The sequence below is a fragment of the Sedimentitalea nanhaiensis DSM 24252 genome (genome assembly GCF_000473225.1).
Taxonomy (GTDB): Bacteria; Pseudomonadota; Alphaproteobacteria; order Rhodobacterales; family Rhodobacteraceae; genus Sedimentitalea; species Sedimentitalea nanhaiensis.
This window is the reverse complement of the sequence record NZ_KI421509.1, coordinates 1,913,597-1,970,737: the sequence shown is the minus strand read 5'-3', so window position 1 is coordinate 1,970,737 and position 57,141 is coordinate 1,913,597. Positions and strand designations below refer to the sequence as shown.

Annotated in this window: 52 protein-coding genes, 2 tRNA genes and 4 pseudogenes (1 of these 58 running past the window's edge); 34 read left to right on the top strand and 24 right to left on the bottom strand. The window is 61.5% G+C overall.

What is annotated here, in order from left to right:
* On the top strand, window positions 1-856 hold the 3' portion of the coding sequence (locus tag NANH_RS0111460) for an ABC transporter permease (protein ID WP_081710456.1). The gene continues 50 nt to the left of window position 1, outside the view; the window shows 856 of its 906 coding nt (coding positions 51-906); its start codon lies beyond the left edge, outside the window; it ends in the stop codon at window positions 854-856.
* A complete protein-coding gene (locus NANH_RS0111455) occupies window positions 853-2,649 on the top strand; it encodes an ABC transporter ATP-binding protein (RefSeq protein WP_027262166.1) in 1,797 nt (598 codons plus the stop codon). Before NANH_RS0111460 ends, NANH_RS0111455 begins: the two co-directional genes overlap by 4 nt.
* Before the next feature lie 401 nt (window positions 2,650-3,050).
* Here the strand turns inward: NANH_RS0111455 and NANH_RS0111450 are convergent, their stop codons facing one another.
* Window positions 3,051-3,782, bottom strand: a complete 732-nt coding sequence (locus tag NANH_RS0111450; protein WP_027261645.1) for a class I SAM-dependent methyltransferase — start codon at window positions 3,780-3,782, stop codon at window positions 3,051-3,053.
* Between the two features lie 451 nt (window positions 3,783-4,233).
* Window positions 4,234-5,400 (bottom strand): MFS transporter, encoded by a 1,167-nt coding sequence (locus NANH_RS0111440; protein WP_027262165.1) that lies wholly within the window; start codon window positions 5,398-5,400, stop codon window positions 4,234-4,236.
* A gap of 89 nt (window positions 5,401-5,489) precedes the next feature.
* On the opposite strand from NANH_RS0111440, the gene NANH_RS29310 reads away from it, so the two are divergent.
* The 12 genes and pseudogenes from NANH_RS29310 (at window position 5,490) to NANH_RS28515 (ending at window position 14,804) form a co-directional block, all read left to right on the top strand.
* The gene (locus NANH_RS29310) at window positions 5,490-6,167 is read left to right on the top strand and encodes an aminotransferase class I/II-fold pyridoxal phosphate-dependent enzyme (protein WP_245601450.1); all 678 of its coding nucleotides are present in this window, start codon (window positions 5,490-5,492) and stop codon (window positions 6,165-6,167) included.
* Entirely contained in the window at window positions 6,167-6,847 is a 681-nt protein-coding gene (locus tag NANH_RS29305; protein ID WP_245601525.1) for an aminotransferase class I/II-fold pyridoxal phosphate-dependent enzyme, read from the top strand. Before NANH_RS29310 ends, NANH_RS29305 begins: the two co-directional genes overlap by 1 nt.
* A gap of 35 nt (window positions 6,848-6,882) precedes the next feature.
* Window positions 6,883-7,371: pseudogene (locus NANH_RS26075) on the top strand (transposase); the annotation flags it as partial.
* A gap of 613 nt (window positions 7,372-7,984) precedes the next feature.
* Window positions 7,985-8,338 carry a hypothetical protein gene (locus NANH_RS0111425; RefSeq protein ID WP_027262164.1) on the top strand — a complete coding sequence of 118 codons (354 nt, stop codon included), beginning with the start codon at window positions 7,985-7,987 and terminating at the stop codon, window positions 8,336-8,338.
* A gap of 933 nt (window positions 8,339-9,271) precedes the next feature.
* A complete protein-coding gene (locus tag NANH_RS26070) occupies window positions 9,272-10,471 on the top strand; it encodes a DUF1611 domain-containing protein (protein ID WP_036049762.1) in 1,200 nt (399 codons plus the stop codon).
* Between the two features lie 17 nt (window positions 10,472-10,488).
* Complete coding sequence (locus NANH_RS0111410; RefSeq protein WP_245601449.1) at window positions 10,489-11,589, top strand: alanine racemase; 1,101 nt, start codon at window positions 10,489-10,491, stop codon at window positions 11,587-11,589.
* 47 nt (window positions 11,590-11,636) lie between these two features.
* Window positions 11,637-11,870, top strand: a complete 234-nt coding sequence (locus tag NANH_RS28520; protein ID WP_139236546.1) for a hypothetical protein — start codon at window positions 11,637-11,639, stop codon at window positions 11,868-11,870.
* Window positions 11,871-11,936: 66 nt separating this feature from the next.
* Window positions 11,937-12,218 (top strand): hypothetical protein, encoded by a 282-nt coding sequence (locus NANH_RS27935; protein ID WP_027262162.1) that lies wholly within the window; start codon window positions 11,937-11,939, stop codon window positions 12,216-12,218.
* A gap of 482 nt (window positions 12,219-12,700) precedes the next feature.
* Window positions 12,701-13,162, top strand: a complete 462-nt coding sequence (locus NANH_RS0111400) for a hypothetical protein (RefSeq protein ID WP_027262161.1) — start codon at window positions 12,701-12,703, stop codon at window positions 13,160-13,162.
* 284 nt (window positions 13,163-13,446) lie between these two features.
* Window positions 13,447-14,214 carry a hypothetical protein gene (locus NANH_RS0111395; RefSeq protein ID WP_139236544.1) on the top strand — a complete coding sequence of 256 codons (768 nt, stop codon included), beginning with the start codon at window positions 13,447-13,449 and terminating at the stop codon, window positions 14,212-14,214.
* A 231-nt stretch (window positions 14,215-14,445) separates the two neighbouring features.
* The gene (locus NANH_RS26060) at window positions 14,446-14,652 is read left to right on the top strand and encodes a hypothetical protein (protein ID WP_036049756.1); all 207 of its coding nucleotides are present in this window, start codon (window positions 14,446-14,448) and stop codon (window positions 14,650-14,652) included.
* Window positions 14,649-14,804 carry a hypothetical protein gene (locus tag NANH_RS28515; protein ID WP_154665571.1) on the top strand — a complete coding sequence of 52 codons (156 nt, stop codon included), beginning with the start codon at window positions 14,649-14,651 and terminating at the stop codon, window positions 14,802-14,804. Before NANH_RS26060 ends, NANH_RS28515 begins: the two co-directional genes overlap by 4 nt.
* Window positions 14,805-14,857: 53 nt before the next feature.
* Here the strand turns inward: NANH_RS28515 and NANH_RS0111385 are convergent.
* From NANH_RS0111385 to NANH_RS0111370, 4 genes are all read right to left on the bottom strand, one after another.
* Window positions 14,858-14,934, bottom strand: a tRNA-Pro gene (locus tag NANH_RS0111385).
* Window positions 14,935-14,982: 48 nt separating this feature from the next.
* On the bottom strand, window positions 14,983-15,954 hold the full coding sequence (locus NANH_RS0111380) for a DMT family transporter (protein WP_036050734.1): 972 nt from the start codon (window positions 15,952-15,954) through the stop codon (window positions 14,983-14,985).
* Window positions 15,955-16,045: 91 nt separating this feature from the next.
* Window positions 16,046-17,152 carry a 3-isopropylmalate dehydrogenase gene (leuB, locus tag NANH_RS0111375; protein ID WP_027262158.1) on the bottom strand — a complete coding sequence of 369 codons (1,107 nt, stop codon included), beginning with the start codon at window positions 17,150-17,152 and terminating at the stop codon, window positions 16,046-16,048.
* Between the two features lie 67 nt (window positions 17,153-17,219).
* Window positions 17,220-18,110, bottom strand: a complete 891-nt coding sequence (locus tag NANH_RS0111370) for a LysR family transcriptional regulator (protein ID WP_027262157.1) — start codon at window positions 18,108-18,110, stop codon at window positions 17,220-17,222.
* A gap of 101 nt (window positions 18,111-18,211) precedes the next feature.
* Here NANH_RS0111370 and NANH_RS0111365 point away from each other — a divergent pair, with 101 nt between their 5' ends.
* Entirely contained in the window at window positions 18,212-19,129 is a 918-nt protein-coding gene (locus tag NANH_RS0111365; protein ID WP_036049753.1) for a Rossmann-fold NAD(P)-binding domain-containing protein, read from the top strand.
* On the opposite strand, the gene NANH_RS0111360 is transcribed toward NANH_RS0111365, so the two are convergent.
* The 5 genes from NANH_RS0111360 to leuC all read right to left on the bottom strand — a co-directional run bounded on the left by NANH_RS0111360 (window position 19,070) and on the right by leuC (window position 24,083).
* Window positions 19,070-20,170 carry an endonuclease/exonuclease/phosphatase family protein gene (locus NANH_RS0111360; RefSeq protein WP_036049751.1) on the bottom strand — a complete coding sequence of 367 codons (1,101 nt, stop codon included), beginning with the start codon at window positions 20,168-20,170 and terminating at the stop codon, window positions 19,070-19,072. The genes NANH_RS0111365 and NANH_RS0111360 overlap by 60 nt on opposite strands.
* A complete protein-coding gene (gene leuD / locus NANH_RS0111355) occupies window positions 20,171-20,776 on the bottom strand; it encodes a 3-isopropylmalate dehydratase small subunit (protein WP_027262154.1) in 606 nt (201 codons plus the stop codon).
* A gap of 150 nt (window positions 20,777-20,926) precedes the next feature.
* Complete coding sequence (locus tag NANH_RS29085) at window positions 20,927-21,646, bottom strand: THxN family PEP-CTERM protein (RefSeq protein ID WP_211237088.1); 720 nt, start codon at window positions 21,644-21,646, stop codon at window positions 20,927-20,929.
* A gap of 444 nt (window positions 21,647-22,090) precedes the next feature.
* Complete coding sequence (locus tag NANH_RS0111345; RefSeq protein WP_027262152.1) at window positions 22,091-22,645, bottom strand: HdeD family acid-resistance protein; 555 nt, start codon at window positions 22,643-22,645, stop codon at window positions 22,091-22,093.
* 34 nt (window positions 22,646-22,679) lie between these two features.
* Window positions 22,680-24,083, bottom strand: a complete 1,404-nt coding sequence (gene leuC, locus NANH_RS0111340) for a 3-isopropylmalate dehydratase large subunit (protein ID WP_027262151.1) — start codon at window positions 24,081-24,083, stop codon at window positions 22,680-22,682.
* 268 nt (window positions 24,084-24,351) lie between these two features.
* On the opposite strand from leuC, the gene NANH_RS26055 reads away from it, so the two are divergent.
* The 3 genes from NANH_RS26055 to rlmH all read left to right on the top strand — a co-directional run bounded on the left by NANH_RS26055 (window position 24,352) and on the right by rlmH (window position 26,787).
* Window positions 24,352-25,695 (top strand): mechanosensitive ion channel family protein, encoded by a 1,344-nt coding sequence (locus tag NANH_RS26055; RefSeq protein ID WP_081710455.1) that lies wholly within the window; start codon window positions 24,352-24,354, stop codon window positions 25,693-25,695.
* Window positions 25,696-25,868: 173 nt separating this feature from the next.
* Window positions 25,869-26,276 carry a ribosome silencing factor gene (gene rsfS, locus NANH_RS0111325; protein WP_051372378.1) on the top strand — a complete coding sequence of 136 codons (408 nt, stop codon included), beginning with the start codon at window positions 25,869-25,871 and terminating at the stop codon, window positions 26,274-26,276.
* A gap of 40 nt (window positions 26,277-26,316) precedes the next feature.
* A complete protein-coding gene (gene rlmH, locus NANH_RS0111320) occupies window positions 26,317-26,787 on the top strand; it encodes a 23S rRNA (pseudouridine(1915)-N(3))-methyltransferase RlmH (protein ID WP_027262149.1) in 471 nt (156 codons plus the stop codon).
* Between the two features lie 68 nt (window positions 26,788-26,855).
* Here the strand turns inward: rlmH and NANH_RS0111315 are convergent, their stop codons facing one another.
* The gene (locus NANH_RS0111315) at window positions 26,856-27,209 is read right to left on the bottom strand and encodes a hypothetical protein (RefSeq protein ID WP_027262148.1); all 354 of its coding nucleotides are present in this window, start codon (window positions 27,207-27,209) and stop codon (window positions 26,856-26,858) included.
* Window positions 27,210-27,244: 35 nt separating this feature from the next.
* Complete coding sequence (locus NANH_RS0111310; protein WP_027262147.1) at window positions 27,245-27,955, bottom strand: DUF599 domain-containing protein; 711 nt, start codon at window positions 27,953-27,955, stop codon at window positions 27,245-27,247.
* A gap of 81 nt (window positions 27,956-28,036) precedes the next feature.
* Here NANH_RS0111310 and NANH_RS0111305 point away from each other — a divergent pair, with 81 nt between their 5' ends.
* From NANH_RS0111305 to NANH_RS0111280, 6 genes are all read left to right on the top strand, one after another.
* The gene (locus tag NANH_RS0111305) at window positions 28,037-29,485 is read left to right on the top strand and encodes an FAD-linked oxidase C-terminal domain-containing protein (protein ID WP_027262146.1); all 1,449 of its coding nucleotides are present in this window, start codon (window positions 28,037-28,039) and stop codon (window positions 29,483-29,485) included.
* Window positions 29,486-29,552: 67 nt separating this feature from the next.
* Window positions 29,553-30,686, top strand: a complete 1,134-nt coding sequence (gene glcE, locus NANH_RS0111300) for a glycolate oxidase subunit GlcE (protein WP_027262145.1) — start codon at window positions 29,553-29,555, stop codon at window positions 30,684-30,686.
* Between the two features lie 3 nt (window positions 30,687-30,689).
* Entirely contained in the window at window positions 30,690-32,012 is a 1,323-nt protein-coding gene (gene glcF, locus NANH_RS0111295; protein ID WP_027262144.1) for a glycolate oxidase subunit GlcF, read from the top strand.
* Between the two features lie 90 nt (window positions 32,013-32,102).
* Window positions 32,103-32,912, top strand: coding sequence for a trypsin-like serine peptidase (locus NANH_RS0111290; protein WP_027262143.1), 810 nt, complete (start codon window positions 32,103-32,105; stop codon window positions 32,910-32,912).
* A gap of 89 nt (window positions 32,913-33,001) precedes the next feature.
* Window positions 33,002-33,850: a trypsin-like serine peptidase gene (locus NANH_RS0111285; protein ID WP_245601447.1), complete on the top strand. Its 849-nt coding sequence runs from the start codon at window positions 33,002-33,004 to the stop codon at window positions 33,848-33,850.
* Window positions 33,851-34,064: 214 nt separating this feature from the next.
* On the top strand, window positions 34,065-34,541 hold the full coding sequence (locus tag NANH_RS0111280; protein ID WP_027262141.1) for an Hsp20 family protein: 477 nt from the start codon (window positions 34,065-34,067) through the stop codon (window positions 34,539-34,541).
* Between the two features lie 141 nt (window positions 34,542-34,682).
* Here NANH_RS0111280 and NANH_RS26050 read toward each other — a convergent pair whose 3' ends face one another.
* From NANH_RS26050 to NANH_RS0111260, 4 genes are all read right to left on the bottom strand, one after another.
* Complete coding sequence (locus NANH_RS26050; RefSeq protein ID WP_051372376.1) at window positions 34,683-35,882, bottom strand: cytochrome P450; 1,200 nt, start codon at window positions 35,880-35,882, stop codon at window positions 34,683-34,685.
* A 74-nt stretch (window positions 35,883-35,956) separates the two neighbouring features.
* Complete coding sequence (locus NANH_RS0111270; protein ID WP_027262140.1) at window positions 35,957-37,852, bottom strand: vWA domain-containing protein; 1,896 nt, start codon at window positions 37,850-37,852, stop codon at window positions 35,957-35,959.
* Window positions 37,849-38,385 (bottom strand): RNA polymerase sigma factor, encoded by a 537-nt coding sequence (locus tag NANH_RS0111265; protein WP_027262139.1) that lies wholly within the window; start codon window positions 38,383-38,385, stop codon window positions 37,849-37,851. The genes NANH_RS0111270 and NANH_RS0111265 overlap by 4 nt, the downstream gene beginning before the upstream one ends.
* A 303-nt stretch (window positions 38,386-38,688) precedes the next feature.
* Entirely contained in the window at window positions 38,689-40,164 is a 1,476-nt protein-coding gene (locus NANH_RS0111260; protein ID WP_027262138.1) for an NAD-dependent succinate-semialdehyde dehydrogenase, read from the bottom strand.
* 185 nt (window positions 40,165-40,349) lie between these two features.
* Here NANH_RS0111260 and NANH_RS0111255 point away from each other — a divergent pair, with 185 nt between their 5' ends.
* From NANH_RS0111255 to NANH_RS0111235, 5 genes are all read left to right on the top strand, one after another.
* Window positions 40,350-41,135: an alpha/beta hydrolase gene (locus NANH_RS0111255; protein ID WP_027262137.1), complete on the top strand. Its 786-nt coding sequence runs from the start codon at window positions 40,350-40,352 to the stop codon at window positions 41,133-41,135.
* 114 nt (window positions 41,136-41,249) lie between these two features.
* Window positions 41,250-42,458 carry an aminopeptidase P family protein gene (locus NANH_RS0111250; RefSeq protein WP_027262136.1) on the top strand — a complete coding sequence of 403 codons (1,209 nt, stop codon included), beginning with the start codon at window positions 41,250-41,252 and terminating at the stop codon, window positions 42,456-42,458.
* Between the two features lie 189 nt (window positions 42,459-42,647).
* Entirely contained in the window at window positions 42,648-43,724 is a 1,077-nt protein-coding gene (locus NANH_RS0111245) for a hypothetical protein (RefSeq protein ID WP_027262135.1), read from the top strand.
* A 37-nt stretch (window positions 43,725-43,761) separates the two neighbouring features.
* Window positions 43,762-44,889 (top strand): hypothetical protein, encoded by a 1,128-nt coding sequence (locus NANH_RS0111240; RefSeq protein ID WP_027262134.1) that lies wholly within the window; start codon window positions 43,762-43,764, stop codon window positions 44,887-44,889.
* Window positions 44,890-44,938: 49 nt separating this feature from the next.
* A complete protein-coding gene (locus NANH_RS0111235; RefSeq protein ID WP_027262133.1) occupies window positions 44,939-46,894 on the top strand; it encodes an AAA family ATPase in 1,956 nt (651 codons plus the stop codon).
* A 119-nt stretch (window positions 46,895-47,013) separates the two neighbouring features.
* On the opposite strand, the pseudogene NANH_RS27930 reads toward NANH_RS0111235, so the two are convergent.
* The 6 genes and pseudogenes from NANH_RS27930 to NANH_RS0111200 all read right to left on the bottom strand — a co-directional run bounded on the left by NANH_RS27930 (window position 47,014) and on the right by NANH_RS0111200 (window position 53,062).
* Window positions 47,014-47,531, bottom strand: a pseudogene (locus NANH_RS27930) (aldehyde dehydrogenase family protein).
* A 92-nt stretch (window positions 47,532-47,623) separates the two neighbouring features.
* Window positions 47,624-49,237: an ABC transporter ATP-binding protein gene (locus NANH_RS0111220; RefSeq protein ID WP_027262130.1), complete on the bottom strand. Its 1,614-nt coding sequence runs from the start codon at window positions 49,235-49,237 to the stop codon at window positions 47,624-47,626.
* Complete coding sequence (locus NANH_RS0111215) at window positions 49,234-50,049, bottom strand: ABC transporter permease (protein WP_027262129.1); 816 nt, start codon at window positions 50,047-50,049, stop codon at window positions 49,234-49,236. Before NANH_RS0111215 ends, NANH_RS0111220 begins: the two co-directional genes overlap by 4 nt.
* Window positions 50,046-50,993, bottom strand: coding sequence for an ABC transporter permease (locus NANH_RS0111210; protein WP_027262128.1), 948 nt, complete (start codon window positions 50,991-50,993; stop codon window positions 50,046-50,048). The genes NANH_RS0111215 and NANH_RS0111210 overlap by 4 nt, the downstream gene beginning before the upstream one ends.
* Before the next feature lie 114 nt (window positions 50,994-51,107).
* A complete protein-coding gene (locus NANH_RS0111205) occupies window positions 51,108-51,518 on the bottom strand; it encodes a (R)-mandelonitrile lyase (RefSeq protein WP_027262127.1) in 411 nt (136 codons plus the stop codon).
* A gap of 62 nt (window positions 51,519-51,580) precedes the next feature.
* Window positions 51,581-53,062 (bottom strand): ABC transporter substrate-binding protein, encoded by a 1,482-nt coding sequence (locus NANH_RS0111200; protein ID WP_027262126.1) that lies wholly within the window; start codon window positions 53,060-53,062, stop codon window positions 51,581-51,583.
* A gap of 175 nt (window positions 53,063-53,237) precedes the next feature.
* Between NANH_RS0111200 and glpK the strand changes: the two genes are divergently transcribed.
* The 3 genes and pseudogenes from glpK (at window position 53,238) to NANH_RS29300 (ending at window position 55,440) form a co-directional block, all read left to right on the top strand.
* On the top strand, window positions 53,238-54,716 hold the full coding sequence (gene glpK / locus NANH_RS0111195; RefSeq protein ID WP_027262125.1) for a glycerol kinase GlpK: 1,479 nt from the start codon (window positions 53,238-53,240) through the stop codon (window positions 54,714-54,716).
* A 146-nt stretch (window positions 54,717-54,862) separates the two neighbouring features.
* Window positions 54,863-55,159, top strand: a pseudogene (locus NANH_RS28505) (transposase); the annotation flags it as partial.
* A 29-nt stretch (window positions 55,160-55,188) separates the two neighbouring features.
* A complete protein-coding gene (locus tag NANH_RS29300; protein WP_245601545.1) occupies window positions 55,189-55,440 on the top strand; it encodes a hypothetical protein in 252 nt (83 codons plus the stop codon).
* A 55-nt stretch (window positions 55,441-55,495) separates the two neighbouring features.
* Here NANH_RS29300 and NANH_RS29810 read toward each other — a convergent pair.
* Window positions 55,496-55,771 (bottom strand): annotated as a pseudogene (locus NANH_RS29810) (DNA cytosine methyltransferase); the annotation flags it as partial.
* A 277-nt stretch (window positions 55,772-56,048) separates the two neighbouring features.
* Here NANH_RS29810 and NANH_RS0111180 point away from each other — a divergent pair.
* Together NANH_RS0111180 and NANH_RS26035 are read left to right on the top strand one after the other, a co-directional pair.
* Window positions 56,049-56,124 (top strand) — tRNA-Thr (locus NANH_RS0111180).
* A 497-nt stretch (window positions 56,125-56,621) separates the two neighbouring features.
* Window positions 56,622-57,141: helix-turn-helix domain-containing protein (locus tag NANH_RS26035; RefSeq protein WP_036049747.1), on the top strand; the 520-nt coding region annotated here is incomplete at its 3' end.

Sequence of the window (57,141 nt, the reverse complement as noted above, 5' to 3'; positions counted from 1 at the left end):
ACGGTCTCTCGCCGTTGCGGGCGACGGGATGCTGCGCGCCTTCAACACCAACAAGACCTCGTGGGTCGGGCTTGGCCTGTTTCTGCTGGTGGCGCTGATCGCGCTGTTGGCGCCCTGGATCGCGCCCTATGATCCGCTGGATCAGAACGTGCTGAACCGGCTTAAACCGCCGTCGGCAGAGCATTGGTTCGGCACCGACTATTATGGCCGCGATACCCTGTCGCGGATCATGTGGGGTGCGCGGATCTCACTGACGATCGGTATTCTCGCCATTGGCGCGGCGCTGGTGATCGGATCGGTGATCGGGCTGATTGCCGGCTATCTTGGCGGGCGGGCTGACATCATCATCATGCAGATCATGGATGTGCTGCTGGCCTTTCCCTCGCTGATCTTGGGTTTGATCGTGGTTGCCATGCTTGGGCCGTCGGTGGCCAATCTGGTCATTGCCATCGCATTGACGTCGATCCCGCCGTTTGCACGGATCGCACGGGCGCCGACCATTGCGGTCAAGAACCGTGAATTCATCGAGGCGGGGCGGGCGCTGGGCTATTCGGACACCCGGCTGATGTTCGGTCATATCCTGCCCAATATCGCGCCAGAGATCCTGGTCATGGGGTCGCTTTGGCTGGCCACCGCGATCCGGGTCGAGGCATCGCTGGCATTTGTAGGGCTGGGCGTCAGCCCGCCCACCGCCACATGGGGCGGCATGATCCGAGAGGGGTTCGAGAACATTCTCGACAGTTTCTGGCTGGCGCTGTTTCCGTCGATTGTGATCCTGATCGTGGTTTTTGCTCTGAACCTGCTGGGCGATGGGTTGCGCGATGCGCTGGACCCCAGACTGCGAGGTGAAGGATGAGCGCGCCGCTTCTGTCGGTCGACGGGCTGACAACATCGTTTCGCGTCGATGGCGCATGGGTGCCGGTGATCCGTGACGTCAGTTTTGACATCGATCGCGGCGAAACCGTCGCGGTGGTCGGGGAATCCGGTTCGGGGAAATCTGTGACAGCCCTGTCGATCATGCAGTTGATTCAAAAGGACATGGGCCGCATCGAGGGCGCGATCCGGCTGGATGGCACGGACCTGCTGCAACTGGACGATGCGGCGATGCGGCAGGTGCGCGGCAATGACATCGGCATGATCTTTCAGGAACCGATGACCAGCCTGAACCCGGTGCTGCAGGTCGGCTTTCAGGTTGCCGAGGTGTTGCGCCAGCACCGCGACATGAGTATGGCACATGCCCATGCAGAGACCCTGCGGCTGTTCGATCTGGTGCGCATTCCCGACGCCAGGCGCCGCGCCAGCGAGTACCCCCACAGCTTTTCGGGCGGGATGCGCCAACGGGCGATGATTGCAATGGCGCTCGCGTGCCAGCCGAAACTGCTGATCGCGGACGAACCCACGACCGCGCTGGACGTTACCATTCAGGCACAGATCTTGGAATTGATTCGGGATTTGCAGGTCGAAACGGGGACGGCGGTCATGTTCATCACCCACGACATGGGCGTGGTTGCCGAGATCGCCGACCGGGTTGTGGTGATGCTCAAGGGCGACAAGGTCGAAGAGGCCCTGGCTGCTGAGTTGTTTGCAAGCCCCAAACATGGCTATTCGAAAATGCTCCTCGGCGCAGTTCCACGTCTGGGCAGTCTGGGCGACAGCCTTACACCACGACGGTTTCCCAAAATGGATCTGACCGGGGCAGGGGCGGAACCGGCGAACGAGATCGACGCCCGTGGCGACGTCATCCTTGATGTTAAGGGACTGACGACCCGGTTCCCGATGCGGGGTGGATTGCTGGGCCGGATCAATGGCAACGTCCATGCCGTCGAGGATGTATCGTTCAATGTGCGCGCCGGGGAAACGCTGGCATTGGTCGGGGAATCGGGATGTGGCAAGTCGACCACCGGGCGCTCGATCCTGCGACTGGTCGAACCGGCGGCCGGCGAGATCCATTTCGAGGGGCGATCGCTGATGCAGGCCAGCCCCGAAGAGATGCGCCAGGTCCGGCAGCGGATGCAGATGATCTTTCAGGATCCCTATGGCTCGCTGAACCCGCGCAAATCCGTCGGGGCGGCCATTGCTGAACCGCTCCGCGTGCATGGGCTGGCGCAGGGGGCCGATATCGATGCGCGGGTTGCCGAGCTTCTGGACCTGGTCGGCCTGACCGCGCAACATGCGCTGCGTTTTCCGCACGAGTTTTCCGGCGGGCAGCGGCAAAGGATCTGTATCGCCCGTGGTCTGGCCTTGAATCCCAGATTGATCGTCGCCGACGAGTCGGTCTCGGCACTGGACGCGACGATCAAGGCACAGGTGGTGAACCTGATGCTGGAATTGCAGCAGAAGCTGGGTGTCGGATACCTGTTCATCAGCCATGACATTGCCGTCGTGGAACGGATCAGCCACCGGATCGCCGTCATGCTTTTGGGCGAGATCGTCGAGATCGGCCCGCGGGCCGAGGTGCTGGCGAACCCTCGCCACCCCTACACCCGCAAGCTGATCGAAGCGGTGCCGGTGCCGGACCCGTCGTTCAAGGGTCGGCGTCGAAATTTGATCACAGATGAATTGAAAAGCCCCGTGCGATCGCTGAACTGGACACCGCAACCGCGTGTGATGAACCAGGTCGGGCCTGATCACTTCGTCGCGGAGCACTGAACGATAAGGGCGGCACCGCTTGTGCACTGCCGCCCGGTTGACTGTTTGCGCCTTCTGTTCCGCTGTCTGGATTACAGCAGTGGGGTACATGTCTCGTCGGCCAAGTTCGGCCAGAGTGAACGGCCGCTCCTCTGGAAACTGCTGCATTGGAAAATGAAAGACGCTGTGTATGCAAGGTATTGCTGCGTGCACAAGAGCCGCGCCCGTATAAGGCAGGTTTACCCGCGGAGCAGCCGTTATCGCATCGGGTCGCGAATGGCGACACGGGAGAGGGAGGGCAACGCTCCGCGCCGAAAACGTCCGCAGAACCTCGTGCGAGGTGCAGCACGTGGCTGGATCGAGCCCGTTCAAGACATGTGAAGTTCGCCGCTCTGACCCAAAAGGCTGGGCGGCGAACGCGGTTATCTCCTGAACGCCGAAACCATCAACATCATTGGGCGCTCCATCTCTTCGGCCAGCCCCGGCATCGCCGCGATTTGGTCCGGCGTAGGTGCAAACTCCTCGATCCGGCGCAAGGCGAAGTCCGCACCGATCAGGGCGTTGAGCGTGGTGGCCAGCGTCCGGTGGTGCTTCAGCACTCCCTTGGCGAACCAGTCGGTGCGGCGCTCACCCTCAATAGAATAGCCGTTGACCGGCCATGTCTTGCGGCCATCTTCGTCCAGCGTCCAATGCGGGTGGGCGGCGGCCATGAAGATCGGGTGTTCGATGGTGAAGACCAGATCGCCGCCGGGCGTCAGCGCGCGGTGGATCATGCGGATCAGCCGCCCAAAATCCTGCACGTAGTGGAAGGTCAAAGCGCTGTAGACCAGATCGAACGCCGCCTCGGGCAATTCAAGCGTTTCCAGGTCGGCAATCCGGTATTCGATTGCGGGATCCTCGGTGTCGGCCCTCGCACGTTCGATCATGTTCTGAGACAGGTCAAACCCCAGAACTGAAGCGGCCCTCTGACTGCGGAACCAGCGGGACGCCCAGCCGAAGCCACAGCCCAGGTCCGCCACGCGCTTGCCCGACAGTCCGGGCAACAGTGCCTGAATTGCCGACCATTCCGGCGCACCGTCCAACCCGTCGACCTGACGGGGAAGCTGGCTGTAGCCGGCGAAAAAATCGGGATTATCGTAGATATTCTGTGCCATGTTCATCTCCAGAAAAGAGGGAGGACGAGGCACGTTTTTCACGCCTGACAACCTCGTCCGAAAGGGCGAGGCCGAGGCTGGCAATCGGCGTGGTCAGTTCGCGTGATCGGCATCCCGGCATCCCGCCAAGGGGATACCGGCCAACCGGGCGACAATGTGGATGTCCTTCTCAACCATGCAGGCTATATCGGTCTGGATGCAGAAAATGTCAATTTCATCGCACACGCGAGTGGCCGGGATTTCGCTCAGCAATCATTGATACGATTTGCGGGCAATAGCAGTTTCAAACCCCGAACCGGATCGTCATGGATCGCACGACGAAGGGCCGGAGGCTTTTGCGACTTAGCACGTTCCTTTGCCCTCGCTTTCATCAGAGAGCCGCTGTCCACCGCCCCAATCGCGCAGGAAAATCTCAGCATCCATAGCAGAATCGAATACATCTCAGCGTCTCTCACCCCGCTTCAAGGGCCGTTGCGGCTGACAAAGATCTTCGTTTCCACACCGTCAAGATGATTGCCGTGATCCCGGTCTGGGTCACCGCGAATACTACCATTGCAGGAAGCAAGCCGAGCATGTCCGCCAATGCTCCGCTGGCGATCACGGGAAGCGAAAATCCGAAATACGCATAGACGAACAGGCCCGCTGTTGCCCGTGCCCGGTCGTCTGGAGCACGTAGGGAAACTTCTGCAAGTGAAGCGAGATAGGTGAATCCGTAGCTTGCCGCGCTGGTGATGCAGGTGCCAATGAGGACCAAGGTCAGAACCTTCAACCAGACACCGGCCAGAAGGACGAGAAAACCGAGCGGGATCAAAACGAACCCGAGGGTGAGCGCATCGTCGTTGGTCATGCGTCGGGCAATCGGCTGGCAGAGGAACCCCACGAAGATCGCCAAGAAGATGACGAGCCCCGTCCATCCGCCGAGATCGTTCGCTGCCAACTCCAGCGGGACAACCGCGATGGTCATGCCGGTCGTGGACCAGGCCAGCGCCATTGCCGCTCCGAAGATCCATGTGCCCGCGGGAAAGACCGGCAGGCGCAGAAGGGATACGGGGCGCGGCGTGTCAAATCGGGGCAACCCGAGGGCGATCACCGCGAGGACCGGAGCCGCCACGAACAGGGCGACGTAGCTGGCAGGCAGGAGCGTCGGCCCCTGCACAGCGAGGCTGATGCCGGTTGCCAGAGCGCCGCCGCCGAAACCGAGCGACGTGGCAGAGGTAACGATAAGGACGGCGCTCTTAGTGCGGTCCACGCCTATGATTTCCGTCATGTAGGCCGTTGCGGCGGTCGTTGCGAGGCCGGTTCCAATCCCGAGCAGGAAGCGTGCGACCACAAGACTTGTCCAGCTCGGTGCGTGCACAAGGAGCGCCGTCGCCACGGCTCCGAGGATCAGCGCCAGCGCAATCGGAATCCGTCGACCGATCCGGTCCGAGAGCCCGCCGAGCAGCAACAGCGTCGGCATGAGGCCCCCCGCATAAGCTGCGAACGCAACCGTCACCGCCGCCGCGCCGACATCGCTTTCGGCAGCGTAGGCATCGTAGAGCGGAGCCTGAAGGTTCACCGCAAACGTCACCGTGAACAGACCAAGGGCGAGCAATGAAGACGGGATCAATTTGGGCATGGGCCGGACCTCGAAGATTGACTTGAGGCCGGATTGCCATGAAGTATTCAATATAACAATTTTTCGATTGTACTAGATACGGTGAGAGCGTGGGAAAAGCCCGATACATCCGCCTTGCCGACATGCTCGCGACCGCGATTCAGAGTGGCAAACTCGCGCCGGGCACGAAGCTGCCCACGCATCGCGCCTTTGCGGAAAAAGCCGATGTGGCGCTTGCCACGGCAACGCGCGCCTACGGGGAACTCGAACGCAGGGGCATGATTGTCGGCGAAGCCGGGCGCGGCACGTTTGTGCGCGATCTCGGCCTGCCGCCTTCGCTGGGGATTCGGCAGACCGCCAGCGAGGGTCTCATCGACCTGGTGTTCAACATGCCGGGGGACGCGGCGGATGCGGATATGTTGCGCGCGGGACTACGGCGACTGGCAGCGGCAGGCGATCTTGAGGCGATGCTGCGATACCAGCCGCATGGCGGCCGGACGCATGAGCGCCGGATCATTGCCGAAAATCTCACGTCGACCCTTGGTCCCATTGACCCCGAATGCCTGTTGGTCACGTCTGGTGGCCAACACGGGCTGGCGGTCACCTCTCTCGGGCTTTTTCGATGCGGGGACGCAATCGCGACCGACACACTGACCTATCCGGGCTTCAAATCCGTCGCTGCGTTGCAGGGTCTCGAACTTGTTCCGGTTGAAGGGCGGGGCGGCGTGATGGATCCGACGATCTGGAACGGCAGTGCCGCGAACGGAAGGTGCGCGCGGTCTATCTGATGCCCACCGTCCACAACCCTTTGGGAGCGGTCATGGACGAGATGACGCGCCTGCGGCTCATCGAGGTCGCGCGAAAGCACGATCTTCTAATCATAGAGGATGCAGCCTATGCGTTTCTGGAGCCCGATCCGCCATCAAGCTTCATCGCCCTCACGCCGGAGCGCACGGTCCATGTGGGCAGCTTTTCCAAAAACCTCGCGACAGGGTTGCGTCTGGGCTATCTGATCGCTCCCGTGACCCACATCGACAGGTTGCTTGAGGCGATCAGGGCGACGACCTGGAACGCTCCAGCGCTGATCTCAGGCTTGGCCACAGGCTGGATAGAAGACGGCACGCTTGCCAGTTCCGAAGAGACCCGGCGATGGGATGGTTCAGAGCGTCAGCAACTCTGCCGGTCCGTTCTTGGCGGGTCGTTCATTCTTTCACACCGCAACGCAGGCTTTGCCTGGTTGCCATTCGAAAAGGGCGTGCGAGCCGAACCGATTGTCACACGTCTGAAAGATCGCGGAATTTCTGCATGCGGCGCGGAGCCCTTCGCAACCATTGTTGCAGTGCCACAGGCATTGCGCCTCGCATTTGGTGGCATACCAAAAGATGAGCTGAAAGGGATTTTCCGGATCGTTCGAGAAGCCGTCGAGGAAGCTTCGGTATCGTACCAAAACTCTGGAGACCGTCGATGACGTAAAGGCGTGAGTTCCGGTCGTCACGTAGAGATAAGGAGCTGATCACAGCCCCGGCACATGTGGTAATCCGGGCGGCTGACGAGTTCCGGGACCAGACGACCCGCCCCAATGAGCTCTGGCAGACCGACTTCACGTATCTGAAGGTCATCGGCTGGGGCTGGTTCTATCTGTCAACGATCTTCGACGACTACTGCCGTGATATCATCGCCTGGAAGCTCTGTACCACAATGAAGGCAGCCGACGTCACCGACACGCTGGACCTGGCGCTGGAGGCTTCGGGCTGCGATCGCGCTACGGTCGTACACAAGCCGAGGCTGCTCAGCGACAACGGCTCGTCCTATGTGGCGGCCGATCAGGCAGATTACCTCGACGGTAAGGGTATGGATCACGTTCGCGGTGCGCCGCACCATCCGCAGACCCAGGTTAAGATTGAGCGCTGGCATCAGACGATGAAAAACCGCGTGCTGCTGGAAAACTACTACCTGCCCGGAAACCTCGAACGACGGACAGCCTCTCATTACCGACTTCCTGCGATGCGGCGAATGACTATCTTCAAGCAGCATGCCAAAACACGATATCGTTGGCGAAGACCTAGCCGATGACATGGTGATGGTCCGCTAGTCGCAGTTAAATAGGATCGCGTTGGCCACCAAAGACGCGCTGCCAGACGTTACCAACGTTGTAATTCCGACACTTAGACCCTACATAAATTATACAACGTTGTGGTTTTCTGCGGCTCGGGCGTGTTGCCTGCCAGAGTGGACTGCAATTTGCCATCAATAAAATTCTGCTGTCATGCCCCTGACCGGGGTTTGATGTTTGGGAAGGTTGCCGATTCTATCGCGCACGATCACGTCACTTGTGGCATTTGCTCGTCCGTTTGTGGTGGTCGGACGCACCTATGAATTGTGCCGGTCAATTGGTTGCTCTTTGCACAAGATGAAGTGGTGCAATGCCACAGCTTTACGGACAACCGATGGACGATAGCACTTTTATTGATCCGGAGGACGACCGGAGGCTTCGATCTGCACGCCATCAATCACCGCGACTTGGAAATGCCGCGGCGCAAGATCAGGCCTGCACACACAGGCCTAAAAACAGTGAGGCGGCACTTTCCCCGTCAGAGGATCTAAAATGACTTTTCCAGAATGGACGAAACCCGGAATTTACGGTGCCCTGATGGGCGCGGCTGCCATCTCTCTCGTTGGCTTTTCGTGGGGCGGATGGATGACCGGCAGCAACGCCGAGAAGATGGCGAAACGATTTGCCGGCGAGGAGATAACGCAAGCAATGGTGCCGGTTTGTTTGGAAATGTCCGCTGTTGACCCCGATCGGATTTCGAAACTTGCGCTAATCCAAGAAGCGTCCGGTTTCAATCGTCGCAAAGCGATCATGGCCTCTGGATGGGTGACTATCCCCGGAACCGAAGATCCGAACCGCGATCTTGCGGATGCATGCATTGCAGGACTTGAACTCGATGCATCATAGAAAATGGGCTACTCCGTCGGGCGCTCGAGTAGCGGCAACCGAGCATCCGGAGCGACATTTTGGTGCCAGCCTAAACTATCTCATGGCATTGTCGGTCTGTGTGCTTGTCGCGCTAGTGGTCTTGCAACGGCCGTCATTTGCGCAAGCCACGGTTAAAGCCATTCCTCAGAATGCCCATTCACTTAAGCTATGGGGAGGGCTGGAAATGCGACTTGGGATACCGGATCGACGGTGAGGTCTGCGCCCCCGTTGATGTGTCCCAAAATGCCTATGAGAACAATAGATCTTACGGCACCGGGTGGGAGTGTCTTCTCGGTTACAGACAAACAAATGACCAGCATTGCGACGAGGTTATCGTGCCTGTTGGCGGGTATTTGGACGCATCGGGCAAACGATGGAAATGCTTGCATGGGTTCATCAGAACGGGTGATGCCTGCCGAGAAATTGTCGTCCCCCAAACACGCCTGTCTGCCAAGCAGACCTTCCGGCTCAGAATGGGTGTGCGACCGGGGTTACGTGGCGTCCGGGGACGCATGTATTGTAAGTGTGGTGCCGGATAACGCCTGTCTGAAACCCACACAGTTTGGGCGGCCTTGGGCTGCGAGCGTGGGTATTGTGAGAAAGAGGGTCGATGCGACGCCGTCGTGATCCCTGCCAACGCCCATTTTGACGACGTATCTTACGGCAAAGGTTGGCGCTGCGACCGCGGATATGCTGAAACGGCTGACGGCTGTGACGCAATCCATTTGCCAGAAAACACCCATCTTGACCGTTCAGGTAACCGCTGGGATTGCCACGGAGGGTTTCAAAAACCAACGGTCAATGCGTTTTCAATAACTGACTTCTCAAGGCCCTCGTCGATACGCCAAAAAGATAGCCCTTCCACTTCGCTGGGAGCGACACCTCATTCCCTGTCATTCGAAAGGAACAGATATGGAAACCGAGTTCGAGACGGTGGACACCATCCGCCGGACCATCAAAGGCGCGCAATTGCCATCATCCAACCCAACCGAAATCCAGAAACAGCACGTAAATCTGCATGCGGCTGCCGCGCCGACCGCAATCGTATATTGCGAAGGTAACTTCGCCAGAATCGATGGCAAAACTGCAAACGGGCTTGTGCGCCATTCACAGGCCTATCGGATTCTTTCGGTCATCGACAGTGATCATGCGGGTTCGGACAGCGGGGTGATTTTGGACGGGAAAGCCAATCTTGTCCCAATATTTGCCGACCTTGAAACGGCGGTTCAGCACCAGCCAACGACGCCAGACACTTTGATATATGGTATGGCGCCGTCAACCGGCAAGCTGTCGACCAACGACCGCGGCGTGGTATTGGATGCGATTGGGCTTGGCATGAATATCGTAAGTGGTCTGCACGAATACCTAAGTGATGACCCGGAGATCGCCAATGTTGCGACAGCAAAAGGTGTCACCATCCGCGATATTCGCAAGCCAAAACCCAGCAAGGACATGCGCCTGTTTGACGGGAGCGTCGCACATGTAGACGCGCTGCGCATCGCGGTTCTTGGCACCGATTGCGCCATTGGCAAGCGGACAACAGCCACCGTTCTTGCCCGCGCATTGAATGCGAAGGGCATAAACACAGTGCTTGTCGGCACCGGCCAAACGGGCCTGATGCAGGGTGCAAAATACGGTGTCGCCATGGATGCCGTTCCGCCTCAGTTCTGTTGTGGTGAACTTGAAGCAGCGATCGTGGCGGCGGATAATGCTGAGCACCCGGATGTCATCCTGATCGAAGGTCAAGGCGCGCTGAGCCATCCGGCGTTCTGCACATCCGCCTTTATCCTGCGTGGCAGCCAGCCGGATGCCGTCATCCTTCAGCACGCGCCCAAACGCGTCCATCGCTGTGATTTCCCGGACATGCCAATGCCCAACCCGTCAAGTGAGATCGCCCTTATTGAGGCCTTCGCGGATACGAGGGTCATCGGTGTCACACTCAATCACGAAGGGATGTCGGACGCCGAGATTATCGACACCATCGCCGCGCAATCACAAGATCTCGGATTGCCCGTGACCGATGCGCTCAGCCAACCGGTCACCGCTTTGCTGGCCATGGTCTTTGCCGCCTATCCCGGCTTGCAGCAAGGACCGCCTGTGGCCGCGATATGAGCACCCCTCGGATAGAGGTGGATCTGCACAAGATACGCCAGAACACACAGACCGTTATGAAGCGGCTGGCGGCGCGTGGCATCGGCACCACCGGCGTGACCAAGGCCGTGTGCGGGCATCCAGCCATCGCCCAAGCCATGCTGGATGGCGGCGCGAGCGGTCTTGCGGACGCACGGCTCATCAACGTGCAGGAATTACGCAAAGCGGGCATATCCGGCCCGATCACTCTGATTCGAACGCCGATGCTGAGCCAAGCCGATCAGGTCGTCCAAGTTTGTGAGGCGAGCTACAACACCGAGATGGCGGTCATCGCGGCCTTGGCTGCTGCCGCGATCCAGAACGACAAGGTTCACGATGTTATCCTGATGGTCGAAATGGGTGATCTGCGCGAAGGGATTATGCCAGAACACTTGGCTGCAATGTCGCAACAAGTGATGGAAATGCCCGGTGTCGCGTTGGAGGGTATTGCGGCAAATTTTGCGTGCCTGAACAGTGCCGCCCCGGATGCGGCCGAAATGACAGCCTTCTCTGACCTCGTGAGTGAGACTGAGGCAAAGTGCGGAACCTCCCTTCAGACAGTTTCCGGCGGCAATTCCGCAAACCTTCCTTGGGCTTTCGGAGGCCATTCCACCGGTCGCATCAATGATCTAAGGCTGGGAGAGGCAATCCTTCTGGGCGTTGATCCGGTATCCGGAAACCCGATTGCCGGGATGTATGATGATGCGTTTGTGCTTGTCGCCGAGATCATTGAGACAGATACGAAACCTGCGCCTCACCCCGTCAACAGTGCCGATCCTGCTTTGGTAAAACGTCGGAGTGCGCCGCCCTGTAAAGACGCCACGCGTTTGATCCTCGCCATCGGACATCAGGATACCGACATTCAGGGCCTTTCGATGCCCGCCGGGAACGTGTTTATCGGCGCAACGAGCGATCATCTCGTCCTTGCCACAAACCTGCCAACGCTGGGGGTGGGTGCCGAAATGAGGTTTCAGGTGAACTACAGCGCGTTGATGCATGCCATGGCCGCTCCCGATGTCAACACAACACTGCTTTGTGACCAGACTTCACCCCAAACGAGGGGCGCTAAAACCGCATCCAAACGCCTGGCATTGATTTGATGCACCCAGTTCAGAGATGAATAACTAAGCCGTAAAGGAGATTTCCATTGGCAAAACTAACAAAAACAACACTGTTCACAGAACATGTCACCAGACCTGAAACGCCCATGGAAAAGACGACGCGTATCGTCAGAGAGATCGTCGACGAAGAAGCAGAACAAAGACAAGTCAAGAACGCGCGACTTCGCATCGCCCGGCTTGAAAGGGAAGCGAACACACCCACTGAAGCCGTCGGGGTCGCGCGCAAATCACGTCCACCTATTGCCGTAACAAAGCGATAAAACCATTTTTGGCGCCCGTGTTGACAGGCATCAGTATCGCTCCAAATTCCGTCCAAGGATTTAACAATGACAAACTCAGACGAAAAATCACCGAAGGTTCACTATATCTGCCAGACATATGTAGAACAGAAACCCGGCCGTGATGGGCAAGCTGGTTTGAAGATTGGCAAACAATTTGAATACACCACGGCGTCCGAGGCCCAAAACAGAGCCGAAAGGGAAGCCAAATCTGAAGATTGCGCCGGTGCTGATGCTTACGAGATAAGCGAAGATCCAGGCAGTGGCGAAGTTGGATCGCCATGCTTCCTTGTCAGGTTGGGAAACGTACCGGAATTTGATGAGCCATAAAAGCGTCAACGGGCCTTTTCTCTACAAAAAGGTGTATCTCCAACGCGCGGCGGCGTCAGCCAGAAACATGTCGTTTATGTTGCGAAAAAACTGTTTTGAGTATGGCGTCTTCAACGATTCAGGGGCGCACATTGGAAATACGCACATTGGCGCAAGAACCGCGAAGGTTCGCTTTGTCCGCGTTACAGTTATATGAACAATCGAAATGTTCCGCAGGGTATGAAGATCCGGTGCGGGGAAATCGATCGGTCAAGATTTCGGTACCGCGACTGAAAGCAAAGGGCTGTCCCCGGCGCCGCAAGATCAGATCGCCGAGCCTTCTGCGCTGCGTTACCGCACGACAGCTCCAAGCTCATATTCGCAGAGTCTGCGTGATGTTTTGATGATCGCTATTGGTATGGCTCATTGCGGCATTCTGCAATTTTCTTGCTGGCGCAGAGTGCCATTTTGACAGGCAGGCCCGCTGTATTGTAGGAGGGGCCATGAAGAAGATCGCCGGATTTTTCTCGTTGTTTTGCATTGCTGCGGGCGCACTGGTCTTTTTCGCCTGGTCCCAGCCGACCCAGATAAAGCACTATACCTCTGAAGACCTTATAGGATTGACCTGCGAAGAACTGAGCGAAAGGCACGAGGACTTTATCTTCGCATATCATGATGCCGAAATTGCCTATCATAGGCGAACAGGTGCGTTTCATGATGATCTGGGTCAGCCGCAGGAAGAGACCTTGCCATTTATGGTTCTCATGAGACGGTTCATGCAAGACAACCACATCAGAAAGGTGGATCTCGCGCATCCTTCTTTTCCTTCGACAACGCTCCAGCGCACGAAATTTTATTATGAAATATCCGCTGCATGTGCTGCGGGTTCCTCATTGAGGGCGGTTGACGTGATGCGGCAAGTGGCAACAAAACTCAATCTGATTGACTTGGACGTGTCTCCGTAAGGGGCATTCCAATCAGGTCTTCGAGACATGAACGGCAGGATTTTTGTGACGAAAGGATTTGGGATTTGGGCCGGTTTTTAGGTGCCTGTCTTATAGGGGTCGGGGGCTGTTTCTCCAGCACTGCAAGCGCTGGCTGTCCGGTCGGGCAAGAAATCTTCATGTCCTGCCAGATTGCGGATCGCGATACAGAGGTCATGGTTTGCTCCGACGATCAGGTTGCAACCTATAGCTATGGCCCAGTCGGCGGCGCCCCCGATTTCTTTCTTTCAGAGCCTGTGACGCTTGTGGATTTCGAGCCCTGGTCTGGTTTGGGGAAGGCCATACACGAGAATGTCACCTTCTATAACGGCGCGTTCAGCTATGAAGTCGGCGGTGGTTTCGAGCGACCTTTTTCGGACGAGGAAATGCAACTTGGCCCCCAGCATTTTGGGTGGGTCGAGGTGGCGCAAAACGGCAAGACCCTGAGCAGGCTTGAATGTATCCCGGACACCGTGACCTATGGCTTTGGCGACGGCGGGCTCTATGCTGCGAAGCTGGCCGCTGGGCTTGTTTGGGATGACCGGTCAAAGACATGGGTTCCTGCTGCACCCGGCCAGGCTTCGCTGCTCGGGTCGGAAACCCGCTTGCCTGACGACGGAGATTGTTTGCCGGCGACAGAGTTCGCCCTCCGGGGCGTCGCGATGGGGGATCCGCTGATGTCACTCGGCAAACTTGGATCACCAGAAGCAAGCGGCGTCTTTCTGGCTGGCGAAGAGGTGGATCGAATGACGCTTGCGGGCATGGATATTGATATCTTCCGAAACGTCGTCATCGGAATGAGCGCCACGACGGCGTTATGGGAAATGCCGTCCGGCTTGCGGGTTGGGCTAACCCGGGGCGAGGTGACCCAAATCCTTGGGCGTGCGCCCGGTGGCGCGACATCCACAGCGGAAAAATTCTCAGTTCTCGGGTGTTTGGAGGATCGGGATAGTTTCGCAAAATTGTATGCGGTAATTGTCTTCGGGCCAGATAAGCGCGTTCAGAGCATCAGTTTGGCAAGTCTTGCCCCCTAGCGGATCGTCCCATGGCAATTCAATATCGCGCGCGCCGAAACTTGGCATCGCAATACCTGAGGTGGTTGGAAATCGGACATTGGGAGCGCCGAGCGCGCGACGAAGAAAAAGCGTAGCCCCGCTCGAATCCCCTGCCAGCTTGCCGCGCACGTTCGGCGATGGGGTGGGACATGGGCGGTCGAGTACCGTAGGGTACGCTGCGGGTCGATCAGGAATGCATGGTCACAGGTCGTGACTGAAGCCGACCTTGGCTGGCGTCCGACACCGCACACGCTGAAGCACACCGCGATCACATGGGCGATCCAGGGCGGGGCGTCAATCGAGGATGTGCCGGGGTTTTTCGCCACTAGCACCGCAACACTGCAACGTGTCTACCGACACCTGTCGCCCGACTTCCAACAGGGCGCACTTGACGCACTCGAAAGGGCGAAACGATGATCTTAGCTATTGGAATTTTCTTCATGGTCGGTCTGGTTATCAGTGAGAGCCAGCCCGCGATTGACGAGTATGTGGTCGAACTGGACACCGTTGACCCCGGTCAGCAAGAACTGATTGACATGTACCGTGAACTGCATGAGGCGCTGAACTAGGGGCGAAGCAGGGGCGGGGAAATTAAGGGAAAATGCCAACCCTTTGAAAACATTGGTCGGAGTGAGAGGATTCGAACCTCCGACCCCTGCCTCCCGAAGACAGTGCTCTACCAGGCTGAGCTACACTCCGACCATTGTGGGGCGGATTACAGCTATGTCGCGGCTTTGGCAAGCCCAATCATTTCCGCCTTTTTGCGACCTTGGACAGGATGCCGACCCGCAGACCCGCTGGCAGTCCGATGCGGGTCTGGGTCCGCAGGACCGGGGTGTTGCGCGACGAATGCCCACTGGATTCACGGCGCAGAATATAGAGTCCGCTGGCGATGATGATTGCGGCGCCCAGATAGGTCATCGTATCCGGGTACTCGCCAAACAGCAGCGCGCCATACAGCGCGGCCCACAGGATCTGTGAATATTGCATCGGGGCGACGACAACGGCGGCTCCGCGACGGTAGGCGGCAACAAGACAGGACATGGCGAACAGGATCAGAACGGCAACGATGGCCAGCGCGCCCAGATCCGCCAGGGGCATCGGGCGGTAGACCCAGGGCAGGGCAATGGCCATCAGCCCGCAACTGGCCAGCATCGGATAAAGGATCATCAGAACCGGGCGCTCTTCATTGCCGATGCGGCGCACCACGATCGCGTTCAGCGCCCCGAACACGGCCGAGACCAGCGCGGCGGCGTGACCGGTGCCCAGATCTGCAGAGCCGGGGCGCAGCACCACCAGCACGCCAAGCAGGCCAACCCCCACGGCCAGACCCCGCCGCAGCCTGACGGTTTCGCCCAACAGCGGCACGGACAGAACGGTGATCAGCAGCGGCGCGGCGAACAGGATGGCATAGACCTGCGCCAGAGGCAGAACCGAAAACGCATAAAAGGCCCCCACGGCGGCAGTCACCCCCGAGAGGCTGCGCAACAGCATCCACCAGGGGTGCTCCGGACGCAGGGTGCCGGGCTGGGCATCGCGGATCATCAACAGGGTAATCAGCGGAAAGCTGAGCAGCGAGCTGAAAAACACGATCTGGAACGCGGAATAGCTGGTGCCCAGATACTTGATGATCACGTCATGGATCGAAAAGATTGCAAAAGCCGCCAGCCCGAACAGCGCGCCGGACAGGTTTGACGTTGTATCGGGATCATTGGCCATGGCGGTTGCCGCAGGTTTGGCCCAACGCCGGTTCAGGTCCGGCAGCGAGGCAGGGTGCGCGCGGCGGCAGGACCCGCCGCGCGGTTCCGGATCAGAGGCTGTCGTCCAGCGCGGCCAGGATGGCATCGCCCATCTGGGTGGTCGATACCGGCTGAACGCCGTCTTCACCAATCAGATCGGCGGTGCGCAGCCCGTCGGCGAGCACTTTCTCGACTGCCGCTTCCAGCCGGTCGGCCTCGGCCCCCTGACTAAACGAATAGCGCAGCGCCATGGCAAAGCTGAGGATACAGGCAATCGGGTTGGCCTTGCCCTGACCGGCAATGTCGGGCGCTGACCCGTGAACCGGCTCGTACAGGGCCTTGGGACGGCCATTGGCCATCGGCGCGCCCAGGCTGGCCGAGGGCAACATGCCCAGGCTGCCGGTCAGCATCGCGGCGGCATCCGACAGCAGATCGCCAAACAGGTTGTCGGTCACGATCACGTCGAACTGCTTGGGCCAGCGGCACAGCTGCATGGCCCCGGCATCGGCATACATATGCGACAGCTCGACATCGGGGTAATCCTCGTCATGCACCTTTTGCACCACTTCGCGCCACAGGATGCCGCTTTCCATCACGTTGGCCTTTTCCATCGAACAGACCTTGTTGCCGCGTTTGCGCGCCAGTTCAAAGGCGCTGCGGGCCACGCGGTCGATCTCGGATTCGGTATAGCGCTGGGTGTTGACGCCGACGCGCTCGTTGCCTTCCTTGAAGATGCCGCGCGGTTCGCCGAAATAGATGCCGCTGGTCAATTCGCGCACGATCATGATGTCCAGCCCGGCGACCACGTCGCGCTTGAGACTGCTGAAATCCGCCAGCGCGTCGAAACACTGGGCCGGGCGCAGGTTGGAAAACAGGTCCATTTCCTTACGCAGGCGCAGCAGGCCACGTTCCGGTTTGACGCTGAAATCCAGCGCGTCGTATTTCGGCCCGCCAACTGCTCCCAGCAGCACCGCATCGACCTCTTGCGCGCGGGCCATGGTGTCGTCGTGCAGGGGGGTGCCGTGGGCATCATAGGCCGCGCCGCCCACCAGATCCTCGGACACGTCAAAGGTCAGGTCGCGCTTGGCGCCATACCAGCCGATGATGCGTTTTACCTGTTCCATGACTTCGGGGCCGATGCCGTCACCGGCAAGGATGAGAAGCGAGGGGTTGGACATGCGGACTCTCCTGATCTGTCTTTGCCATGCCCCTACCGCGCGCGGCTGCAAGGGTCAATGCGCGCCCTTAGCTGCGGGCCAATCCGTCCGCCAGCAGGTTCCACACCCGGCGCAGCCGCGGGGTCTGGCGCATCATGGGATGGGCGGCCAGCCAGACCGGCAAGGGCGGCATGTCGATGCCCATCTCCAGCTCCTGTACCAACGGATCGGCGCGCCCGACGTTGGCCTGGGAAAACCCGATGCCGCATCCCGCGCGCAGCAGATCCCAATAGGTCGCCTGGTTGTCACACCGCACCGCAAAGGCGTCGCGGGTGACGGACCAGCCCATCGCCTGCATGGCGCGCAGAATCAGATCGTTGCGGTCATATCCGATCAGATCGTGGCCCATAAGATCTTCGGCTGTTTCCGGGTGGCCCGCGCGCCTTAGATAGCTGTGCGCGGCAAAGATGCCCAACTCCAGGTCGGTGATGTGGCGGGTGACGATATCCAGCTGTGTCGGGCGATACATGCGCACTGCGATATCGGCTTCGCGGAACAACAGGTTTTCGGTGGTGTCAGACGGAATCAGATCCAGCTGGATCAACGGCTCTGCTGCCCGGATGTCGGCCAGAATCGGCGGCAGCAGATGGTGGCTGGCAAAGACGCTGGCGGTGATGCGCACCGCCCCCTGCAAACGCTGCGATTGTCCCGCCGCCGTCAGCGACAGGGTGTGCATTTCGGCCTGCATCCGCTGCGCCATCGGCAGCAACGCGGCCCCGGTTTCACTGGGTCGCAGACCGCGCGGATGGCGCAGAAACAGTTCGGCCCCAAGGTTTTCCTCCAGCGCCCGGATCTGACGTCCCAGCGTTGGCTGGCTGCGCCCCAGACGGCGGGCGGCGGCGGACAGCGATCCGGTTTCGGCCACCGCCAGAAAGCTCTGAACCAGCGACCAGTCATCGATGCGTAGCGAATTATCCATTCATTTATGAATACCAGATCTGCATTCATCCGCAATATCCCAATGGTATTTGAATGGATAGGATATGATCGTCCTTCCTTTGCATCCAACAGGAGCCCGCAATGACACAGAGAGTTCTTATTCTTGGCGCAACCGGCCGTTTCGGTCGCAACGCAGCCCTGCAATTCCGCGCCGCAGGCTGGGATGTCCGATGCTTTGACCGGTCCAGCGACGTGCTGATGCAGGCGGCCCGTGGCATTGACGTGATCGTCAACGCCTGGAATCCGGCCTATCCGGATTGGGCGGCGCAGGTGCCCGGTCTGCATGATATGGTGATCAAAGCTGCGCTGGCCCACGATGCGACGGTGATCGTACCGGGAAATGTCTATGTCTACGGTGCCGACACCCCGGTGCCCTGGGGGCCGGACGCCCCGCATCAGGCGCAGAACCCGCTGGGGCGGATCCGCATCGCGATGGAAGATGCCTATCGCAGCGCCGGGGTGCGCACCATCATTTTGCGCGCGGGCGACTATCTGGATACGCAGGCTTCGGGGAACTGGTTCGACAAGGTCCTGACCAAATCGCTGGCCAAGGGCGTGTTCACCTATCCCGGTCGCTCCGATATTCCCCATGCCTGGGCCTATCTGCCGGATGTCGCCCGCGCGGCGGTCGATCTGGCAGAGATGCGGGCCCGGTTGCCGCGCTTCAACGATATCGCCTTTGCGGGCTATACGCTTTCTGGGCAAGACATGGCCAAAGCTCTGGACCGGATCACACCGCAACAGGTGCGCCTCAAGCCAATGGCCTGGCTGCCGCTGCACCTGACCCGCCCGTTCTGGCGCATGGCGGGCTGTCTGCTCGAAATGCGCTATCTCTGGAACACGCCGCATTGGCTGGACGGCTCCCGCTTTGATCGGCTGCTGCCGGGGTTTCAGCCAACGTCGCTGCACACCGCACTGGCCAGCGCCATCGGACAGCCCTCAGTCGAGATCCAGATCGACCCAGACCAAACGGTGGCGGCTTGCAGCGATGGCATCTGAATGCCCGTCACTGTCGGTCGCGGGCCAGAACACGCCGCTGTCGATCACCCGCCAGTCGGCTGACGGCAACACGTAATCCACCCGCAACCGGCCCACATTCTGCCAATCCACCGTGTCCAGCGCATTGGGGCTGGCATGGCCCTGATCCGGGGCGGCGGCGGCGCCTTCGCTGGCGGGGCGGGGGTCCTGCAGGCGCGGATCGGCCAGCAGCCCGCGGATCGCGTCCAATCGCCCCTCGCTGTCCTGCGGATCCAGATTGGCCTGCCCGGCCAGCACGAACCGCTGGGGCGGGGGACCAAATGCGCCATCCAGCACCGCGCGCCACAGCAGGATTTCGTCGTGATTGCGCCGCCCGTTCTGATCCTCGTCCCCGTCAAACACCGGCGGTGTGGCGTGAAAAGTCAGCACCTGCACCGTGCTGCCATCGGGAAGAGCCACGGGAACGATCCAATGCCCGGTGGTGGACAGACGCTGAATCGCCTGGGCTTCTGGCGATGGAAACGGGCTGCCGTCCTCGCGTTCGGGCAACAGCGCACCGGACAGGTCGCGCCACAACAGATCGCTGAAATCGCGGACCCGATCGCCCAGAATCGGATAGCGCGACAGGATCGCCAAACCGCCCTGTCCACTGAAGGCGCCAAACCCCTGCGCGTCGCCGGGTCCACCCCGCCGCCCGTCGCCATCCATGTCCAGATCTGTGGCCATGCCGCTGTTGGGCCGCAGCGCCATCCGATAGGGATAGTCTGCCCCGGCTTGGGTCAGACGCGCGGCCAAAGCCGCCAGCGCCGCCCCGTCGTAATCCCAATCCACACTTTGCAGCGCCAGGATGTCGGGCGAGATCCGCGCGATCACGGCCACAACGGCGGCGATCTGGGCCTCCTTGTCGCGGGTCAGATCGCGCAGCAACAGGCCGGGGCCATCGCGGGACAATTCGGTGTTAAAGCTGGCAATCCTCAGACTGTCCGCCCACCCCGGCGCAGCTAATGAAATTGCGGCAAGGCACCCAAGGCCCCCCTGCCGTAACCGGTCGCACAGGGTCATTCAGACCCAGGGCCGCTCCATCGCCGCGCGGGATTCAAAGCTTTTGATCGCACCGGCCTTTTCCAGCGTCAGGTCGATGTCATCCAGACCTTCCAGCAGGCAATGCTTTTTGTGCGCATCGACTTCGAAACCGATGGTGCCACCGTCCGGCCCGGTGATGGTCTGCGCCTCAAGGTCGACGGTCAGGATGGCATTGGCACCGCGCTCGGCGTCATCCATCAGTTTGTCCACGTCTTCCTGCGGCAGCACGATGGGCAGGATGCCGTTCTTGAAGCAGTTGTTGAAAAAGATGTCGGCAAAGCTGGTCGAAATCACGCAGCGGATGCCAAAATCCTTGATCGCCCAGGGGGCGTGCTCGCGTGAGCTGCCACAGCCGAAATTGTCGCCCGCCACCAGAATCTCGGCATTGCGATAAGCCGGCTTGTTCAGCACGAAATCGGGCTTTTCAGCGCCGTTGTCATCATAGCGCATCTCGTCGAACAGGTTGACACCCAACCCGGATCGCTTGATCGTTTTCAGAAAATTCTTGGGGATGATCATGTCGGTGTCGATATTGATCAGCGGCATCGGTGCCGCAACCCCGGTAAGCGTGGTGAATTTGTCCATCTGTGTCGCCCTTCCGAAACCCAAAGGAATTTGCTGTCTCGTTCTATACTGACAAACCGGGCCGGAATTCCACCGCAACCTTGGGCATGGACACAAAAAAAGAGAGCAGCGCCAGGCACTGCTCTCTGATCGTTTCGCTAAGCTGTGTACTTATGCGGCTTTCTTCTTGCGGCGAACAGCAGCCAGACCGCCTACACCGGCCAGCAGCAACCAGCCCGCTGCGGGCAGCGGAACAACGTTGACATTTGTCGTCGCGGTGAACTTGGCGTACAGACCCGCAGGATTGTTTTGTTCTTCCTGCGTACGGAACTGGTCAAGAATTGTCGTTCCGCCGTCGGTCGAGAACCCCAGAACCTGGAAAACGTAGTCGACGTTTCCGATCGAGAACGCGGTGCCGCCGGGGGCGTTGGACACTGTGATATAGTCATCACAAGGTATTACGCTGCCGTCGCCGCCGCAGTTGCCGCTATTGGTCGTTTCGTTATGCGACATGCTGAAAGTGCTGCTGATAACGCCCGGCCCATTCACAATTGTGATGTCGACATCCAGATTCGCGGAATTCAGCGAAGGCGGAAACACAGGGTTATTCAAGTGCACGAAGTTACCAACCAGAAACGCCGTATCTTCGGCAATATTGTTGATTGGCGTCGCGGCGCGCGTGAAATCGTATCCGCTTTGCCCTTCTCCGGTATCGCCACCCCAGCGAAGTGTCGACAGCGGGTCACCGTTGTTGATCGTAACCGAGACGGGGTCGACAGCGCTCCATCCTGCAGAGATCCCGCTGATGTCGAGGGTCGCTGCCGATGCACCTGCCGCTCCAACGAGCAGCGCGATTGCGGACGCAGCACCAATTCTTGTTGTGAATGTCATCGAATTCATTCCTTTTTCAAATGCCTAACGGCGGTTTTCGTTACTATGCAAAACTGTAGTCGTGAACCAAACCCACGCCGATCAATCTGCACCTTCAAGACCAAAGCCCGTCGCACGGTGCTCGCTCTTCGGAGACATATTAGCAGAGTCCACGGCCCCGCGTCAAAATCCTAGTTTTATGAAAATCCAATGGGTTAACAAATCGTAAACCCTGTATTGGCCGGGTCATGGCAGAAAACTGCCGATTCACGCCCGGTTTGGATTCCGGGATTTTTCAGAAAAAGCACAATGGGTTCAGGGCATTAGATTTCAATCTGGGGTTGATTTTAGATTGATGTCTTTGCCTTGGGCGGGAACCCGCCGTCAAACCCGTTGTCCGGGGCCCGCCAGATTGACAGGCCCCGGAGGGCAGGCTCGAGGCCATCGGCCCCGAACCAAACCGGGTCAGCTTTTCAGCCGGCCTTCCAGCTTGTCTTTGATTGCGCCCCTGGCCGTGCGCAGGAAAAACGCCAGCGCCATAAGGCCGGCGCCGTTGAACAGCAGCTCGATGCCCAGCAGGATACCCAGCAGGCTGGGAGCGACGGTGGCGAAATTGGCAAGGATATAGCCGCCCAGCAGAACCGACAGTGCGCCCGACAGCAGCATCGGCCAGAAAAACAGCGTGTCGCGCATCTGGAACGACGTGATAACCCGCGCGATGCCGCTGGCCAGAAACAGGATCGCCACCAGCAGGGTCAGCGAGATCACGCCCTGCAACGGATGGAACATCAGCGACACGCCGAGGAACAGCATCAGCACCCCCAGCGCGATGCCCATCAGCTTGGCGCCGGTGCTCTCTTCGCCAAAGCCCGCGACAAGCTGAATGCCGCCGGAGACGGCAAACATGATTCCCGCAAGGGTTGTCACGGCGATCGAGGCCGCAACGGGGTTTGCCAGAACGAAAAGCCCAAAGGCAATCGACAGGATGCCCAGTATCAGCCACTTGACCCATGTTTTCATTTCTTGATCCTTCTCATAGGTTTGCGGGGACAGCCTACATCATATCGCGCACATCCGTAAGGTGTCCCGTGATGGCCGCCGCCGCCGCCATGGCCGGGCTCAGCAGATGGGTGCGTCCGCCCCGCCCCTGACGCCCTTCAAAGTTGCGGTTGCTGGTCGCTGCACAGCGTTCGCCGGGCTGCAACTGGTCGGGGTTCATCGCGAGGCACATGGAACAGCCCGCAAGCCGCCATTCGAAACCGGCGTCGATGAAAATATCGGCCAGCCCTTCTTCTTCGGCCTGCGCCCGTACCAGACCCGAGCCGGGAACAACCATGGCGCGCATGCCGTCCTTGATCTTCTTGCCTTTCAGGATCGCGGCGGCGGCGCGCAGATCCTCGATGCGGCCATTGGTGCAGGATCCGATGAACACCGTGTCGATGGCGACCTCGTCCAGCGGCGTGCCGGGCACCAGCCCCATGTAGTCCAGCGCGCGTTGTGCCGCCTCGACTTTGCCGCCGGTGAAATCGGACGGGCTGGGCACGGTGGCGGTGATCGGCAGGACGTCCTCGGGGCTGGTGCCCCAGGTCACGACCGGCGCGATATCTTCGCCCTTGATGGTGATGACCTTGTCCCATTCGGCGTCGTCGTCGGAATACAGCGTCTTCCACCAGGCCAGCGCGGCTTCCCATTGTGCGCCCTTGGGGGCGTGGGGGCGGCCCATGCAATATTCAAACGTCTTTTCGTCCGGCGCGATCAGCCCGGCGCGCGCACCGCCTTCGATGGCCATGTTGCAGACCGTCATGCGGCCTTCCATCGACAGGTCGCGAATGGCTTCGCCGCAATATTCGATTACATACCCGGTGCCGCCGGCGGTGCCGGTCTCGCCGATCACCGACAGGGTGATGTCCTTGGCGGTGACGCCCGGGCGCAGCTTGCCGGTGATCTCGACCTTCATGTTCTTGCCCTTGCGCTGGATCAGCGTCTGGGTGGCCAGAACGTGTTCGACCTCGGATGTGCCGATCCCATGCGCCAGCGAGCCAAAGGCCCCGTGGGTGGCGGTGTGGCTGTCGCCGCAGACCACGGTCATGCCGGGCAGGGTCCAGCCCTGTTCCGGCCCGACGATATGCACGATGCCCTGGCGCACATCGGACACCGGGTAATAATGGATCCCAAAATCCTTGGCGTTCTTGTCCAGCGCATCGACTTGAATGCGGCTTTCCTCGTTGTCGATGCCGTTGGCGCGGTCCAGCGTGGTCGGTACGTTGTGATCGGGCACCGCGATGGTCTTGTCCGGCGCGTGCACCGGTCGTCCGGCCATCCGCAGCCCCTCAAAGGCCTGCGGGCTGGTGACCTCGTGTACCAGGTGGCGGTCAATATACAGCAGGCAGGTGCCATCCTCGGCCTCGTGCGCCAGGTGTGCATCCCAGATCTTGTCATAGAGCGTCTTGGGGGACATCGGTCCTCTCCCGTTGGTGAAATGTGTCAGGGTTGGGCGGTGGCGGCTTAGGGGCGCGCCAGCGCCGTGCGGGTGGCACCAAAGAACCGTTCGCCCAGGCGGTTGCGGTCCTGCAGGTCAAATCGGGGCGTTCCAAAGGCTGCCATGGGCTTCAGATACAGCGCACAGGGGCCGCAATCAAGGATGGAAGTGCGATGAGATCGGGGGCGAGCGTGATCTGCTTGCGCCAAAGCCGTCTAAATGCAAGCCTCTAGAAAACGAGAGCATAATGGACCCGGTCAAAGACACCACCACAACGCTGATCCAGACAGTCTACCTGGTGCTGCAGCAGGTCATGGATCAAATTGGTTGGGTGTTCGCGCCGGGCTGGCGGCAGTATCAGGCGCTGATCGTCCTGGCCCTGATCGTGTTGGCCTGGGGCCTGAAGCGGATCACCGAGCCGCGGCTCCAGAACTGGGCCCGCACCCGCGAAGGCTGGCCGAAATGGCAGTTGCGCCTGCTGGTTCAATTTCGCCGGCGGCTGATCCTGATCTGGTTCGCGATCCTGGCCTGGCTGGTTTATGTGGTGATGCAACAGCTCACGTGGCCCTCGCGCAGCTACATGATCGGGGTGGCCGCCACGCTGGCGACGGTCTGGGTCACCATTGCGCTGGCCACGCAACTGGTGCGCAACCGCGCGCTGCGCCGGATCGTCAGCTGGTGCTTGTGGATCTACGCGACGCTGTATTTCCTGAATGCGGTGGACGAAATCACCGGCTTTCTGGACCGGCTGGCCATCGAGTTCGGCGAAACCCGTGTCTCGGCGCTGACGGTGATCACCGCGCTGGTGGTGCTGGGGGTGCTGCTGGGCGGGGCGAGGTTGCTGTCGCGCCTGTTCACTGCGAATGTGCGCGGCAACGAGGATATTTCTCCCTCGATGCAGGTTCTGACCACCAAGGCGGTGCAGATCCTGGTCTATGGTCTGGCGCTGTATGTCGGGGCTCAGGCGATCGGGCTGGACCTGACCGGGCTGGCGTTCCTGTACGGTATCATCGGCGTCGGACTGGGCTTTGGCCTGCAGACCGTAGTGTCCAATCTGGTGTCCGGCGTGATCATCCTGCTGGACAAGTCGATCAAGCCCGGTGACGTGATTTCGCTGGGCGAAACCTTTGGCTGGATCGAATCGCTGAGCGCGCGCTACGTTTCGGTCAAGACCCGCGAGGGGCTGGAATTCCTGATCCCGAACGAACAGCTGATCGCCAATCAGGTGGTGAACTGGACCCATTCCAACCAGTTGGTGCGCCTGGATATCCACTTTGGCACCGCTTATGACGACGATCCGCATCAGGTGCGCGCCCTGGCCGTTCAGGCGGCCTCGGCGGTCAACCGGGTGCTGGTCAACCCTAATGCGCCGGTCTGTCACATCGTTGGATTCGGCGACAGCAGCGTGGACTATATTCTGCGGTTCTGGATCGGAGATCCGACCGCCGGTCTGACCAATGTGCGCGGCAATGTCTATCTGGCACTCTGGGACGTGTTCAAAGAGAACGACATCTCGATTCCCTTCCCCCAGCGCGAGGTTCGGTTGCTGAACCAGGCCGGGCAATCCGATGCGCCAACACCCCCCGCGTGACCGGATGCGGTTGTGGCCATCCGCGTTAGCCCCCATGTTGGCCCCTGTTTTAGCCCCCATGTTAGCCATTCTGACGCACCGCGATTGAAAAACCACTTCTGTCTTGCTAACTTGATGGCATTCCCAGCGCCGGGGGTCAGGCGGCGTGCCAAAAGGAGGACAATGTCCTGTCAATGCAAGCAGAAGCGGGTTTGCCCGCTGATGAACGGGCCGGTCTTGTGACCGCCCAGACCCAGCCAGACAGCGAGACGCTGCTGGCGAGAATCCTTACCTCCCTGGATGACGACAAGGCGGAAGATGTGGTGCAGATCGATTTGCGCGGCAAGACCGAGATCGGTGATTACATGGTCATCGCCTCGGGACGCTCGACCCGTCAGGTGTCGGCCATGGCTGAAAAGCTGGTCGACCGTCTCAAGCAGGAGTTCGGGCGCCTCAGCAAGGTCGAGGGCAAGGACACCGGCGATTGGGTGCTGATCGACGCCGGGGATGTGCTGGTGCATATCTTCCGCCCCGAAGTGCGCGAGTTCTATCAGCTCGAAAAGATGTGGATGCCACCAGGCTCAAACGCCCGGACCAACTGAGCGATACGCGCCGGTGCGGCGTCAACAGGGGTAGCCAGCGATGCGCGTCACCATCTGCGCCGTGGGCCGACTTCGGGCCGGGTCCGAGAAAATACTGATCGACGACTATCTGGCCCGATTCGACCGGACCGGCCGCGCGCTTGGCTTGGGCCCCGCGCGCGTGGTCGAGGTCGAGGACCGCAAGGGTGGCGGCATGGCCGCCGAAGCCGAGCTGCTGCGGCGCGCCCTGCCCAAGGGGGCCCTGATTTGTACGCTGGACGAGCGCGGCAAGATGTTGACGTCCCCTGCCTTTGCCAACCGAATCGCGGATTGGCGCGACAGCGGTCGCGGCGATCTGGCGATCCTGATCGGCGGTGCCGACGGGCTGGACCCGGCGCTGCGGGCGGGGGCGGATTTCAGTATCTCGTTCGGGGCCATGGTCTGGCCGCATATGCTGGTGCGGGTGATGCTGTGCGAACAGTTGTATCGCGCCGCCACAATTCTGGCCGGCGGACCCTATCACCGGGCGTGATCCAAAGGCCGCGCTGACGCGCGATTCGATTTTTTGGTTTGCCGGGGGCGGCCCGCGCGCGCCGCAGGTCAGGGCAGCGCCAAGATCCGCGTCTTATCGTTCCAGCCATCGACATTACAACGGGGCTGGATCTGCACCCTCGTGGTGCCATCCGGCAGGGCAATGCCCGTCAACGCGCGGGTAAAGGGCTGTTCGGCCTCATGCGGATGGGCCAGCACGCGTGTTCCCAACTCGTTGCCCTCGATGTCCAGTACCCGCCATCCGTCGGCATAATGCTCCCAACCGGTATCGGGATGGGACAGGGTGACGTCAAAACGCCAGAGATTGCCGTTGCGTTGGCCCGTCGCGTTTTCGATCACCGGCGGATCGGCAGCGGCCGGGGCCGAGGCGGCGAGCAGGAAGAGCAGGGCAAGCTGTTTCATCGGCGCAGCCTATCGTCTGTTTTCAAGCAATACGATCACGAGTCGGTGTCCGGAGGCACCCGCAGCATGATTTTGCGTGAATGCGAGTGGAATTCACGACGGTACAGCATCGCGACGGTCAGGGCAGCGGCAATCGCCAGTGCTGCCGGTCCCAGCAGCCAGGCCATTGCGGCCAGTGCAAAATAGGTTGATCGCATCGCCCGGTTGAAGCTGCGCGCGGCGGTGATGCTGATGTCTGCGGCCTGTGTCGCGCGGGGATAGGCCAGGGGCGATGTGCAGTCGTTGGGCACCGCCGCCATCAAGACTGCACAATAACCGAACAGCCGGTGCGCCCAGACAAATTTCAGAAAGGCGTTGGCCAGCAGCACCAGCACCACCAGGATCTTGATCTCCCAGACGATGGTCGGTGCATTGCCCTGGGTCAGGTCGGTGACCAGGCCCGCCACCTGTTCGGTGTTGCCCGCCGCCGCCAGCCCGCCGCCGATGGCGATCATCGTCGCAGAGGCAAAAAAGGTCGTGCCCTGACGCAGGCTGCCGATCAGCTGCGCGTCGAACACGCGCGGTTCGCGCAGCACCATGTGTTTCATCCAGTCGCGTCTGAACGCCGCCATCAGAATCGAAACCGAGGGGCGGTTCGCGGGTGGGTTTTCGATCCGCCAGCCGATCAGCCATGCGCCGCCCAGCAGCAGGGCGATAGCGGCAAAATCCAGCGGTGAGAACAGGGTCAGGGTTTGATGCAACGTCATTGCGCGACAGTAGGGGGGATGAAAGGGGCTTGCTAGGGGCGTAAATTGGTCATATTAATTTACCAAAACTGGAGAGACGCCATGGAAATGCCAGCCCCGGACGCCAGGATCCTGGCCCGCAAATCGCGGGTTGTAGAGCGCCTGCAACAGGTATTGCCTCACAACGCGGTGATCCACGAATTGTCCGAAACCCGCGCTTATGAATGCGATGCGCTGACCGCCTATCGCTGCGCGCCGATGGTGGCGGTGCTGCCCGCGAACACACAGGAGGTTTCCGAGGTCTTGCGGATCTGTCACCAAGAGGGCGTTCCGGTGGTGCCGCGCGGTTCGGGAACGTCCCTGGCTGGCGGAGCGCTGCCGACGGCGGATTGCGTGATCCTGGGCGTGGCCCGGATGAATGCGGTGCTGCAAACCGACTATGACAACCGGATCATCCGGGTGCAGGCCGGGCGCACCAACCTGTCGGTGACCGGCGCGGTTCAAGCCGAGGATTTCTTTTATGCGCCCGATCCGTCGAGCCAGCTGGCCTGTGCTATCGCCGGAAATATCGCGATGAACTCGGGCGGGGCGCATTGTCTGAAATACGGGGTGACCACCAACAACCTGTTGGGCGTGACGATGGTGATGATGGACGGCAGCGTGGTCGAGATCGGCGGCGCGCATCTGGACGCCGGCGGGTTGGATCTTTTGGGGCTGATTTGCGGATCCGAAGGGCAGTTGGGCGTGGTGACCGAAGCCACGCTGCGTATCCTGCGCAAACCCGAGGGCGCGCGGCCGGTGCTGATGGGGTTTGACGATACCGAGGTCGCCGGGGCCTGTGTCAGCGACATCATCCGGGCCGGGGTGCTGCCGGTGGCGATCGAATTCATGGACCGGCTGTGCATCCGCACCAGCGACACCTTCGCCAATGCCGGTTACCCGGATTGCGAGGCTTTGCTGATCGTCGAGGTCGAAGGCTCGGAGGCCGAAATCGATGCGCAACTGGCGCGCATTATCGAGATTGCGCGCCGCCACAACCCGGTCGAACTGCGCGAAAGCAAATCGCCCGAGGAAAGTGCCAAGATCTGGCTGGGCCGCAAGAGCGCCTTTGGCGCCATCGGTCAGATCAACGATTACATGTGCCTGGACGGGACCATCCCGGTGTCCGAATTGCCTCTGGTGCTGCGCCGGATCGGCGAATTGGGGCGCGAATACGGGCTGGATGTGGGCAATGTGTTTCATGCCGGGGATGGCAATATGCACCCGCTGATCCTTTTCGACGCCAACAAATCCGGCGATCTGGAGAAATGCGAGGCGTTGGGTGCCGAGATCCTGAAACTCTGTGTCGATGTGGGCGGGTGCCTGACCGGGGAACATGGGGTCGGGATCGAGAAACGCGATCTGATGTGGCACCAGTTCTCGCGCCCGGATCTGGAGGCGCAGATGGCGGTAAAGGATGTGTTCGACCCGGCGTGGTTGTTGAACCCGGCCAAGGTGTTTCCGTTGGAGGCGTCGCAACCGCGCAGACAGGCGGCAGTTGCGGCGCAATAGGGGAGGGGGCCAGCCCCCTCTTGGCCTGCGGCCAATTCACCCCCGGAGTATTTGAGGCAAGAGGAAGATGAAAACAGCGCGAGACGAGGACGAACTGGCTGAAACGGTGGCTGCGGCCTGTGGTCCGCTGGCCATATGCGGTGGCGCAACGCGCGGTGTCGATTTGCCCGGCGAAGTGTTGTCGACCGGCGGGCTGCGCGGAGTCGCGCTGTACGAGCCGGGGGCGCTGACGCTGGTCGTCGCGGCGGGAACGCCGGTGGCCGAAATCGAGACGCTGTTGGCGGCGCAGAATCAGCAGCTGGCGTTTGAGCCGATGGATCATCGCCCCCTGCTGGGCACCACCGGCGAGCCGACTATCGGCGGGGTGGTGGCGGCCAACCTGTCGGGGCCGCGGCGGATTCAGGCCGGGGCCTGCCGCGATTTCCTGTTGGGAGTGCGCTATGTCGACGGGGGCGGCACCGTGATCAAGAACGGCGGGCGGGTGATGAAGAACGTCACCGGCTATGATCTGGTCAAGCTGATGGCGGGCAGTTGGGGCACGTTGGGGGTGTTGACGCAGGTATCGCTGAAAGTGCTGCCCCGGCCCGAGACGCAGGCGACGTTGCGCCTGTCGGGCTGTGACATGAAACAGGCGGTTCGGGCAATGTCGGCGGCGCTGGGGTCGCCGTTCGAGGTTACCGCCGCGGCGTTCGATCCCGGGGTGGGCGAAGTGTTGGTGCGCATTGAGGGGTTCGCCGACTCGGTGTCTTATCGCGGGGGCCGGTTGGGTGAGCTGTTGGGCGCATTCGGTGGGGCCGCAGCACTTGTGCAGGCGGCAGAGTCGGCGGCGATCTGGCAACGGATCCGGGATGTCGCCCCGTTTGCGCATCAACCCGGCGACGTCTGGCGCCTGTCGGTCAGGCCGTCCGATGCCCCGGCGATTGCACAGCGCCTGAACGCCGAGGCGCTGTTGCTGGACTGGGGAGGCGGGCTGATCTGGGCGCGGGTGCCTGAGGGGACCGACTTGCGCGCGCGCGCCGGGCAATTTGACGGCCATGCAACATTGGTGCGTGCGGATGCCGCAACACGGGCGCGGTTGGGTATGTTTCACCCGCAATCGCCGCTGCTGGAAAAGATCAGCGCCGGTTTGCGGGCCCGGTTCGATCCGCGCGGCATCTTCAACACCGGGCTGATGAGCTCACTCCAGACGCAGGACGCCTAGGCCATGCAGACCACATTTACGCCGCAACAGTTGCAGGACCCCGCCATCGCCCGCAGCAACCAGATCCTGCGCTCCTGCGTGCATTGCGGGTTCTGCACCGCGACCTGCCCGACCTATCAGGTGCTGGGCGACGAATTGGACAGCCCGCGCGGCCGGATCTATCTGATCAAGGACATGCTTGAAAACAACCGGGTGCCGGATGAAAAAACCGTCAGGCATATCGACCGGTGCCTGTCCTGTCTGGCCTGCATGTCCACCTGTCCGTCGGGGGTGCATTACATGCATCTGGTGGATCATGCGCGGGAATATATCGAGAACCGGTACAAACGCCCGCTTGGCGACCGTGTGCTGCGCTGGCTGCTGGCGCGCATCCTGCCCTATCCGGCGCGGTTCCGACTGGCGTTGCTGGGCGCGAAACTGGGCCGTCCCTTTGCACGGCTGATGCCGGATCCCCGTCTGCGCGCGATGCTGGACATGGCGCCCAAAACCATTCCCCCGGTCAGCCGCAACGACGATCCGCAAAATTTTGCGCCCCAGGCGCCGAAACGGATGCGGGTGGCGCTGATGACCGGCTGTGCGCAAAAGGCGCTGAACACCGATATCAACGACGCCACCATCCGCATCCTGCGTCGGCACGGCTGCGAAGTGGTTGTGGCCCGCGGCGCGGGCTGTTGCGGGGCGCTGACCCATCATATGGGCAAGGCGGATGAAAGCCATGCCGCAGCGGCGAAAAACATCCGTGCCTGGGCGGCTGAAATGGACGGGCAGGGGCTGGACGCCATCGTCATCAACACCTCGGGCTGCGGCACCACGGTCAAGGATTACGGCCACATGTTACGTAATGACTCGCTGGCGGCGGATGCGGCGCGGGTGTCGGCCATCGCCATGGATATCAGCGAATTGCTGGTAAAGCTGGATCTGCCGCAGGGCACCGACAAGGGCACCACCGTCGCCTATCACGCCGCCTGTTCGCTGCAACATGGCCAGCAGATCAAGACCCACCCCAAGGCCCTGCTCAAACGCGCCGGTTTCACCGTGGTCGAACCCGCCGACAGCCACCTGTGCTGTGGCTCGGCCGGGACCTACAATCTGATGCAGCCGGAAATCTCGTCCCAGCTCAGGGCGCGCAAGCTGGACACGCTGAAAGCCACCGAACCCGACCTGATCGCCGCTGGAAATATCGGCTGCATGATGCAGATCGGCGCCGGTGCGGGGGTGCCCATCGTGCATACGGTCGAACTGCTCGACTGGGCCACCGGCGGGCCGAAACCGCCGGCCCTGTCGCGCGATTGGGCCCTCGCTCCCCAGATACCCAACCTCAGGTAGAGCCGCCCAGATAGATCTTGCGCCACGCCGCATTTTCGCCGCAAGACTGCACTAGGGGTGGGGTGGCATGGATTCGAGGTGAGGCCTGTGGTGTATCGGTTGATCTGTTTCGTTCTGGCCCTGTTGCCCGGTCTTGCGGTCGCACAGGATGCTGCGCTCAGGCCGCTGGACACCGCCGACGCGGGCCGTGACTGGCAGGCGGTGGGCCGGCTGGACATCGGCGGCAGCGGGTTTTGCACCGGCGCGCTGATTGCGCCCGATCTGGTGCTGACCGCCGCACATTGCCTGTTTGACCGTGGCTCGCAGGCCCGGATCGACCCGGAAACCATCGAATTCCTGGCCGGATGGCGCAACGGGCGTGCCTCGGCCTATCGTCAGGTGCGCCGCGCGGTGGTGCATCCGGACTATGACTTTGGCGATGCGGTCTCAGCCCGGCGGGTCAGCACCGATGTCGCCCTGCTGGAACTGCAACAACCGATTCGCAACACCACCGTGACACCGTTTGCCACCGCCGCCCGACCGCGCAAGGGCGATCGGGTCGGGGTGGTGTCCTATGCCAAGTCCCGCGCTGAAGCGCCGTCGCTGCAAGAGGTCTGCGCCGTGATGGCGCGCCAGGAGGGCGTGCTGGTGATGTCCTGCGATGTCGATCACGGTTCATCTGGCGCGCCGATCTTTTCCTTCGCCGATGGCCGCCCGCGCATCGTTTCGGTGGTTTCGGCCAAGGCCGAGGTCGAAGGCCAGCGCGTGGCCCTGGGCACCGCGCTTGACGAACCGCTGGCGCTGTTGCGCGCGCAGCTCGATGCGGGGGCCGGGTTCGCGCTGGCTCCGGCCCCGCGTGTGAACCGAATCACCATAGGCCAGCCACGCCGCGACACCGGGGCGAAATTCATCCGCCCCTGAACGGTCCCATCCGTGCCAGGGTGGTGCCCGTATATCGCCGTATTCCTCTGCCATGGCTTGTCCGCGATGCGACAACAGGGGGGCAGACGATGCACCTGACGGACCATTTATTCGGGAACTTCCAGCGGCGGTGGACAGCGCCATGGATCGTGGCCATGCTGGCGCTCTGCCTGCCCGGCATCGCCATGGCCGACACCACCGGGCTGGTGCGGCTGACCGACCGCGACGACCTGCTGGGATGGGAGGCGGTGGGCCGTCTGGACATCGGCGGCAGCGGCTATTGTACCGGTACGCTGATTGCGCCCGACCTTGTGCTGACGGCGGCGCATTGCGTCTATGACCGCAAGACGCATAACCTGCATCTGCCCGACACGCTGACCTTTCGCGCCGGGTTGCGCGATGGGGTATCCGTTGCCGACCGCAAGGTGGCCCAGATCGCCGCCGCGCCTGAATATGACCCCCGCGCGGTCCATAATGTCGGGCGCGTGCGCCACGACGTCGCCCTGTTGCGTCTGGTCGCTCCGATCACCAGCCGGGACGCCGACCCGTTTATCCTGTATCGCGGCCAAAGCGTCGGAACCCAGGTCAGCGTCACCTCCTATGGGCGGGGCCGGGACGAGGCCCTGTCGCGCCAGCGCCGGTGCAGTATCGTGGCACAGGCGGACGGGCTGATGGCCTTTGACTGCGATGTGACCTTTGGCTCGTCCGGCGCGCCGGTGTTTGTAAAGTCCGGTACGCGCGGGCGCATCGTTTCGGTGATCTCGGGCGGCGGCACCGTTGGCGGGCAGGAGGTTGCCCTGGGCATGGCCCTGCCCGAGGTGGTTGCCCGCCTGAAAACCCGGCTGCGCGCCGCCTTGCGCCCCACGACCGCGCGCATCCAGCGTCTGACAGTCGGCGGCAGGAACAGCTCGACCGGGGCCAGGTTCATCCGAAACTAGAGCGTCTATGTTCGACCGGTTTCATCCATTCGCCCTGCATGTTGAATACAATTCAACACACAACACCGGCCAGCGCGCAATCGGGGGACTTGAAACCACCACCTGCGCTGCCCATCTCTGAGGCATCGGAATGCCATAATGGGTTCCGGGACCAGAACCGCCCGTCCCTGTCGGAGGGCAACCGTACATCGCTCAAGCACGAGGATAACGACCTATGCGTACATATGACTTTGCACCGCTGCACCGCGCCACCGTTGGTTTCGACCAGATTGCCGATCTGATGGATCGCGTCATGACCAACGACGTCGGCCAGTCCACCTATCCCCCCTATAACATCGAAAAGACCGCGACAGATGCCTATCGCATCTCGATTGCCGTCGCTGGCTTTTCCGACAGCGACCTCAGCGTCGAGATCAAGGAAAACGCACTGGTTGTCTCCGGCCGCAAGGCCGACGAGGACACGGCCGAGCGTACCTTCCTGCACCGTGGCATCGCCACGCGCGCCTTTGAACGTCGCTTTCATCTGGCCGAACATGTCCGCGTCATCGGCGCCAGCCATTCTGACGGCATGCTGCACATCGACCTGCAGCGCGAAATCCCCGAAGCGCTGAAACCGCGCCGGATCGAGATCTCCGGATCCACCCCCGCGTCGGTGGAAACAGACGTGGTCGACGCCAAGGCCGTGAACTAGGGCGTCCGCGGTTCGCATGGCAACCGCTCCAACGTCTTTCGGGGTGGCCCCGAAAGGCTGATACCGCCAGACCAGACTTCCCTCGGAATGACGGTATGCCCCGCATCTGGTCAGACAGGTGCGGGGCTTTTCACACCCGTTTTAAGCGCGGACCCGCATCGACGTCAGATCCCGCACCGCGCCATAGCCGCGCAGACGGGCAGGCGGGCCGTCAAGCTCCAGATCTGGCAGGATGCGCGCCAGCGCCCCGAGCGCCTCTTCCAGCTCGATCCGCGCCAGCGCTTCACCCAGACAGCGATGCGGTCCGCCCCCGAACACCGGATGCAGGCGCGGATGATCCTGCCGGGTGATGTCAAACCGGTCCGGGGCGGCATAGACCGCCGGGTCGCGCAACGCCGTCAGCATCGAGCCCGCCACCAGAGTGCCCTGCGGGATCATCACGCCTTCGATCTCGCGCGGCTCGGTGGTGATCCGCGCCAGCGACCCGATGACGGGATCAAACCGCAGCCCCTCGGACGCCGCTGCCGCCGCCCAGGTTTGCGGCGCCTCGACCAACATCCGCCATTGTTCCGGGTGCTGCAACAAGTGCGACACCGTGGCGGTCAGCGCCCCGCGCGTGGTGTCCGACCCGGCCAGAACCACCCCGATCATCTGGGCGCGCACCTCGGTCTCCGACAACGGCCCGTCCTGGGTCCGTCTCAAATAGTCGGTGAGGAAATCCTCCTTCGGAGCCGTGCGGCGGTCCGCGATCAGACCCGCCACATAACGATCCAGATGCCGCATGTCGGTATCCGATGCCGCGCGCTCCTCGGGGCCGACAATGGACAGCCCGCGAACCGCCGAATAGACATGGGCCGCGAACATCGCGGTGTCCTCTTCCGGGGCGCCGACGATGGCCGCGATCACCTGTGCGGGCAGCGGCCCGGCGATCGCCTGGACAAAATCCACTGACCCGGCCCCGCGCAACGGCGCGATCATCGCCTCCGCCCGCGCCGCCACTTCGGGGCGCAGCTCGGCGATCACCTTGTGGGCAAAGGTACGCACCAGGGGTGCGCGGCGGTTGCGATGGGTCTGGCCATTGGCAAACAACAACGCATTCTGCACGAAATCGAACATCGGACCGCTGCTCACACCTGCCGCCCGCATCCCCTCCAGCTCGATCTGCCGGGTCCAGCGGTCGTCGTTGAACATCTCCATATGGGCCTGCGAAAACGCCGTGACGAACCCATAGCGATCCATCGCCAGCGGACCCCGGGCCCGTGCCGCCTGCATGAACTGATGATCGGTCTGCCCGGTCACATAGTCGGGAAAGCGTGGAATATCGCGCAATGTCAGCGGCATCTGTGTCCCTCGCGGCTGGGTTCCATGCGTCAACGGTACCGTGCTGACGCATGAAATCACCCCCCAACCCTACGTCAACGCGCCGCCAGACTTTGCGCCAGCCGCATCAGCTGCACCGCCTCACCACGATACCCATAGGCATCCGCGCCCTTGTGCGCATTGGCCAGCGCGATGGCATCGCCATAACCCCAGTCGCCCAGATATGTCCCGCCGCGCAGCAATTGCCCGAACCCGGCGATGGCGGCGGCAAACCCCGCCTCGGACTGCGCCGCACCCGCCGGGATCGCCTGTTCGATCAGCACGCTTTTATCTCCTCCCGGCACCTTGTACCGCAGCCGCAGAAACCCCAGCTCGTCGGCCGTACCGCCCACCGGGGCCGCCCCGTAGCGCAGCGAATCGCTCAGCTGCGCGGCCGAGCCCACCGGCGTGACTTCATACAGCGCCGTCACCGCGTGACCGGCTCCGATCTCGCCCGCATCCACCGCGTCATTGTTGAAATCCTCGCGCCGGAGAGCGCGGGTTTCATAGCCGATCAGCCGGTATTCGGCGATTACGGCGGGGTTGAACTCGACCTGGATCTTGACGTCATCGGCAATCGCAAACAGCGCCCCGGTCAATTGATCCACCAGCACTTTCTGCGCCTCGGCCAGGGTGTCAATATAGGCTGCCTGCCCATTGCCGTTCTGGGCCAGCGCCTGCATCGCCGCATCGTCCAGATTGCCCCGTCCGAACCCCAGCACGCTCAGGTAGGTGCCGCTGTCGCGCTGTTCGGCGATAAACGCCTTCAGCGCCGCGGGATCCGACAGGCCGACGTTGAAATCGCCATCGGTGGCCAGAATCACCCGGCTGACCTCGCCCTCCTCGGCCATCGCGGCGGCAGTGGCATAGGCCTGCTGCAACCCGGCCTGCCCGGCGGTCGACCCACCCGCGTCCAGCCGGTTCAGCGCTGCCAAAATCGTGGCACGCTCGCTGGCCGGGGTCGGTTCCAGCACCTGCCCCGCACTGCCCGCATAGGTTACGATGGCAACCTGATCCCGGTCGCGCAACTGCCCCAGCATCAGCGCAAAGGACTGCTTCAACAGCGGCAATTTGCCCGGCTGATCCATCGACCCGGAGGTGTCGATCAGAAACACCAGATTCAGCGGCGGGCGATCCGCCACCGCAGGCAGCGCGCCCTGAATGCCGATCTGCACCAGCTGCGTGCCGGCATTCCAGGGCGTCGGGCTGACCGACACCGTGGGCCGAAACGGCGCATCACCGTCGGGCGCGGCGTAATCATAGGGGAAATAGTTCACCATCTCTTCGATCCGCACCATGTCCGGCTCAGGCAAGGCACCGTTCAACAGCGCATTGCGCACCACCGCATAAGACGCGGTATCCACATCTATGGAAAAGGTCGATACCGGGGTCTCGGCGGTGATATGCACCGGATTGCCCGGCGCATTGGCAAACCGTTCGCTGTCGGCCTCGGGCAGGGTAATGTCACGGCGGGGCATGGGCGGCGTGATCGTCGGCGCCGCCATGGGAGTGGCAACCGCGCCCGACATCGGTTGCGCTGCACGTTTGGCCAGCTGCGGGCGGGCCATGTTGTCCATGCCCTGCGCGGGCCTGTCTTGCTGCACCGCCATTTCGGCCTCGGCCAGATCCTCGACCGGCGCGGGTGCGGGGGTCAAAACGGGTCCGACCGGTGGCAGCACCATGTCGCGGATCGGGGTCAGCGTCACCAGAGCGACGGCAACAATGGCGGTGGTCGCGGTCAGTCCCCCGCGCGAGGTGAGTGTGGTCAACATCTGTCGTACTCCTGTCCAAAGGCCCGAACGTGGGCGATTGGAACTGGGACGCACCTGCGCGCCGCTTTCTTGGAGCCGGTCGAAATTTTTCTGCGCCAGCGCCAGATGCGTGGCACGGGTCTCGGCATCTGGCGCCGGCGCCCGCATCGCGGCCTTCAGATCGTCCAGATCGTCGCTCATGCCTGGTCCTCCTGCATCCGTATCGTTTTCAGGCGTTTCTTGGCCTCGAATATGCGCCAGCTGACCGTGCCTTCGGAAATGCCCAGCACTTCGGCGGCCTCACGATGCGGCATGTCATCCAGCACCAGCGCCAGCGTATCGCGCAGATCCTCGGGCAGCGCCGCCATCGCCGCGATCAGCCAGTCGACCTGTTCTGCGGTTTCGGTATCGGCGGCGCGGCGCGCGATCTCCCATCCGCCCCAGCCCTGCGCGGCGCGGGCGTGGCTGGCGGCACGACGGCGGCGGTCATGGGCCGCATTGACCGCCACCCGGTACAGCCATGTGGTAAACCGCGCCCGTCCGTCGAACCGCGCGATTTTCGAGGGCAAGGCGGCACAGATATCCTGGGTCAGGTCCTCGGCCTCGGCACGGCTGCCGGTCAGCCGGAACGCGAGCCCGAACAGCCCGTCATAGCGCCGCTCCAGCAGCACCGCAAAGGCCCTGCCATCCCCGGCCGCCGCCGCCCTCGCCAGGCTTTCGTCGCCTGTATCCATCCGCATCTCATACCCTGTGACGCGCGCCATCGGTCCATCCTTGGCGGGCAGCGCAAAAAACTTTGCCACCCTGATTCCACCGTGCGGCGGCTTAACCGGCCCGGTCCCTGCGTATGTACGCGGTATGTACAGGGTATGTACGCCTGCCATACCGGGGGTTTGCCCCGTAACCCTTGTTAACAAGACGTTTCACGCCCCACATGCGCCGCCGGAGGATTTTGGGTTAACCTTTCGGCAACATCGGGGCAAACGCAAACGGAGCGACCCAAGGGCCGCCCCGCCAGAATCCGCATCGCAGTCGGGTCAGACCGACATGCAGATGTATTTCATCTCCAGGTAATCCTCGATGCCGTGGTGGCTGCCTTCGCGGCCCAGGCCCGATTGCTTGACCCCGCCAAACGGGGCGACCTCGGTGCTGATGATGCCGGTGTTGACGCCGACGATGCCATATTCCAGCGCTTCGGCCACCTTGTAGACCCGGCTCAGATCCTTGGCATAGAAATACGCCGCCAGACCAAAGATCGTGTCATTGGCCATGGCGATCACCTCGTCCACATCGTCGAACCTGAACAGCGGTGCCAGCGGGCCGAATGTCTCTTCCTTGGCCACGGCCATGTCCTGGGTGACACCGGTCACGACAGTGGGCTCAAAGAACGTGCCGCCCAGTTCGTGTGCCTTGCCGCCGGTCAGAACCTCGCCGCCCTTGGCCGTGACGTCGCCCAGATGTTCCAGAACTTTTTCAACGGCTTCGCTGTTGATCAGCGGCCCGGTGGTCACGCCGTCGGCCAGCCCGTCGCCGACCTTCAGGTTTTCGACCGCCACCTTCAGCTTGGCGGCAAATGCGTCATAGACCCCGGCCTGCACATAGATCCGGTTGGCGCAGACACAGGTCTGGCCGTTGTTGCGGAACTTGCACAGCATCGCGCCTTCGACGGCGGCATCCAGATCGGCGTCGTCAAACACGATGAACGGGGCGTTGCCGCCCAGCTCCATGCTGCATTTCATGACGCTGTCGGCCGCCTGTTTCAGCAGGATCCGCCCGACTTCGGTCGATCCGGTAAAGGTCAGCTTGCGCACGGCGGGGTTCTCGCAGAATTCCTTACCGATGGCGCTGGCACTTGATGATGTGACCACGTTGAACACGCCCGCCGGGATACCGGCGCGATCCGCCAGCACGCCCATGACCAGCGCGGACAGCGGCGTTTCCTTGGCCGGACGCGCCACAAAGGCACAGCCCGCAGCCAGCGCCGGGGCCGCCTTGCGGGTGATCATCGCATTGGGAAAGTTCCATGGCGTGATCGACGCGGCCACGCCAATCGGTTGTTTCAAAACGGTAATTCTCTTGTCGCGCTGATGGCCGGGGATGGTTTCGCCATAGATCCGCTTGGCCTCTTCGCCAAAGAATTCGATGAACGACGCGCCATAGGCGATCTCGCCCACGGCTTCGGTCAGCGGCTTGCCCTGTTCGGCGGTCAGGATGGTGCCCAGGTCCTGCGCGTTCGCCATCATCAGGTCAAAGAACTTGCGCATGATGCCCGCGCGTTCCTTGCCGGTCATCGCGGCCCATTCCTTTTGCGCCATTTCCGCCTGTGCGATGGCATCTGCAACCTGTGCGCGGCTGAGGTCGGCCACCTCGGCGATCACGTCGCCCCGCGCCGGGTTGGTCACGGAAAAGGTGCCGTTGTCGCCATCGACCCATTGGCCACCGATATAGGCCTTGGTGGCCAGCAGGTCCGGGTCATTAAGCAGTGATTTGAGGTCAGTTGTCGCATCCAGCATGGGGAATTCCTCCGGCAAAAAATCTACTCGCGCAGCCAAACCAGTTGGGGCAGGGTTTGTCTACAGCGGTTTGCGCTTATCCAGGTCACAGCCTATCGAAGTTTACGTTCGAAGATTGCGAAAGGTACCAGATCCCGGTGCTGCTGAAACCCAGACCGCTATGGGCTACTTTCAAGGGAGATCCAATGGAACTTGACGATGCATATGCCAATGCGTCCCATATCAAAGGGGCCGAGGGCTATCCGCCGCGCTGGCAGGCCAAGGCCAAGGCGTTTCGCGACGGGCTGGGTGGGCGCGCCGAACTGGGGCTGCCCTATGGGGACAGTCCGCGTCAGGCATTTGACGTTTTTCGCCCGCAGAATGCGGCAAAAGGCACGGTGGTGTTCATTCATGGCGGCTTCTGGCGGGCTTTCGACGGCAGCGCGTGGTCGCATCTGGCGGCGGGGCCGTTGGCGCGGGGATGGGCGGTGGCAATGCCGTCCTATGACCTGTGTCCACAGGTTTCGATTGCCGATATCACCCGTCAGATCGCAGTTGCCGTCCGATCAGTGGCGGCCCGTACCGAGGGTCCGATTGCGATCACCGGTCATTCGGCTGGCGGACACCTCGGTGCGCGGATGCTGGACCGCTGCCTGATTCCGGATGCGGTCGGCCAAAGGATTTCTGCCGTGGTCCCGGTGTCGCCGCTTTCCGATCTGCGTCCGCTGCTGAAAACCACGATGAACGAGGATTTCAAGCTGACCGAGCAGGCCGCCATTGATGAAAGCCCTCTGTTCATGACCGACCGCCGGAAGGTTCCGGTCACGGTTTGGGTTGGGGCCGATGAACGCCCGGCCTTTCTGGATCAGGCTCGCTGGCTGGCCGAAAAATGGCATGCGGATCATGTCATTGCCCCGGGCAAGCACCATTTCGACGTGATCGACGCGATGGAAGATGCGCAAAGCGACCTTGTGTGTCGCTTGACGGCTTGACCTGTGCGTGCCGTCGGGGCAAACCGGCCTCACCCTCGGCGATGGCGTCGCCGCACGGTCCGTATTTCCCTACCGTCCTGAACGCCGGGACCTTTCTGCAAAGGAGGGTCGATTATGACCACACGCCCTGACATGTACCGCTTTCACAACGGCGAAAAGGCGGCATTGCCATTTGCCGTTTCCGAATACCAGGACCGCCTCGAAGAGTTGCGCGAACGGATGGAGACCGCAGGGGTCAGCGCCGCAGTCTTCACTTCGATGCACAATATCGCCTATTATTCGGGGTTTCTGTACTGTGCCTTTGGCCGCCCCTATGGGCTGGTGGTCACCGAAACCGATTGCGTGACGATCAGCGCGGGCATCGACGCCGGTCAGCCCTGGCGGCGCAGCTTTTGCGACAGCATCACCTATACCGACTGGCAACGCGACAACTATTGGCGCGCGGTAGCTTCGGTCACGGGCACCGGCGGCATAATCGGCTATGAGGGCGACCACCTGACCCTGATGCAGCGCGACAAGCTTGAGGATTTCCTGCAACCGCTGACCCTCGTGGATCTGTTTGAAACCACGATGCGCCAGCGTATGCACAAATCCGATGCCGAGATTGCCTTGATCCGACACGGCGCACAGGTGGCCGATGTGGGCGGCTATGCGATCCGCGATGCCATCAGGCCGGGCGTGCGCGAAATCGACGTGGCGATGGCGGGGCGCGATGCGATGGAGGCCGAAATCGCCAAGCGTTTCCCCGATGCCGAGTACCGCGACACCTGGGTGTGGTTTCAGTCGGGCCTGAACACGGACGGCGCACATAACCCTGTCACCGGGCGGGTTCTGGAGCGCGGCGATATATTGTCGCTGAACACCTTTCCAATGATCTCGGGCTATTACACCGCGCTGGAACGTACTCTGTTTGTCGAATCCGTCGATGCCGCCAGCCTGAAAATCTGGCAGGCCAATGTGGCGGCGCATGAATATGGCATGTCGCTGCTGAAACCGGGCATCAGCTGCGCGGATATCACCCATCAGATCAATGCCTTCTTTGCCGAACGGGATTTGCTGCAATACCGCACCTTTGGCTATGGGCATTCCTTTGGCGTGCTGTCGCATTATTATGGCCGCGAAGCGGGGCTTGAGCTGCGCGAAGATATTGACACGGTGCTGGAACCTGGCATGGTCATCAGCATGGAACCGATGCTGACCATTGCTCAGGGTCAGCCCGGCGCAGGCGGGTATCGCGAACATGATATCCTTGTGATCACCGAGGACGGAAACGAGAATATCACTGGCTATCCGTATGGGCCGGACTTCAACGTGATCGGCTGATCGGAACGACCGGCCAAAACTCTGCGCGGTCCTGCCAAAAGGCCAGGTCGCGCGGGGCTTTCCCTGTTGAATGCGCTCTTTCCTTTCACCGGGTGTTTTGCGACACTTTCTCCAGGCTCGGCACGACCCGCGATGTGACAGGTGCAGAACGGTGGGGTTTGGGCCGGGTATTGAGAAAAGGAAAGAGTGATGGCGGATTTTGACGCGCTGGTGCGCGACTCGCAGGCCCAGGTGGCCAAATCGCAGGCTGAAATTCAGGCCATGACCAGCCGGATCGAGACAGCGCGGGCAAAGATAGACGCCGGCGAAAACGCGGATATCGACATCGAAAACGCGACGCTTGAAGACGTTCATGCCCATACCGAGGTGATGAATGCCAATATCGCCGAGCTGATCATGGGGCTGGACGATGTGACCAGCGCATTCTCCAAGGATTTCGACGAGATGCGCAGCAAGACCGGCTGGGAAAGCTTTGTCGGTCTTTTCAGCAAGGGCAAATCGGATTCGTTGCGCCAGGAACGCATGCGTACAGCCAATATCGACGACAAGCTGCAAGATCTGATCGCCAAGTCCGACGTGATCGTCACGCTGTTGCAAGGCCAGTTGACAGTGCTGAACGAGCAAAAGGAAAAGGTGGAAGAGAACCTGACCGGCACGCTGGACGAACGCGAGGTCACTGTTGGCGAACTCGAAACCGTGCGCGCCGGGATTCTGGAAATGGATCCGGAAATCATCAAGATTGAAAACCGTATCAGCGTCGAACAGGACGCCGCCGCACGCACCAAGCTGGAAACCGAGCTGGCCGAGATGAACACCCGCTACAACGAACTGGTGCGGGATGAACAGGTAAAGCTGGCCAAAAGCCAGACGTTGGAACGCTATATCGAAAAGGGCAAGACCTGGGTCGACAGCCTGCAGAATCAGGCGGCGACGCAGATGGTGCTGATCAACAAGCTGGAAACCGATACCCGCCAGCGGGTGGTGCTGTATGACGCGCTGTCCAAATCGCTGAAAACGGCGCAGCAGCAGGATGTGGCGCACCGGATCAACGAGATCGGGGTCAAGACGGACCAGGAAGCGCAGACCGCGATGGCCGCCATCGGCACCGCGACCAACCAGAAGATGGCCGACATGATGGAAAGCCACGAAGACCACATGGTCTTTGCACGCGATGTGTTGCAGGCCAAGGCCAAGGCGGATGAACGCTTTGCCCGCCGGTTCGCGGCGATTGTCGAAAAGCACGACAAGAACATCTACGGAGCCTGACCATGCGGCATATGACCTTCTGGGGCGGGGGCGCGTGATGCAGGAAATCGACCCTGCAAGCGACCATGCCGGCCTGGCCGATACCTTTATGTCGCGGCGATATTTCCGCAAGTTCGAAACGATCACCGCGCATCTGCTGCGGGTTGCGGCGGTGATGCAGGCGGACGGCGCGCTGTCCAAAGCCGAAGCCAGGGTGCTGACCCGCTATCTGATGGCGCTGACCTTCACCTTTCGCGCCCTGTCGATGAAATATCTGTTGGCCGGGCGCGACACCGGGCGGTTTTTCGGCTCACTCGCGATGGATACCAGGGACAGTGGCTTTCCGGTGGCCGCCGAGCTGATGACAATGGCAAACGATGCGCAGCAAGCGGCGGTTCATCTGGCCAACATGCCGTCCGAAGAGGCCCTGAAAGATGATATGGTGCGCACCATTATCGGCGCGCGCGAGGTGCCGACCAGGCTGCAATTCGCCTTGTCTCAGCGGTATTATTATCAGGAACTGTCCCGAGGTCAGCTGTTTTGGGCGCGCAACGATCCGGACTGTCAATGGATCGGCGACGCCGAGGCGGGGCGACGCCGTTTCCTGTTGCACTGGGCGGTCTATGACAGCCAGGTGAACCTGCCGGTGGTCTATCTGATGGAACTCGAAGATGGCGGGCGCACCGCGCTGCCCAAGGACCAGAACCGCTGGCCCGAGGTTCAGGCACATCTGATGGCACAAAGTCTGGGTGCGCTGAAACTGGTGACCATTGCGCGCGGATTTGACGAAGATTTTGACGACCTGCACCCCAAAAGGTTGCGCCGCTTCCATCTGGGTCCGATGTATTCCAACGCCTATACCCATCAGTCCGGCCCCCTGCGCGATGTTCTCGCCGACGCGGCGTCGCCCGAGGGGCAGGATTGGGCCCTGGCCTGGACCGACGAGGTGCTCGAAAGCGAACGCGAGATCGAAACCCGCGCTGGCTGGTTTTCGACGGTCGAGCGTCAGGTGTTTGCGCTGGATCCGTTTTCGGGGCGCGGGGTCGATACCGGTGCAACCCGGACACAACGCGCCATTATTCTGCCGCAACGCCCTTATCAGGTGCTGGCCGAACGCGATCCGCCGGGCTTTGCGGACGTGCGCAAGTTTGTCGTCAGCGACTCGGGGCAGGTGCTGCGCTACTGACCGTCTGGTGCAAGCCGCCAACAACAACAGGAAATTGAAGGTTGCCGCCATGACGCTTACCGCCGACCAGATGGAATTGCGCGAAGACGATATCCGAAAGCATTATCCCGCCGCCGAAGCCATGCTGGGCGGGTTTGATCATACACCGCGCATTGCCACCGCGCTGGCAGCCGCACCAGCGACCGATCGGTCCGCCGGGCTGGGCACCCGTCGGCGGTTCCGTTCGACCACGCCGGGATTGGCGACCCGCAGCACTGCCCGCCCCGAGGGTGTTCATCTGATCGAGCGTATCCGATCCTGTGATGGCGGCGATGTGCTGACCTCGCCGCAACAGGCGGTTTCGATGCAGGCCCTGCGCCGCGCATTGGCCATTGCGTTGGCCATGGCCGGGAATTTCGCGCAGGCGACCGCCTTGTCCGACTTTAAACGCGCCAATCTGACCGGCGATCTGCCCACCGCCCGCAAGACCGAGTTTTCCGAACTGCTGGCGGCCGAGGCGCTGATTTCGCTGCACGTCTTTGCCAATGCGCTGGCTTATCTTCTTTCGACGCATCAGTCCGAAACCACCGTCGATGTCGGCGAGGTGCAGGAGCTGCTGACGGACAATGCTCAGCTGGCTCTGCACGGCACCCTGTGGGAGCTGGACCAGAATCTGGCCAGCCACGCAACGGATGATCCCCGGCTGGTCGCCGCCCTCGGCGCCCATGCGGAACAGGTGATGGAAAAGGCTGCACTGCGGGCACAAAGCGCGCCGTATCTGGCATCGTTCATTGCCTCCGCTTGGCACATCGCGGCGGACGATCTGACCATTCGCGGCTTTGCCCCGGCCAGCAAGGCCCGGTCGAGCACGCTGACCATGACGTTCAAGAAACCGAACGAAGTCGTGGGCAATCATATCGCCAAATATCAGGCCATGAAGCTGGCCAAGATGCTGATGGCCTATGATTTCGAGCGCCGCCTGAACCCGTTTGCCGAACTTGGCGGGTTCATCTTTACCTTTATGGGCGATGGCAAACCGGGGACGGGCAAGACGACGCTGATCCAGATGATGGCGGGGCTGATCAACGACTATTGCCTGAATGTCGGCTATCCGTTCCGCTATCAGAACTTCAGCACGGACAATATCGACAGCTATCAAGGCAAGTCGGGCCAGAACGCCAAGGCGTTTGTGAACACCATTCTCGACCCCGCCGCGATCGGGTTCGGCACCATCGACGATATCGACACGCTGGCGGGCAAGCGCGGCGATCGCCAATCCAGCGCGGGCCAGTTGGAAATCACCGCCGTGCTGATGGAAAGCTTTGCCGGTGCAAACACCATGGTGCGTGGCAACTGCACTTTTGGAATGTTCTCGAACTATCCGGAAAACGTCGATGACGCGCTGCGGCAACGCGCCGGGGCGCGGTTTCTGGTCGATGGGCCACAGTCGCGCGAGGATTACATCGATATTCTGCATCTGCTGATGGGGCGCAACCATGACATTCCGCTGGGAGCGCACGATGCCTATGCCGCGCAGGAAATCAAAAAGGCCGTTTCCGCCAGTTTCGCAAGCCACAATCGTCCGCACGAGTCGGGGCTGGTACAGGTGTTTGACCGCGTTCAAGGACAGATCGGAGACCTGGACACGATTGCCAAGCTGGGTACCTATCTGAAAGCGATCCAGCAGGCCGATGAGCGCTTTACCGGGCGTGCGATCAAGAACATCACCGACGCGGTCAAGGTGCGCGCAATGGATTTTGAACTGCCGGATGAGTGGATGGACGACCCGGAACTTTTCCTGTTCCGCGACTATGACACCAAGAAAGCGATGATCGAAGATCTGAGGGTGCCGATCACCACCGACATGGTATTGCAGGAAATCAACCGCTATGCGGACAGCGAGTTCCGTTATGCCGACAAGTCGGACGAGGTCGCGATTGAAACCGCCGTGCGGGACATGACCCGGATGGAAGAAGCCAAGCGGCGTTATCTGGCGGCCAAGGGGGATGACAGCAGTTCGACTTAGAACTCGATCACCAATCGCTGCCTGAAAATCAGGGATTTCAACGCGATGCCAGATATTTCAGGGGACAGTCAAAACCGTTAGCCGTGCAAGGCCGCGACGGTTTTCAGTTGTAAGAACCCCTACAGCGCCTCGCCCCCTTTTCCCCGGCCATGCCCGGATTTTCCAATCCCGCCAAATGGCAATTCGACCCCGCCGTCCGCGCCGTAGTTGTTGAAGAACACGCGGCCCGTCCGCAATGCCCGCGCCAGGCGCATCTGCCGGACACCGTCGCGGGTCCAGATGCTGGCAACCAGACCGTAGTCGGTGCCATTGGCGATGGCGTCCTGTTCGGTGTCAAATGGGATCATCGCCTGTACCGGACCAAAGATTTCATCACGCGCCAGCGGGTAATCCGGGGGAATATCGGCAAACAGCACCGGGGTTGTATTGGCCCCTATGTTGCGATGGTCAGATCTGCGCCCCACTCTGCATAGGCTGCCGCCATCCGCTCGTGTACCGTGTCATAAACGCGGCCCTGCACCAGAATACGGGAACTGGCCGAACAGGTCTGCCCGGCCTTCTGAATCGCGGCATTGACCGGAAACGGCAGGGCGGCCCCGATATCCGCAGCGTGCGATATGGCAGATTTCGCTGCCATCGGGCGGGTCGATCAACGGCAGGGTTCGCTGATTCTCCTCTGGCACCCATGTGCCACCGATCAGACAGAGCGTGGGATCGAATCAGAGAGGATCAGACATGAGATTGGCGCCGTTGCAGGGCCTCCAGATCGGGCAGTTGCGGTGCCGCTGCGATCAGGGTTTGCGTATATGGGTGCTGTGGGTTGGTGAAGACGTCTGCGGTCTCGCCGGCCTCGACGATCTGCCCGGCCTGCATCACCAGTACACGATCCGTCACAGTGCGCACGACGCTCAGGTCGTGACTGATGAACAGATAGGTCAGATCGTAGGCCGTGCAGAGTTCGGCCATCAGGTCCAGGATCTGTGCGCGCACCGAAACATCCAGCGCGCTGACGGCCTCGTCAAACAGGATCAGGTCGGGCCGGGTGATCAACGCGCGGGCGATGGCGATGCGCTGACGCTGGCCGCCCGAGAATTCGTGTATGTACTTCTGCGCGTCTTGCGGCCGCAGGCCGACAGCGGTCAGGGCCTCGGCGATGGCGTCCTGTCGCGCCGTGCCCGTGGGCGGGGAGACGAGCAAATGAAACGGTTCGGTGATCAATCGGTCGACCCGGTGACGCGGATTGAAGCTGCCAAACGGATCCTGAAACACCACCTGCATCTTGCGGCGCACGGCAAGGTTGGGCTTGTGGCCGGTAAATACCGGTTGGCCATCCAGCAGGATCTGACCGTGCTGGATGTTTTCGAGCCCCAGAATGGCGCGCGTCAGAGTGGATTTTCCGCACCCGGATTCGCCGACCAGCCCCAGCCGTTCGCCCCGGTTCAGGGTAAAGGACACGTCGTTCACCGCACGGAAATAGCCGGGGTCGCCGAACAGGCGGGTGCGCGACAGCCGATAGTCGCGATGGACATTCTGCACCTGCAGCAGTGGCACCGGGGCGGGGGGTGGTGGCAGGCTGACCTGATGGCCCGAGGCGGCAAACAGCATCCGGGTATAGGGGTGTTGCATGTTGACCAGCAAGTCCGCTGTCGGTCCCTGTTCGACCACCTCGCCGTTGCGCATCACCACGATCCGGTCGGCCATGTCGGCCACCACAGCCAGATCGTGGGTGATCATCAACAAACCCATGCCATAGTCCGCTACCAGCCCCTTGAGCAGGTCAAGGATCTGCGCCTGCGTGGTGACATCCAGGGCGGTGGTGGGTTCGTCCGCGATCAGCAATTTCGGACGCAGGGCGATGGCCATGGCGATAACGACCCGCTGGCGCTGGCCACCCGACAACTCGTGCGGATAGCGCGACAGCGGGAAACGGTCGGCGGGCAGACCGACCCGGTCCAGCATCTCGCGCGCGCGATCCAGTGCCTTTGCGGGCGTCATCGCCTTGTGGACGAGAATGGTTTCAGCCACCTGATCGCCGATGGTCTTGACCGGGTTGAGCGCAGTCATCGGCTCCTGAAACACCATGCCGACACGCTGACCGCGGATGGCGCACATACCCGGTTCCGGCGTTTTCAGGATATCGGTGCCGTCCAGATCGATCCGGCCCCGCGTGCTGGCGCTGTCGGGCAACAGACCCATCACGGCCAGCGCGGTCATGGATTTTCCGGACCCGCTTTCGCCGGTGACAGCGACGATTTCGCCGGGGGCAACCGACAGGGAAACATCCGCCAGAATGTCGAACCGGTGAATCGACAGGGACAGGTTTTCTATGCTCAGCAGGCTCATGTGCGGCTGATCCGCAAACGGGGATCCAGATAATCGCGCAGACCGTCGCCCATCAGGTTCAGCCCCAGAACCGTCAGGATAATCGCGATTCCGGGGATCAGTGCCAGATGCGGCGCAAAGCTGACCATGGTTTGTGCATCTGCCAGCATCCGCCCCCAACTGGGCGTCGGAGGTTGTGCGCCCAGCCCGACATAGGACAGGCCCGCTTCGGCCAGAATGCCAAGACTGAACTGGATCGTGCCCTGTACGATCAGCAGGTTGGTGACATTGGGCAGGATGTGTTCAAGCGAGATCCGCGCGCCGGATTTTCCGCAAACGCGCGCGGCGAGGATAAAGTCGCGTTCCCACAGCGACAGCGCGGCACTGCGGCTGATGCGGGCAAAAACCGGGATGTTGAAGATGCCGATGGCGATGATCGCGTTCACCGCGCCGGCCCCAAACACGGCGGTGATCAGGATGGCGATGACCAGGCTGGGAAAGGCAAAGACCAGGTCGTTGCCGCGCATGATCACTTCGTCCAGCCACGACCCTTTGCGCGCCGCTGCGGTCAGGCCCAGGGGCACGCCCAGCACCATGCCGATGCCGACAGCCACCAGCGCCACGGCGATCGAGGTGCGCGCGCCGACCATGATCATGCTGAAGATGTCGCGCCCGAAATGGTCGGTGCCAAACCAATGGGCAGGGCCGGGCAATTGAAGTTTCGCCGGGATGTCCATGACCGTGTGGTCATAGGGCGTCCAGACAAAGGACAGCAGGGCGGCGCACACCACCAGCGAGGACAGCGCGATGCCGATGATCAGACTGCGGTTCATGTGCGGGTTCTCAGGCGGGGATCAACCAGCGCATAGGCCAGATCGACGAGAAAATTCACCAGTATGACCGAGAAGACCAGCAGCATCACGACGCTTTCCACCACGATCAGATCGCGCGAGCTGATCGACTGGAACACCAGTCGGCCAAGGCCGGGCAGATAGAACACCTGTTCGATGATGATGGATCCCGCCAGCAGGAACGAGAATTGCAATCCGATGATAGTCAGTACTGGAATCAAGGCGTTACGGACTCCGTGTTGCCACAGGGCCTGACGACGGCTGAGACCCTTGGCGCGGGCGGTGCGCATGAAATCTTCGCCCAGAATGTCCAGCAGGGACGAGCGCATGACGCGGGCCAGGATTGCCGCCTGTGGCAGCGCCAGTGAGATTGCAGGCAGGGTGAGCGAGCGTATCCCGGCCCAGAAGCCGGCGTCCCAGCCGACGAATCCACCGGCGTTGAACCAGCGCAGGTTGATGGCAAAAATCAGCACCAGCATCATCGCGAACCAGAAGTTCGGAACGGCCACCCCCAGCTGCGTGGCCCCCATCACGGCCACGTCGCCGGGTTTGCCACGCCGCGACGCGGCATAGATGCCAGCTGGAAAAGCGATTGCTGTAGAGAGGGTTAGCGCAAAAAGCGCCAGAGGCAGAGAGACCCAAAGCCGATCCCCGATCATCCCCGCCACCGGGGTACGATAGGTATAGGAGGTGCCGAAATCGCCGCGCAACATGCCGCCTACCCAGTCCAGGTATCGCTGCCATTTGGGCACATCCAACCCCAGTTCAGTGCGCAGCGCGGCCACGGTGTCGGGTTGGGCGTTGATGCCCAGCATAAAGCTGGCGGGATCGCCGGGGGCGACCTCGATCACCAGAAAAATGACCAGCGAGGCAACCGCGAGGCTGATCAACAGAGAGGTGAGACGTTTGAGGGAATAGCGCAACATTGCGGTCACGTTAGGGCGGTGGTGGCCCATGGTCCAGAGGCAAAAGGCAGGGTATGGCTGGCGTACAGAGCATGTACATACGGCGTACATACGCGGGGGGCTACAGCGGCGGAGCTAGGGATCGGTCGGTGCGCGCGCATAATCCTGATCGCTGACGTGTTCCAGCCAGTCCGCCGCCCGTCCGTCCTGCATTTCCTGCATCGCCAGATGCACCATGCCGGTGTCTGCCGTGGCACCGTGCCAGTGTTCTTCGCCGGGTGGAATCCAGACGGTGTCTCCGGGGCGGATGACGCGCGGCGCGGCGGCGCGCAGACCGACCAGACCGAGACCAGAAACAACATGCAGGGTCTGTCCCAGCGGATGGCTGTGCCAAGCGGTGCGCGCGCCGGGTTCAAACGTGACACGCAGGGCGGCGATGCGGGCCGGGTCGGGTGCCTGGATGATCGGGTCCTGCCAGACGGTGCCGGTGAACCAGTCGGCGCTGGCCTGCTTGGTGGGCCGACTGCCCGCTGTCATGATGTCCATGGTGCTCTCTCTTGTGTCCGGCTGTGGCGGCAGGGCCCGGTTGGTGGGCCCTGCCGATGGGGTCAGTTGGCCCAGCTGACGCCGGTCAGATCGATCGCGGCGGTTGGTGCGTTGGTCCACAGCCCCTGGACCCCGGCCTTGGCGACGGTTGGCCAGGCCAGTTGGAAAAGATAGGCATTGACGTAATCCTCGGCGATGACGGTCTGGGCCTGTCCCAGCAGTTCGGTACGCTCGTCCGGGTCCGTGGTGCGGTTCAGCGTCGCCATCAGATCCTGGAACGCGGCATTGTCGTACTGGAAGTAATAGTCGGGCCGGGCATAGATGCCGATATCCATCGGTTCGGTATGGCTGACGATGGTCAGGCCAAAGTTCTTGCCGCGAAACACGGTTTCAAGCCATTGCGCCCATTCCACGTTGACGATCTCGGCGGTGATGCCGACCTGCGCCAGTTGCGAGGCGATGATCTCGCCGCCGCGCCGCGCATAGGACGGCGGCGGCAGGTGCAGGGTGGTTTCGAACCCGTCGGCAAACCCGGCTTCGGCCAGCAGCGCCCTGGATTTTTCGGGGTCATAGGCAGAGATGCCGGTCCGATCGACATAGGCCGGGTGATGCGGCGCAAAATGGGTACCGATGGGGGTGCCATAGCCAAACATCGCGCCGTCGATGATGGCCTGACGGTCGATGGCATGGGCCACGGCCTCGCGTACACGGATGTCGTCAAACGGCGGTTGCTTGTTGTTGATGCCGAGGATCGTCTCGCCTTCGCTGGTGCCCTTCAGCACCTGGAACCGAGGGTCGGCCTCAAACTGCGGCAGGTTTTCTGGGGCCGGGAAGTTCACATAGACATCCAGGTCCTCGGCCATCATTGCGGCAAAGGCGGCGGTGGGATCGGAGATGAATTTGAACGTGGCCTTGTCCAATGCGGCGGGGGTGCCCCAGTAGTCCGGATTCTTTTCGATCTCGATCTTGTCGCCCTGCACCCAATTGGTGAATTTGAACGCGCCGGTGCCGACCGGGCTGGTCTTGATGGTCTCGATGGTTTCGGGCGCGACGATCACCGCATCGCCCCAGGCCAGGTTGAACAGCAACAGACCGTTGGGTTCGCTTAGGGTAACCCTGACGGTGGTCGGATCCACGACCTCGACCTCGGCAATGGCGTCAAACAGGGCCTTTTGGGCGTTCACGCTGTCTTCGGCGCGGGCGCGGTCCAGGCTGAACTTGACGTCTTCGGCGTCCATCGTGGTGCCGTCGTGAAAGGTGACGCCGTCTCGCAGCTTGAAGGTATAGACCAGCCCGTCGTCCGAGATTTCCCAGCTTTCGGCCAGCCCCGGAACGACGGAACCGTCGCCCATGATACGGGTCAGCCCCTCGAATATGTTGGAATAGACCACCGAGTCGATGGCCTGCGCGGCGGCGCTGGTCGGGTCCAGATGCGGCGGTTCCAGTTGTATCGCAACGGTGATATCGGTCTGGGCCTGGGCCGCTCCGAACCCGGCGGCAACGGCAATCGCGCTGGCCAGCGCCAGTGTGGAAAAGTGAGTCATGTGCAATCTCCCTGTGGGTCGTTGGTGCCGGTTCGCGGCACGATTGAGCGGCAGTTTTGGCCGAGACGCCGGGTTATACAAGCGGATATTGCGCCGCGCTGTGGCGGTTGAGGGTTGGATCGTCGGACCGAGTGCGGTCTAAACAGGGTCAAACGGCAATTGGGGAGGGCGGGACATGGTACATGTTCTGGCAATAGATCAGGGAACGACGTCGACACGGGCGATCCTGTTTGATGGGGCGATGGGCAAGGTCGGCGTTGCGCAACAGGAGTTTGCCCAGTATTTCCCCAAAGCCGGATGGGTCGAGCACGACCCCGAAGATTTGTGGCAGACCACCGTCGACGTGTGTCGCGACGTTCTGGCCGGGGCAGGCGTTGACGCCCGCGATCTGGCCGGAATCGGCATCACCAACCAGCGTGAAACCACTGTGGTCTGGGATCGCACCACCGGCAAGGCGGTGCATAACGCGATTGTCTGGCAGGACCGGCGCACCGCCGGGATCTGCGCGCGGCTGAAAGCCGAGGGCCATGAGCCTTTGGTCAGTTCGGTGACGGGGCTGTTGCTGGATCCGTATTTTTCCGGAACCAAGTTGAAATGGGTTCTGGACAATGTGGATGGTGCCCGCGCGGCGGCCGAACGCGGCGATCTGTTGTTCGGCACCGTGGACACGTTCCTGATCTGGCGGCTGACCGGTGGGAAAGTGCATGCCACCGATGCCACCAATGCGGCGCGCACGCTGATGTTTGACATTCGCACGGGGGAATGGAGTGCGCAGATCTGCGCTCTGCTGGACATTCCGTTGGCGATGTTGCCGGATGTGCGCGACTGTGCCGCCGAGTTCGGCAGCACCGATCTGCTGGGCGGGACGGTGCCGATTCTGGGGGTGGCGGGCGATCAGCAGGCAGCGACCATCGGGCAGGCCTGTTTTGCGCCGGGGATGATGAAATCGACCTATGGCACCGGGTGTTTTGCGCTGCTGAACACCGGAACCAGCCCGGTTGCGTCCAACAACAGGATGTTGACCACCGTGGCCTATCAACTGGACGGTCAGCGCAGCTATGCGCTGGAAGGGTCGATTTTTATCGCCGGTGCGGTGGTGCAGTGGCTGCGCGACGGGCTGGGTATTCTGGAGCGAGCGGATCAGGCCGGAACATTGGCCCGTGCGGCGGATCCGGCGCAGGATCTGGTGATCGTGCCGGCCTTTACCGGTCTGGGCGCGCCCTATTGGGATCCGGACTGTCGGGGGGCCGTGTTCGGGCTGACGCGCAATTCGGGTCCGGCGGATTTTGCCCGTGCTGCGCTGGAGAGCGTGGCATTTCAGACCCGCGATTTGTACCAGGCGATGCGCGACGATTGGAATGCCGATGCGCAGACCGTGTTGCGTGTGGATGGCGGCATGAGCGCCAGCAACTGGACGATGCAGAGCCTGGCCGATCTGTTGGGCGCGCCGGTGGATCGTCCGGTGATGCAGGAAACCACGGCGCTGGGTGCGGCTTGGCTGGCGGGGATGCGGGCCGGGGTCTATCCGGATCGCGACGGGTTTGCGCAGACCTGGGCGCTGGATCGTCGGTTCGAGCCACGGACCGACGCAGCGGATCGCGATGCGCGCCACGCCCGCTGGCTGCGTGCGGTTGCGGCGGCCAGGAGCGTCTGAGCCATACCCGTGTGCGTCACGAAAGCTTTGTTGTACAAATTGTGTCTGGGGTTCACTGTTTGAATCCAGCGTGATAGCCGGGAGGCATGAGCAGTTGGGCCCCGGCGAAGTACAAGACCAAGAACTGATCTTCGTATAACACAGCGTTGAAGAGGCGCGGATCGCTGTCAATCTGGTTTGACCCTGAGATGATCTGGGTGCCGCCGCCGAGTGGCAAGCGTGGACGCCAAAGCCAGTTCGGTGACGCTGCGGCCCCGGCGTGCCTGGCTTTGTAAGTGTGTTCGATATGCCAATGCGGCAAACGGCCGACGTCCTAGAGGCCCTTTTGCGGTTGGCCGGGTCCGGACTGGGCCGTGCCCGACTACAGCACCCTGTGCCGCCAGAAGACACTGAATGTGAGCCTGCCATATTACGGGCTGGTTCGAAGATCGGGATTGCGCGCACGGACGACCTTTGACAGGTGCGCTTCGCCTTGGATTTCGCCTCGACGCAGAACCGTATCGGCGCCGATATGTTGCCCAACGTGCGTTGGTTCAGGGAAAGCGACCTGACCTTTGAGCAGGCCGATGAGCTGGACGAGAATGCGTCGCTGCGCCACACCGTAGTCGGCAGCGTTGACCGCCTGAGGGGAAAGGATTGTGTATTTTTAGCTGAACAAACCCATGATCTCGGTCATGTATTCGCGGTTGCGCGGCGCAGGCAGGCCAGCGACGTTCATCCATGATGAAAGCGCGTGGTATCACCCCGTTCACCGCGCGGGCAAATTCTGGGAGCATGTCGCGCGCATCTTGCGCCGCAAGGCGTTTGTCGCCGTTCGAAAACGGCTGACACGGGGGACCGCCTGCCACCAGATCGACACCGTGCCATTGGCGGAAGTCGAAATCGACGATTGACTGTTCCTCGGTTTTGGCATTTGGAAATCTGCGACGATAGGTTTCCATCGCGTCCCGATTGGTGTCGAGTCCGAGCACCGAATGGAAGCCAGCGCGCTCGGGCCCAAGGCTCAATCCGCCCGCCCCGCAAAACAGGTCGATGCTTGTCGATTCCAGGCCCATGCCTCCGGGAACATTTTGAGAACTTATAGAGCGTTGATGAATCCACCGTCCACATAGACGATTGAGATGAACAAATCATGCCCGGGACAAGACGATCAGGCTTGCCCGACCACGCCTCGTCGTTTAAACGATCAGCCGCGTGCCCCAATAGCTCAGCTGGTAGAGCAACTGTTTCGTAAGTAGCGGGTCCATCCGCGATTGACGTTCAAGACCAGTGAGTTAGAGGAGGCACGCAGTAACTAGTAGGGCCATAGTAGGGCCGCGGAAAGAGAAGGATGCCGCTGTAGCTCAGCTGGTAGAGCACGTCATTCGTAATGATGGGGTCGTAGGTTCGAGTCCTATCAGCGGCACCACCCTTCTTAGACTTCACCCCGATTTTGGCACTGGAATCAACGCCTTCGGCATGGCTGCAAGGTGACGTTTGGCCTTTCGATTTTCAGGCATCCGGGCTAGGTTGTGCTCAGGATTGGCAGAAAGAGCCGATCCCGGGGCGTAGTAACCCCACCGCAAGCGGTCGGTGTCGACCGTGATGACACCTCCTCGCACCTCTATGGTCGGGGAGGCACTGGCGTATGTCCAGGGCTCCGGCCTAAAGGCCAGCGCGGTCGTCTTGCGGCGGCTTACTAACTCCCCGGCTGCCAGAGGAAACTCTGGTGGCCGATTTCGTTAGTAGAGGAACCGTTATGAGCAGCAGTGAATTGAAGAAACAGGGAACAACCGTCGTCGGTGCCTTTGTCTGTTGATTGTCACTGAGAACTGACCCGGCAACTGCAGAAATTGTCATTGAGAATTGACCCATGTGCAACCTTGCCCCTGCTTGATTCAGCTGGGGGCTATTGGAGTGGTAGACATGGGATTTTTGAGGGTCATTCGGAAATGGGCGCTGCGAGACAAGATGCCCATTCGCGAGATTGCGCGGCGAACAGGCGTGTCTCGCAACACGATCAAGAAATATCTGCGGGCCGGGATTGTCGAACCCGAATTCCAGAGACCGGACCGGCCGAGCAAGCTGGATCCGTATGCTGAGAAGCTGACAGCTTGGTTGCTGTCTGAGCAGCGCAAAACACGCAAGGAGCGGCGGACTGCCAAGCAGATGCATGCCGATCTGGTGCAGCTTGGCTTTGATGGCTCATATGAGCGGGTCGCGGCCTTTGTGCGGGACTGGAAGGGTGAACGGCAACGCGCGTATCACACGACTGACCGCGGGGTCTTCGTTCCGCTGGTGTTCCAGCCTGGCGAGGCGTTTCAATTCGATTGGAGCGAGGACTGGGCCTATGTTGGCGGCGAGCGGATCAAGCTTCAGGTCGCCCATATCAAGCTGTCGCACAGCCGCGCCTTCTTGGTGCGGGCCTATCTGCTGCAAACGCATG

Excerpts from the sequence above, each read along its gene's own strand:
- NANH_RS0111270 (WP_027262140.1), bottom strand. The coding sequence starts at position 37,852 with ATGAGCGACGATCTGGACGATCTGAAGGCCGCGATGCGGGCGCCGGCG.
- NANH_RS27935 (WP_027262162.1), top strand. The coding sequence starts at position 11,937 with ATGACAAACTCAGACGAAAAATCACCGAAGGTTCACTATATCTGCCAG.
- glpK (WP_027262125.1), top strand. The coding sequence starts at position 53,238 with ATGGTACATGTTCTGGCAATAGATCAGGGAACGACGTCGACACGGGCG.
- NANH_RS0111280 (WP_027262141.1), top strand. The coding sequence starts at position 34,065 with ATGCGTACATATGACTTTGCACCGCTGCACCGCGCCACCGTTGGTTTC.
- NANH_RS0111360 (WP_036049751.1), bottom strand. The coding sequence starts at position 20,170 with ATGACCCTGTGCGACCGGTTACGGCAGGGGGGCCTTGGGTGCCTTGCC.
- leuC (WP_027262151.1), bottom strand. The coding sequence starts at position 24,083 with ATGTCCCCCAAGACGCTCTATGACAAGATCTGGGATGCACACCTGGCG.
- NANH_RS0111345 (WP_027262152.1), bottom strand. The coding sequence starts at position 22,645 with ATGAAAACATGGGTCAAGTGGCTGATACTGGGCATCCTGTCGATTGCC.
- NANH_RS0111370 (WP_027262157.1), bottom strand. The coding sequence starts at position 18,110 with ATGGATAATTCGCTACGCATCGATGACTGGTCGCTGGTTCAGAGCTTT.
- NANH_RS0111200 (WP_027262126.1), bottom strand. The coding sequence starts at position 53,062 with ATGACTCACTTTTCCACACTGGCGCTGGCCAGCGCGATTGCCGTTGCC.
- NANH_RS0111365 (WP_036049753.1), top strand. The coding sequence starts at position 18,212 with ATGACACAGAGAGTTCTTATTCTTGGCGCAACCGGCCGTTTCGGTCGC.
- NANH_RS0111310 (WP_027262147.1), bottom strand. The coding sequence starts at position 27,955 with ATGACGTTGCATCAAACCCTGACCCTGTTCTCACCGCTGGATTTTGCC.
- NANH_RS0111380 (WP_036050734.1), bottom strand. The coding sequence starts at position 15,954 with ATGGCCAATGATCCCGATACAACGTCAAACCTGTCCGGCGCGCTGTTC.
- NANH_RS0111240 (WP_027262134.1), top strand. The coding sequence starts at position 43,762 with ATGCAGGAAATCGACCCTGCAAGCGACCATGCCGGCCTGGCCGATACC.
- NANH_RS0111450 (WP_027261645.1), bottom strand. The coding sequence starts at position 3,782 with ATGGCACAGAATATCTACGATAATCCCGATTTTTTCGCCGGCTACAGC.
- glcE (WP_027262145.1), top strand. The coding sequence starts at position 29,553 with ATGAAAACAGCGCGAGACGAGGACGAACTGGCTGAAACGGTGGCTGCG.
- NANH_RS0111220 (WP_027262130.1), bottom strand. The coding sequence starts at position 49,237 with ATGAGCCTGCTGAGCATAGAAAACCTGTCCCTGTCGATTCACCGGTTC.
- NANH_RS26070 (WP_036049762.1), top strand. The coding sequence starts at position 9,272 with ATGGAAACCGAGTTCGAGACGGTGGACACCATCCGCCGGACCATCAAA.
- NANH_RS0111250 (WP_027262136.1), top strand. The coding sequence starts at position 41,250 with ATGACCACACGCCCTGACATGTACCGCTTTCACAACGGCGAAAAGGCG.
- NANH_RS0111425 (WP_027262164.1), top strand. The coding sequence starts at position 7,985 with ATGACTTTTCCAGAATGGACGAAACCCGGAATTTACGGTGCCCTGATG.
- NANH_RS0111245 (WP_027262135.1), top strand. The coding sequence starts at position 42,648 with ATGGCGGATTTTGACGCGCTGGTGCGCGACTCGCAGGCCCAGGTGGCC.
- NANH_RS0111260 (WP_027262138.1), bottom strand. The coding sequence starts at position 40,164 with ATGCTGGATGCGACAACTGACCTCAAATCACTGCTTAATGACCCGGAC.
- NANH_RS0111235 (WP_027262133.1), top strand. The coding sequence starts at position 44,939 with ATGACGCTTACCGCCGACCAGATGGAATTGCGCGAAGACGATATCCGA.
- NANH_RS0111210 (WP_027262128.1), bottom strand. The coding sequence starts at position 50,993 with ATGTTGCGCTATTCCCTCAAACGTCTCACCTCTCTGTTGATCAGCCTC.
- NANH_RS0111205 (WP_027262127.1), bottom strand. The coding sequence starts at position 51,518 with ATGGACATCATGACAGCGGGCAGTCGGCCCACCAAGCAGGCCAGCGCC.
- leuB (WP_027262158.1), bottom strand. The coding sequence starts at position 17,152 with ATGTCCAACCCCTCGCTTCTCATCCTTGCCGGTGACGGCATCGGCCCC.
- NANH_RS28515 (WP_154665571.1), top strand. The coding sequence starts at position 14,649 with ATGATCTTAGCTATTGGAATTTTCTTCATGGTCGGTCTGGTTATCAGT.
- NANH_RS0111285 (WP_245601447.1), top strand. The coding sequence starts at position 33,002 with ATGCACCTGACGGACCATTTATTCGGGAACTTCCAGCGGCGGTGGACA.
- NANH_RS0111265 (WP_027262139.1), bottom strand. The coding sequence starts at position 38,385 with ATGGATACAGGCGACGAAAGCCTGGCGAGGGCGGCGGCGGCCGGGGAT.
- NANH_RS0111305 (WP_027262146.1), top strand. The coding sequence starts at position 28,037 with ATGGAAATGCCAGCCCCGGACGCCAGGATCCTGGCCCGCAAATCGCGG.
- NANH_RS0111440 (WP_027262165.1), bottom strand. The coding sequence starts at position 5,400 with ATGCCCAAATTGATCCCGTCTTCATTGCTCGCCCTTGGTCTGTTCACG.
- NANH_RS0111255 (WP_027262137.1), top strand. The coding sequence starts at position 40,350 with ATGGAACTTGACGATGCATATGCCAATGCGTCCCATATCAAAGGGGCC.
- rsfS (WP_051372378.1), top strand. The coding sequence starts at position 25,869 with ATGCAAGCAGAAGCGGGTTTGCCCGCTGATGAACGGGCCGGTCTTGTG.
- NANH_RS29085 (WP_211237088.1), bottom strand. The coding sequence starts at position 21,646 with ATGACATTCACAACAAGAATTGGTGCTGCGTCCGCAATCGCGCTGCTC.
- leuD (WP_027262154.1), bottom strand. The coding sequence starts at position 20,776 with ATGGACAAATTCACCACGCTTACCGGGGTTGCGGCACCGATGCCGCTG.
- NANH_RS26050 (WP_051372376.1), bottom strand. The coding sequence starts at position 35,882 with ATGCCGCTGACATTGCGCGATATTCCACGCTTTCCCGACTATGTGACC.
- NANH_RS0111215 (WP_027262129.1), bottom strand. The coding sequence starts at position 50,049 with ATGAACCGCAGTCTGATCATCGGCATCGCGCTGTCCTCGCTGGTGGTG.
- NANH_RS0111400 (WP_027262161.1), top strand. The coding sequence starts at position 12,701 with ATGAAGAAGATCGCCGGATTTTTCTCGTTGTTTTGCATTGCTGCGGGC.
- NANH_RS0111455 (WP_027262166.1), top strand. The coding sequence starts at position 853 with ATGAGCGCGCCGCTTCTGTCGGTCGACGGGCTGACAACATCGTTTCGC.
- NANH_RS0111315 (WP_027262148.1), bottom strand. The coding sequence starts at position 27,209 with ATGAAACAGCTTGCCCTGCTCTTCCTGCTCGCCGCCTCGGCCCCGGCC.
- NANH_RS29305 (WP_245601525.1), top strand. The coding sequence starts at position 6,167 with ATGCCCACCGTCCACAACCCTTTGGGAGCGGTCATGGACGAGATGACG.
- glcF (WP_027262144.1), top strand. The coding sequence starts at position 30,690 with ATGCAGACCACATTTACGCCGCAACAGTTGCAGGACCCCGCCATCGCC.
- NANH_RS26055 (WP_081710455.1), top strand. The coding sequence starts at position 24,352 with ATGGACCCGGTCAAAGACACCACCACAACGCTGATCCAGACAGTCTAC.
- rlmH (WP_027262149.1), top strand. The coding sequence starts at position 26,317 with ATGCGCGTCACCATCTGCGCCGTGGGCCGACTTCGGGCCGGGTCCGAG.